This is a genomic window from Brevundimonas sp. (assembly GCF_046299595.1).
Classification (GTDB): domain Bacteria; phylum Pseudomonadota; class Alphaproteobacteria; order Caulobacterales; family Caulobacteraceae; genus Brevundimonas.
The window spans coordinates 2144329-2198109 of the sequence record NZ_JBKBHQ010000001.1; the positions used below are offsets into that span (position 1 = coordinate 2144329).

The 53781-nt window shown below is 68.5% G+C and carries 64 protein-coding genes (2 of these 64 cut by a window edge); 57 read left to right on the forward strand and 7 right to left on the reverse strand.

Annotated features, from left to right (window positions below; all coding sequences use genetic code 11):
- The 14 genes from ACK4E3_RS10585 to ACK4E3_RS10650 form a co-directional block, all read left to right on the forward strand.
- Positions 1-158 carry the 3' end of a hypothetical protein gene (locus ACK4E3_RS10585; RefSeq protein WP_409700297.1) on the forward strand. The gene continues 184 nt to the left of window position 1, outside the view, so 158 of the gene's 342 nt are visible here — the last part of the coding sequence; its start codon lies off the left edge, out of view; it ends in the stop codon at positions 156-158.
- Complete coding sequence (locus ACK4E3_RS10590; protein ID WP_409700300.1) at positions 155-424, forward strand: hypothetical protein; 270 nt, start codon at positions 155-157, stop codon at positions 422-424. Before ACK4E3_RS10585 ends, ACK4E3_RS10590 begins: the two co-directional genes overlap by 4 nt.
- Entirely contained in the window at positions 421-549 is a 129-nt protein-coding gene (locus tag ACK4E3_RS10595) for a hypothetical protein (protein WP_409700303.1), read from the forward strand. The genes ACK4E3_RS10590 and ACK4E3_RS10595 overlap by 4 nt, the downstream gene beginning before the upstream one ends.
- 44 nt (positions 550-593) lie before the next feature.
- Positions 594-896 (forward strand): DUF6948 domain-containing protein, encoded by a 303-nt coding sequence (locus ACK4E3_RS10600; protein WP_409700305.1) that lies wholly within the window; start codon positions 594-596, stop codon positions 894-896.
- Positions 897-912: 16 nt separating this feature from the next.
- Positions 913-1218, forward strand: a complete 306-nt coding sequence (locus tag ACK4E3_RS10605) for a hypothetical protein (protein WP_409700308.1) — start codon at positions 913-915, stop codon at positions 1216-1218.
- Between the two features lie 116 nt (positions 1219-1334).
- On the forward strand, positions 1335-1616 hold the full coding sequence (locus tag ACK4E3_RS10610) for a hypothetical protein (protein ID WP_409700311.1): 282 nt from the start codon (positions 1335-1337) through the stop codon (positions 1614-1616).
- Entirely contained in the window at positions 1609-2223 is a 615-nt protein-coding gene (locus ACK4E3_RS10615) for a hypothetical protein (protein WP_409700314.1), read from the forward strand. The genes ACK4E3_RS10610 and ACK4E3_RS10615 overlap by 8 nt, the downstream gene beginning before the upstream one ends.
- Positions 2220-2711 (forward strand): hypothetical protein, encoded by a 492-nt coding sequence (locus ACK4E3_RS10620; protein WP_409700317.1) that lies wholly within the window; start codon positions 2220-2222, stop codon positions 2709-2711. The genes ACK4E3_RS10615 and ACK4E3_RS10620 overlap by 4 nt, the downstream gene beginning before the upstream one ends.
- The gene (locus tag ACK4E3_RS10625; protein WP_409700320.1) at positions 2704-3102 is read left to right on the forward strand and encodes a hypothetical protein; all 399 of its coding nucleotides are present in this window, start codon (positions 2704-2706) and stop codon (positions 3100-3102) included. The genes ACK4E3_RS10620 and ACK4E3_RS10625 overlap by 8 nt, the downstream gene beginning before the upstream one ends.
- Positions 3103-3128: 26 nt before the next feature.
- A complete protein-coding gene (locus ACK4E3_RS10630; protein ID WP_409700323.1) occupies positions 3129-3770 on the forward strand; it encodes a hypothetical protein in 642 nt (213 codons plus the stop codon).
- 2 nt (positions 3771-3772) lie between these two features.
- On the forward strand, positions 3773-4147 hold the full coding sequence (locus ACK4E3_RS10635) for a hypothetical protein (RefSeq protein ID WP_409700326.1): 375 nt from the start codon (positions 3773-3775) through the stop codon (positions 4145-4147).
- Between the two features lie 60 nt (positions 4148-4207).
- Complete coding sequence (locus tag ACK4E3_RS10640; protein WP_409700329.1) at positions 4208-5593, forward strand: hypothetical protein; 1386 nt, start codon at positions 4208-4210, stop codon at positions 5591-5593.
- A gap of 528 nt (positions 5594-6121) precedes the next feature.
- Positions 6122-6640 (forward strand): hypothetical protein, encoded by a 519-nt coding sequence (locus ACK4E3_RS10645; RefSeq protein WP_409700331.1) that lies wholly within the window; start codon positions 6122-6124, stop codon positions 6638-6640.
- Entirely contained in the window at positions 6637-7740 is a 1104-nt protein-coding gene (locus ACK4E3_RS10650; RefSeq protein WP_409700334.1) for a DUF2336 domain-containing protein, read from the forward strand. The genes ACK4E3_RS10645 and ACK4E3_RS10650 overlap by 4 nt, the downstream gene beginning before the upstream one ends.
- 7 nt (positions 7741-7747) lie before the next feature.
- Here ACK4E3_RS10650 and ACK4E3_RS10655 read toward each other — a convergent pair whose 3' ends face one another.
- Entirely contained in the window at positions 7748-9043 is a 1296-nt protein-coding gene (locus tag ACK4E3_RS10655) for a hypothetical protein (protein ID WP_409700337.1), read from the reverse strand.
- A 237-nt stretch (positions 9044-9280) separates the two neighbouring features.
- Between ACK4E3_RS10655 and ACK4E3_RS10660 the strand changes: the two genes are divergently transcribed.
- Both ACK4E3_RS10660 and ACK4E3_RS10665 read left to right on the forward strand, forming a co-directional pair.
- Positions 9281-10273, forward strand: a complete 993-nt coding sequence (locus ACK4E3_RS10660; protein ID WP_409700340.1) for a calcium/sodium antiporter — start codon at positions 9281-9283, stop codon at positions 10271-10273.
- A 91-nt stretch (positions 10274-10364) separates the two neighbouring features.
- Complete coding sequence (locus ACK4E3_RS10665) at positions 10365-10778, forward strand: hypothetical protein (protein ID WP_409700343.1); 414 nt, start codon at positions 10365-10367, stop codon at positions 10776-10778.
- On the opposite strand, the gene ACK4E3_RS10670 is transcribed toward ACK4E3_RS10665, so the two are convergent.
- Together ACK4E3_RS10670 and ACK4E3_RS10675 are read right to left on the reverse strand one after the other, a co-directional pair.
- On the reverse strand, positions 10747-12408 hold the full coding sequence (locus ACK4E3_RS10670) for a peptide chain release factor 3 (RefSeq protein ID WP_409700346.1): 1662 nt from the start codon (positions 12406-12408) through the stop codon (positions 10747-10749). The two genes, ACK4E3_RS10665 and ACK4E3_RS10670, sit on opposite strands and share 32 nt — an antisense overlap.
- Before the next feature lie 33 nt (positions 12409-12441).
- Positions 12442-14055: a hypothetical protein gene (locus ACK4E3_RS10675; protein ID WP_409700349.1), complete on the reverse strand. Its 1614-nt coding sequence runs from the start codon at positions 14053-14055 to the stop codon at positions 12442-12444.
- Positions 14056-14261: 206 nt separating this feature from the next.
- Here ACK4E3_RS10675 and ACK4E3_RS10680 point away from each other — a divergent pair, with 206 nt between their 5' ends.
- Together ACK4E3_RS10680 and ACK4E3_RS10685 are read left to right on the forward strand one after the other, a co-directional pair.
- The gene (locus tag ACK4E3_RS10680) at positions 14262-15053 is read left to right on the forward strand and encodes a ferredoxin--NADP reductase (RefSeq protein WP_409700352.1); all 792 of its coding nucleotides are present in this window, start codon (positions 14262-14264) and stop codon (positions 15051-15053) included.
- 11 nt (positions 15054-15064) lie between these two features.
- A complete protein-coding gene (locus ACK4E3_RS10685) occupies positions 15065-15418 on the forward strand; it encodes a chorismate mutase (protein ID WP_409700355.1) in 354 nt (117 codons plus the stop codon).
- A 4-nt stretch (positions 15419-15422) separates the two neighbouring features.
- On the opposite strand, the gene ACK4E3_RS10690 is transcribed toward ACK4E3_RS10685, so the two are convergent.
- On the reverse strand, positions 15423-17237 hold the full coding sequence (locus ACK4E3_RS10690; protein ID WP_409700358.1) for an ABC-F family ATP-binding cassette domain-containing protein: 1815 nt from the start codon (positions 17235-17237) through the stop codon (positions 15423-15425).
- A 78-nt stretch (positions 17238-17315) separates the two neighbouring features.
- Here ACK4E3_RS10690 and ACK4E3_RS10695 point away from each other — a divergent pair, with 78 nt between their 5' ends.
- The 3 genes from ACK4E3_RS10695 (at position 17316) to ACK4E3_RS10705 (ending at position 19387) form a co-directional block, all read left to right on the forward strand.
- Positions 17316-17780 (forward strand): YcgN family cysteine cluster protein, encoded by a 465-nt coding sequence (locus ACK4E3_RS10695; RefSeq protein WP_409700361.1) that lies wholly within the window; start codon positions 17316-17318, stop codon positions 17778-17780.
- Positions 17781-17946: 166 nt separating this feature from the next.
- Positions 17947-18228 carry a hypothetical protein gene (locus ACK4E3_RS10700; protein WP_409700364.1) on the forward strand — a complete coding sequence of 94 codons (282 nt, stop codon included), beginning with the start codon at positions 17947-17949 and terminating at the stop codon, positions 18226-18228.
- Positions 18200-19387 (forward strand): DNA-packaging protein, encoded by a 1188-nt coding sequence (locus ACK4E3_RS10705; protein WP_409700366.1) that lies wholly within the window; start codon positions 18200-18202, stop codon positions 19385-19387. Before ACK4E3_RS10700 ends, ACK4E3_RS10705 begins: the two co-directional genes overlap by 29 nt.
- Before the next feature lie 12 nt (positions 19388-19399).
- Here the strand turns inward: ACK4E3_RS10705 and ACK4E3_RS10710 are convergent, their stop codons facing one another.
- Positions 19400-19945 (reverse strand): hypothetical protein, encoded by a 546-nt coding sequence (locus ACK4E3_RS10710; protein ID WP_409700369.1) that lies wholly within the window; start codon positions 19943-19945, stop codon positions 19400-19402.
- A 202-nt stretch (positions 19946-20147) separates the two neighbouring features.
- Here ACK4E3_RS10710 and ACK4E3_RS10715 point away from each other — a divergent pair, with 202 nt between their 5' ends.
- The 4 genes from ACK4E3_RS10715 to ACK4E3_RS10730 all read left to right on the forward strand — a co-directional run bounded on the left by ACK4E3_RS10715 (position 20148) and on the right by ACK4E3_RS10730 (position 22293).
- Entirely contained in the window at positions 20148-21272 is a 1125-nt protein-coding gene (locus tag ACK4E3_RS10715) for a phage portal protein (RefSeq protein WP_409700372.1), read from the forward strand.
- Between the two features lie 2 nt (positions 21273-21274).
- Positions 21275-21526 carry a hypothetical protein gene (locus tag ACK4E3_RS10720; RefSeq protein ID WP_409700375.1) on the forward strand — a complete coding sequence of 84 codons (252 nt, stop codon included), beginning with the start codon at positions 21275-21277 and terminating at the stop codon, positions 21524-21526.
- Complete coding sequence (locus ACK4E3_RS10725) at positions 21523-21942, forward strand: HK97 family phage prohead protease (protein WP_409700378.1); 420 nt, start codon at positions 21523-21525, stop codon at positions 21940-21942. The genes ACK4E3_RS10720 and ACK4E3_RS10725 overlap by 4 nt, the downstream gene beginning before the upstream one ends.
- A 66-nt stretch (positions 21943-22008) precedes the next feature.
- Positions 22009-22293 (forward strand): hypothetical protein, encoded by a 285-nt coding sequence (locus tag ACK4E3_RS10730; protein WP_409700381.1) that lies wholly within the window; start codon positions 22009-22011, stop codon positions 22291-22293.
- A 648-nt stretch (positions 22294-22941) separates the two neighbouring features.
- On the opposite strand, the gene ACK4E3_RS10735 is transcribed toward ACK4E3_RS10730, so the two are convergent.
- On the reverse strand, positions 22942-23559 hold the full coding sequence (locus ACK4E3_RS10735) for a hypothetical protein (protein ID WP_409700384.1): 618 nt from the start codon (positions 23557-23559) through the stop codon (positions 22942-22944).
- Positions 23560-23789: 230 nt separating this feature from the next.
- Between ACK4E3_RS10735 and ACK4E3_RS10740 the strand changes: the two genes are divergently transcribed.
- The 32 genes from ACK4E3_RS10740 to ACK4E3_RS10895 all read left to right on the forward strand — a co-directional run bounded on the left by ACK4E3_RS10740 (position 23790) and on the right by ACK4E3_RS10895 (position 53191).
- Positions 23790-24986 (forward strand): phage major capsid protein, encoded by a 1197-nt coding sequence (locus tag ACK4E3_RS10740; protein ID WP_409700387.1) that lies wholly within the window; start codon positions 23790-23792, stop codon positions 24984-24986.
- A 77-nt stretch (positions 24987-25063) separates the two neighbouring features.
- Positions 25064-25321, forward strand: coding sequence for a head-tail connector protein (locus ACK4E3_RS10745; protein ID WP_409700390.1), 258 nt, complete (start codon positions 25064-25066; stop codon positions 25319-25321).
- Between the two features lie 8 nt (positions 25322-25329).
- A complete protein-coding gene (locus ACK4E3_RS10750) occupies positions 25330-25641 on the forward strand; it encodes a hypothetical protein (protein WP_409700393.1) in 312 nt (103 codons plus the stop codon).
- The gene (locus ACK4E3_RS10755) at positions 25638-26057 is read left to right on the forward strand and encodes a DUF3168 domain-containing protein (protein WP_409700396.1); all 420 of its coding nucleotides are present in this window, start codon (positions 25638-25640) and stop codon (positions 26055-26057) included. Before ACK4E3_RS10750 ends, ACK4E3_RS10755 begins: the two co-directional genes overlap by 4 nt.
- Positions 26058-26070: 13 nt before the next feature.
- Positions 26071-26478, forward strand: coding sequence for a phage major tail protein, TP901-1 family (locus ACK4E3_RS10760; protein WP_409700399.1), 408 nt, complete (start codon positions 26071-26073; stop codon positions 26476-26478).
- On the forward strand, positions 26475-26798 hold the full coding sequence (locus tag ACK4E3_RS10765) for a GTA-gp10 family protein (protein WP_409700402.1): 324 nt from the start codon (positions 26475-26477) through the stop codon (positions 26796-26798). The genes ACK4E3_RS10760 and ACK4E3_RS10765 overlap by 4 nt, the downstream gene beginning before the upstream one ends.
- Positions 26795-27034 carry a phage tail assembly chaperone gene (locus ACK4E3_RS10770; RefSeq protein ID WP_409700405.1) on the forward strand — a complete coding sequence of 80 codons (240 nt, stop codon included), beginning with the start codon at positions 26795-26797 and terminating at the stop codon, positions 27032-27034. The genes ACK4E3_RS10765 and ACK4E3_RS10770 overlap by 4 nt, the downstream gene beginning before the upstream one ends.
- The gene (locus ACK4E3_RS10775) at positions 27034-27693 is read left to right on the forward strand and encodes a JAB domain-containing protein (RefSeq protein ID WP_409700408.1); all 660 of its coding nucleotides are present in this window, start codon (positions 27034-27036) and stop codon (positions 27691-27693) included. The genes ACK4E3_RS10770 and ACK4E3_RS10775 overlap by 1 nt, the downstream gene beginning before the upstream one ends.
- Entirely contained in the window at positions 27671-28321 is a 651-nt protein-coding gene (locus ACK4E3_RS10780; protein ID WP_409700411.1) for a hypothetical protein, read from the forward strand. The genes ACK4E3_RS10775 and ACK4E3_RS10780 overlap by 23 nt, the downstream gene beginning before the upstream one ends.
- A 125-nt stretch (positions 28322-28446) precedes the next feature.
- Positions 28447-28914 (forward strand): hypothetical protein, encoded by a 468-nt coding sequence (locus ACK4E3_RS10785; RefSeq protein WP_409700414.1) that lies wholly within the window; start codon positions 28447-28449, stop codon positions 28912-28914.
- Between the two features lie 106 nt (positions 28915-29020).
- Positions 29021-29548, forward strand: coding sequence for a phage tail tape measure protein (locus ACK4E3_RS10790; RefSeq protein WP_409700417.1), 528 nt, complete (start codon positions 29021-29023; stop codon positions 29546-29548).
- Positions 29549-29560: 12 nt separating this feature from the next.
- Entirely contained in the window at positions 29561-30172 is a 612-nt protein-coding gene (locus tag ACK4E3_RS10795; protein ID WP_409700420.1) for a TIGR02217 family protein, read from the forward strand.
- Between the two features lie 43 nt (positions 30173-30215).
- On the forward strand, positions 30216-30869 hold the full coding sequence (locus ACK4E3_RS10800; protein WP_409700423.1) for a DUF2163 domain-containing protein: 654 nt from the start codon (positions 30216-30218) through the stop codon (positions 30867-30869).
- Positions 30866-31339 carry an NlpC/P60 family protein gene (locus ACK4E3_RS10805; RefSeq protein ID WP_409700425.1) on the forward strand — a complete coding sequence of 158 codons (474 nt, stop codon included), beginning with the start codon at positions 30866-30868 and terminating at the stop codon, positions 31337-31339. The genes ACK4E3_RS10800 and ACK4E3_RS10805 overlap by 4 nt, the downstream gene beginning before the upstream one ends.
- On the forward strand, positions 31340-35041 hold the full coding sequence (locus ACK4E3_RS10810; RefSeq protein ID WP_409700428.1) for a glycoside hydrolase/phage tail family protein: 3702 nt from the start codon (positions 31340-31342) through the stop codon (positions 35039-35041).
- 70 nt (positions 35042-35111) lie between these two features.
- Positions 35112-36044: a DnaJ C-terminal domain-containing protein gene (locus tag ACK4E3_RS10815; RefSeq protein WP_409700431.1), complete on the forward strand. Its 933-nt coding sequence runs from the start codon at positions 35112-35114 to the stop codon at positions 36042-36044.
- A gap of 92 nt (positions 36045-36136) precedes the next feature.
- The gene (locus ACK4E3_RS10820) at positions 36137-36460 is read left to right on the forward strand and encodes a PepSY domain-containing protein (RefSeq protein WP_409700434.1); all 324 of its coding nucleotides are present in this window, start codon (positions 36137-36139) and stop codon (positions 36458-36460) included.
- Position 36461: 1 nt separating this feature from the next.
- Positions 36462-37142, forward strand: coding sequence for a response regulator transcription factor (locus ACK4E3_RS10825; RefSeq protein ID WP_409700437.1), 681 nt, complete (start codon positions 36462-36464; stop codon positions 37140-37142).
- 169 nt (positions 37143-37311) lie between these two features.
- A complete protein-coding gene (locus tag ACK4E3_RS10830) occupies positions 37312-38625 on the forward strand; it encodes an ATP-binding protein (RefSeq protein WP_409701247.1) in 1314 nt (437 codons plus the stop codon).
- Positions 38626-38700: 75 nt separating this feature from the next.
- Positions 38701-40053 (forward strand): hypothetical protein, encoded by a 1353-nt coding sequence (locus tag ACK4E3_RS10835; protein ID WP_409700440.1) that lies wholly within the window; start codon positions 38701-38703, stop codon positions 40051-40053.
- Positions 40054-40158: 105 nt separating this feature from the next.
- A complete protein-coding gene (ccmI, locus tag ACK4E3_RS10840) occupies positions 40159-40980 on the forward strand; it encodes a c-type cytochrome biogenesis protein CcmI (protein ID WP_409700443.1) in 822 nt (273 codons plus the stop codon).
- The gene (gene ccmE, locus ACK4E3_RS10845) at positions 40980-41447 is read left to right on the forward strand and encodes a cytochrome c maturation protein CcmE (RefSeq protein ID WP_409700446.1); all 468 of its coding nucleotides are present in this window, start codon (positions 40980-40982) and stop codon (positions 41445-41447) included. Before ccmI ends, ccmE begins: the two co-directional genes overlap by 1 nt.
- A 31-nt stretch (positions 41448-41478) precedes the next feature.
- Positions 41479-43509 (forward strand): heme lyase CcmF/NrfE family subunit, encoded by a 2031-nt coding sequence (locus tag ACK4E3_RS10850; protein WP_409701250.1) that lies wholly within the window; start codon positions 41479-41481, stop codon positions 43507-43509.
- Positions 43506-44051 carry a cytochrome c-type biogenesis protein CcmH gene (locus tag ACK4E3_RS10855; protein WP_409700449.1) on the forward strand — a complete coding sequence of 182 codons (546 nt, stop codon included), beginning with the start codon at positions 43506-43508 and terminating at the stop codon, positions 44049-44051. The genes ACK4E3_RS10850 and ACK4E3_RS10855 overlap by 4 nt, the downstream gene beginning before the upstream one ends.
- A gap of 132 nt (positions 44052-44183) precedes the next feature.
- Positions 44184-45737 (forward strand): Do family serine endopeptidase, encoded by a 1554-nt coding sequence (locus ACK4E3_RS10860; RefSeq protein WP_409700452.1) that lies wholly within the window; start codon positions 44184-44186, stop codon positions 45735-45737.
- Between the two features lie 26 nt (positions 45738-45763).
- Positions 45764-46435: a response regulator transcription factor gene (locus tag ACK4E3_RS10865; protein WP_409700456.1), complete on the forward strand. Its 672-nt coding sequence runs from the start codon at positions 45764-45766 to the stop codon at positions 46433-46435.
- A 37-nt stretch (positions 46436-46472) separates the two neighbouring features.
- Complete coding sequence (locus tag ACK4E3_RS10870) at positions 46473-47909, forward strand: sensor histidine kinase (protein WP_409700458.1); 1437 nt, start codon at positions 46473-46475, stop codon at positions 47907-47909.
- A gap of 43 nt (positions 47910-47952) precedes the next feature.
- Positions 47953-50847, forward strand: coding sequence for a bifunctional [glutamine synthetase] adenylyltransferase/[glutamine synthetase]-adenylyl-L-tyrosine phosphorylase (locus ACK4E3_RS10875; RefSeq protein ID WP_409700462.1), 2895 nt, complete (start codon positions 47953-47955; stop codon positions 50845-50847).
- Between the two features lie 91 nt (positions 50848-50938).
- Positions 50939-51541, forward strand: a complete 603-nt coding sequence (locus tag ACK4E3_RS10880; RefSeq protein WP_409700465.1) for an EF-hand domain-containing protein — start codon at positions 50939-50941, stop codon at positions 51539-51541.
- A 66-nt stretch (positions 51542-51607) separates the two neighbouring features.
- Complete coding sequence (locus tag ACK4E3_RS10885; protein ID WP_409701253.1) at positions 51608-52180, forward strand: RNA polymerase sigma factor; 573 nt, start codon at positions 51608-51610, stop codon at positions 52178-52180.
- A 10-nt stretch (positions 52181-52190) separates the two neighbouring features.
- Positions 52191-52637: a hypothetical protein gene (locus tag ACK4E3_RS10890; RefSeq protein ID WP_409700468.1), complete on the forward strand. Its 447-nt coding sequence runs from the start codon at positions 52191-52193 to the stop codon at positions 52635-52637.
- A complete protein-coding gene (locus ACK4E3_RS10895; protein ID WP_409700471.1) occupies positions 52634-53191 on the forward strand; it encodes a periplasmic heavy metal sensor in 558 nt (185 codons plus the stop codon). The genes ACK4E3_RS10890 and ACK4E3_RS10895 overlap by 4 nt, the downstream gene beginning before the upstream one ends.
- Here the strand turns inward: ACK4E3_RS10895 and ACK4E3_RS10900 are convergent.
- Positions 53173-53781, reverse strand: the end of a protein-coding gene (locus tag ACK4E3_RS10900; RefSeq protein WP_409700474.1) for a PAS domain-containing sensor histidine kinase. It continues 1827 nt past the right edge of the window; the window shows 609 of its 2436 coding nt (coding positions 1828-2436); its start codon lies beyond the right edge, outside the window — the gene reads right to left on this strand; its stop codon occupies positions 53173-53175. The two genes, ACK4E3_RS10895 and ACK4E3_RS10900, sit on opposite strands and share 19 nt — an antisense overlap.

The window sequence follows — 53781 nt, forward strand, 5'->3', positions numbered from 1 at the left end:
AACGGGCGAGGCTACTCATCAACAGCCTGCGTGATGTGCACCCCGATCTTGGCACCTGGGCGGAAGGTCGGATCGCGGAAGGCTCGACACCGCGCTCCCTCATCATGCTGGTCAAGCAAGCCCTCAGGACTGTCGAAGCCGAAAGCGAGGCCGCGTGATGGCATCCATAATCATCACACTGGCCAAAGAGGCGTATGGCGGCACCGAACTGGTGGTTCAAGCGGAAAGCTGCACCCCCCGCGACCTTCTGATTGCCGCTCGCGCGCTCCTGACCGAGGCCGGCCATCAGGCATCAAGCGACCGCGACTGCGCCGACTGCCTGTCCTGCCAGGAAGTTCACGCGCTGGCCAACGCGGGCCTCAAGGCCTGCGACCCGCACGGTCATCAGCGCCGGATTGGCGACTTGCCCGAGGCTATCCAATGAACGCCGCACGGGACGCCGCCTATCTGGAAAACGCCCGTCATCACTACGGCCTGTCCTTCGCGTCGTGCATCGCGGCGGCCGCGAATAACCCCGACATCTGGTGGAGCGGGCGCGGCCCGCGCTGATCCACCCCGACCTTTCCCCCCGCGCAACTCAAGGAGCAACGCGCATGTCAAACGGTAACGCATCCCCTTTCATCGGCCAGCACGTCCTCGTGCGCACCTATTCGGCGGGTGTCCACCTGGGCGAACTGGTGTCGAAGGACGGCACCAACGTCATCCTCAAAGGCGCGCGGCGCCTGTGGCGATGGTATGGCGCCTTCACCCTGTCCGAGGCCTCGCAAAAGGGCGTGGCCAAGAACAGCCGGATCGCCGCCCCGGTCCCTCTGATCGAGCTGACCGAGGCCATCGAGATCATCCCCACCACGGATGAGGCCCGCGCGACCTTCGAGGCCATCCATGAGAAGGCGTGATCCGAGCACAAGCAATGTGAACGGCTACGGCTCCGGCGACGGCTCCGGCTCCGGCTACGGCTCCGGCGACGGCTCCGGCGACGGCTCCGGCTACGGCTCCGGCTACGGCTACGGCGACGGCTACGGCTCCGGCTCCGGCTACGGCGACGGCTACGGCGACGGCTACGGCTCCGGCTCCGGCTCCGGCTACGGCGACGGCTACGGCTCCGGCTCCGGCTCCGGCTACGGCGACGGCTACGGCGACGGCTACGGCTCCGGCTCCGGCTACGGCTACGGCGACGGCTACGGCTACGGCTCCGGCGACGGCTCCGGCGACGGCTGAATACCGCGCGCTCGCGCGGCGCTCCTTCGGGTCGCTGCCGCGCGAGCGCGCGGTATCCCAAGACCTGCCACCTCGATCATCATTCCCCCGACTGATCTTCCCCCGGACCAGCTTCCATGAAGAAACCCGCCAGATCACCACGCAAGCGCCCATCGTGGACATCCCGTGGTCCGCGCGCGGCCCATCAGAAAGCATCGGCTGCTGCGCCGCCCATCGTGCTCGACATGCACGAGCTGGCCACGCTGGCGGCTGTCCAGAGGGCGGGGCCTGACGGCCTGTGCATCGGCATCGACCTGCCTGTCAGCCAGGCCCTGCGCCTGGCAGTCGCCGGTCGCATCACCATCGGCAACGGACGCGCGCGCCCACACATTCCCCCCGGAGCCCAGAGCAATGACTGACACCCCTGATATACGGCAGTGGCTAGACGAGACGGAGGGCTACGGCACTCGCATGGAGCGCCTTGTCGAAGACCTTGAGAACGGAGCCGACATCATTCCGTGGCTCGAAGCCGCAGCAGCCCTCGCAGCCTCTCCCCCCCCATCTCAGGCGGCCATCGACGTGCTGGCAGAGCGACAGCGCCCTGATCGCGGGCGGCCTGGTCGGGCTGGCGGTCATGTGCCTGGTCACGCCCGCCGGATCGCTGGCGTGGCACGTCGCCGCGGGCCTGTCCTTCGCGTCGTGCATCGCGGCGGCCGCCAACAACCCCGACATCTGGTGGAGCGGGCGATGACTGACGGGTGGAAAGAGGCGGCTCTCAAGGCGCTTGATGAAGCCCGTGCGGACGTTGAAGCGGGGACCGAGCCGACGCATGTGGTCGTCTCGTTCATCGGTCAGGTGGACCTCGCCAACGAGCGCCCGCTGACGGTCTACACCAATCAGTCATGGGCGGTCCTTCGCCAGTTCTTCGCATACGCAGCGTGGCGGTTCGCGGTCAAAGCCGAAGAAGAAATCTCCGAAAAACTCAACACCGGCCTCACCGCCCTCGCGCAGGAGCCTGACCAATGACGCATGACCTTGACGCCCTCGGCCAGCGCCTCAGAGCAATGGGCGCGCCCGGGGATTACGGATACAGCACTCCGGCCGGAAAGGCGCTGCTCCTCGCGCACCAGCTGCTGATCACGGCCCTCAGCATCCGCCCCCCATCTCAGGCGGCCATCGACGTGCTGGCAGAGCGACAGCGCCAGATCGAGGTCGAGGGCTGGACGCCGGATCATGATGACGAACACCGTGACGGTGCGCTCGCCAATGCAGCGGCGGCCTATGCCCACTGCGCGTCTTTGCCTGATCGGCTGCGCAAGTGTGTCACAGGCATCTATTCCATAAGCAACAACGGGACCCTGCGCCACCTTTGGCCGTGGGCCTCGACGTGGTGGAAACCGACGACGCGCCGCCGTGACCTCGTGAAAGCCTGTGCGCTGCTCCTCGCCGAAATCGACCGCATGGATCGGGCATGCGCGCGATCCGCCGGACAGGAGGGCGAGACCAATGACTGACACCCCTCGCCAGGCGCTGCACGCGGCGGCGCGCACCCTGCTCGCGCGGGCGGCGCTGCTGCTCCAGGGCGCGGGCGTCACCCGGCGCGAGCTGCCACCCGCCGTGGTGGCGCTCGAGGTGGCCGAGAAGGCCCTGCGCGCGGCGCTGGCCGAGGCCCTGGGCACGGCGCCTGCGCGCGATCAGGGCGAGCTGGCCGAGGCGCTGGCCGTGCGGCTGGGGGCGATCCAGGCCGATCTTGTGCTGGGCCGCCCGATTGATTGCCAGATCGACACCCTGCGCCGCGCCGATGAAACCCGCCTCGATGCCCTCGACCGGCGCCAGCTCACCCTCGCGCAGGCCCAGCCGCGCCGCGCTCTCACCCGCCGCCCGCCCCTGCGGGTGGTGTCCTGACCGCTCACCACACAGGAGGCCCTACCGTGAGCAAACGAACCCACCCCCTCGACCGTGACGGCGACGGCAAGCCCGGCGGCTCCCTGCCCGGCAACGCCACCGCCCCCTTTGCCGGTGCCACCGATCAGGCCGCCGAACAGACCGGCGATGAGGCCGCCACTGATAGGCCCGCCGACGATGCGACCACGGTGTCAGAGCCCGAGACGGAAACCCCCGCCGACGATGCGACCACGGCCACCGATCAGGCCACCGATCAGGCCACCGATCAGACCGCCGGTGACACCCCCGCCAAGGATGCCGACACCGCCGCCGCCGACAAGGCCCCCACCATCGCCAAGGCCGTCAAGGCCGATCAGGCCATGCGCGAGGCCGATGCCAGGGCGAAGGCCAAGGCTGGCGCGAAGGTCCAGATCGCCGATGACCTGCTGGTGCGTTTCGGCGGGGCAGAGCGCCACTACCTGACCGAGGACGGCTACTCGCCCAGCTATCGCGCCCCGTTCATCAGCGAGGATGACGCCAAGGCCCTGATCGACGCGGGCCTGGCCGAAAGCGTGCCCAGCATGGGCTGGCGCGGCGGCATCCGTCCCACCCCGGCCGGGCGGCTGGCCGTCCACCGGGCGGCGCGGCGGGCACAGCAGCACCGCGACGCCCTGCGCCGCGCGGACTGACCATGGCGGGCGCGGATGGCCAGCATCAGAGCGTGGGCCTGCGACAGGCCGCGCATCTGCTGGGCCGGTCCTACGACTGGCTCCAGCGGCACTGGCGCACGCTGGACGGCTTTCCGCGCCCCGTCCTTGGCGCCAGCCCGCGCGCCCGCCCGCTCTGGCCTGCCTGGGCCATTCTCGACTGGCGCGACGGCAGGCGGTTCGCGCCGGACGTACCGCTCTATCTCCAGCGCGCCGCGCCCTCGATCTCGCCGATCTCGCCCATCTCGCCGACACCGGCAGCGGCCAACACCGACGCCGAACCCCGACCGACACCGACGAAGGGCGGGGGCACCATCACGGGCCGGGCCGCGCGCCTCTTGGCCTCGGCAGGCCGATAGTCCACCATAGCCGCCCGCCCGCCCCTGCACCTCCCGATGGCCAGCCCCACAGGCCCGCTCATGTCACCATCCCCCCGCACCGCCTCACGCACGCCCGCCGCTCACCGGCTTTCGGGGCTGCGCATCGGCCTGAAATGGCGAGACGGCCGCCCGCGCTGGGAACCGTCGCCCAGCAGCCGCCGCGCCGGTATCGGCGGCGTCGATCTGCGCGAGGCTGACGGCACATGGATGTCGCCCGGCCGCGCCGTCGAGGTGGCAGAGGCCCGCTGCGAATGGGCGGCCATCCTGCGCGACGCCCTGGGCGACGATGCCGACCGCGCGGCCGAGGCCCGTGCCGTGCTGGGCGAGGCCATTGCCAACCTGCCCCCCGTGCCTGTCGAGCCGGAGCGCGCGCGGGTGCGGGTGCTGATCGGGGATCTGATCGACAGGGCGCGCGCTCTCGCCGATCTGCCGCCGGAACAACGGGCGAAGGGCGCGCGCACCGTGGCCGCGCTCTGCGACGCCTATCTGGCCGATGCGGAGGCCATGGCCGCCCTGCGACCGGCCAGCCAGAAAATTTATTGCCTGATGCTTGCCAAGCTGAAGGCCAGCCCGCTGGGCACCATGCCCGCCGATCAGGTCACGCGCGCCGATATGCGGGCCTGGTATCTCGACCTGATCGAGGCCGTCAGCATCAGCACGGCCAATGTGGCCCTGGGCGCGGCCGGGGCGGCGTTCCGCTGGGGCACATGGCAGCGCCCCGCCTGGGTCAGCGTCAGCCCCTGCGAGCGGCTGGGCCGCCGGGCCGCACCGGGGCGGCTGGTGTTCTGGACCCGCGAGGAAGAAGAAGCCTTCGTCACCTGGTGCGACGCCAACGGCTTCGAGGACGTGGCCGATTGCCTGACCCTCTGCCTGTGGACGGGCGCGCGCCAGAGCGACGTGTGCGCGGCCAGCCTCGATGACCTGTCGGGCGACACCTGGCGCTATCTGCCGATCAAGACCGCGCGTGGCGGGCGCGAGGCCCTGCCGGGCCTGCTGGAGCCCGTGCGCCGCCGCGTGCGACGCCGCCGCGACGAGCTGGCGCGGGAACTGGCGGCGGGGGCACCGCCGCGCATCGGCCGGGTGCCCATGCTCTGGCACGCCAGCACGGGCGCGCCCCATGGCTCGCGCTCGATCTCCCTGCGGTTCCGCACGGCGCGCACCGCCGCCCTGGCGGCCGGTGCGGTCCCGGCCAGCGTGGCAGATCGTCAGTTGCGTGACGCGCGCGACACCTGCCTGACGCGCCTGTTCGATGCCACCTCGTCCATCGACCGCCTGTGCGCCTGGACGGGCCATGCGCGTGCCGATGCCGAAAGCGTGCTGCGCCGCCACTACGTCACGCTTCAGGAGGGCGGGGCCATGGAAACGGCGCGCTCGCTGGAACGCTGGGCCAGCGCACAGGGCTTTGCCGTGCTGGGCGAGGGCTGACGCCCGCGCCACCGCCCCGCCAGCGGAACAAAAGCGCACAAAGTCGGACGTCCGACTTCGCCCGAAGTCGGAAATGCCCCCCGAAAGTCGGACGCCCCCTTGCCGGAAAAGGCCCGGCGATGCCTGCCACTAACAGGATTCAGTAACGCTCGTTTAAGGGCGATCACCCTATGTCTTGCGGTCGGGTGCCGACCGCGGTGCCCGCGCGAAAGGATAGCGGAGACGCAGATGGGCAGGGCGGGAAGATCGCGCCGGGCTGGGCGGGGAGGGCTGATGCTGGCCGGCTGTGCCGCCGCGCTCGCCATGTCCGGCCCCGTTGATGCCCAGAGTGCTGGTGGTCAAAGCGCCCAAACGCAGAGTGTCCCGGCCCACAGGGTTTCGGCCCGGACGCAACCCCAGACACAGAGCCGGACGCTCCCCCAGACCCGCTATCTGAGCTGGGCAGGAAGACCCTCAGCGCAAGGTGCGCAGGCCCCGGCCAGCACCGGCGTTGCCGTAGGCACTGAGCGCTCCTCGCCGGCCGAGTCCATGCCCGTGCGGGCCGAGGCGGCACCGACGCGTGCGTATGCTGCCGGGGTCCAGAACGGCCTCACCCCCTCGCCCCTGCTGGCGCGTCCTGATCTGGGCGTGATCGCGAGCCCGCGCGCTGTGACACCAGCGGCCCCCGTCAGCGCCGCAAGACCTGAAGCGGCTGGCACGCTGGCGGTACCGATCACCAATGCACAGCCCCGACCCGCGCCGCTCAGCCCTGGCCAGCCCGCGCCCGCCAGTGCACCCGCCAGTGCGCCCGCCAGTGCACCCGCTGCGTCGGCTGCGGCATCAGTGCCGGCCCCAAATCCCCCCCAGCCGCGCGTTCAGGCCGATCACGACACCGCCCGCTATTATTCCGTGCATCGCGGTAACGGGCGCGAGCCCGACGCGCCGGTAATCCCGCAGCCCTTCTTCCTCGACCATGCGCCGGTCGATCTGGCCGAGCCGCCGCCGCCGCCGACGCTGCGCAACGGACGGGGCCTGGCCCCCAGCATTGCCGAGCAGGGCGAGCCATGAGCGATGGCGAGAGCATGGCCCCCTCGCGCCTCGGCGATCTGATCGCCCTGGCGAAGGAGCCCTCCAGCGAGAAGCGCCGCCTGCTGCTGCGCGAGCTGACCGACCAGTTCTTTGGCGCGCCCGAGCAGAGCCCGGTCGAGAACGAGCTTTACGGTGCGGTGCTGGAGCGCCTGGCCGAAGACATGGAAGAAGCGGTGCGCGCCGAGCTGTCGCAGCGCTTTGCCCAGTCCATGAGCGGGCCTGCGCGCCTGGTGCGAAGGCTGGCGCTGGATGAATGCGCCAGTGTAGCCAGCCCGGTGCTGGAGCGCTCGCGCGTGCTGGACGAGGCGGTGCTGATGGAGGTGGCGCGCACGCGCTCGCAGGAGCATCTGCGCGCCGTCAGCCGCCGTGAACAGGTCTCGCAGGGCGTCTCTGACCTGATCGTCCAGCGCGGCGATGACGAGACGCTGGGCACGCTGCTGGGCAACGAGGGGGCGGAGCTGTCACGCGGTGCCCACGAGCAGGCGGTCGAGCGTGCCAGCGCCAATCCGCACCTGCACGAGGCGGTCATCGCGCGCAAGTCCATGCCGCCGGACCTGCTCAACGAGATGTATTTCGTGGTCGAGGCGCGCCTGCGCCAGAAGATCCTGGAGCGCAACGCGGCGCTGGACCCCGCCCTGCTGGAAGCGGCTCTGGCGGCGGGGCGCGGCAAGCTGGCCAGCGAGGACGACAGCTATCCGCCCGACTACGAGGAAGCGCTGCTCTATGTGCGCGAGCTGCACGCCGCCAGTCAGCTGACGCCCCAGGTGCTGGCGCGCTTCCTGCGCTCGAACGGGCGCACACATTTCCTGATTGCCCTGGCACTGCTGGCGGACATCGATTTTCACACCGCGCGCAAGATCGTCTCGACGACCCAGATCGATGCTCTGGCGGTGGTATGCAAGGCGGCGGGCCTGGATCGCGCGCTGTTCCTGACCTATGCGGTGGTGCTGCTGAACGACACGGGTGATGCCATGGGCCATGCGCGCACCTATGCCCAGCTCTATAACGAACTGACCCCCGAGACAGCCCACCGCACCTTGCGCTTCTGGCGGATGCGGCGCGAGGCGAGGGCGGCCTAGGTCGAGATCAGGTTCCCGCCGTTTCCATGATGACCTCGCGCATGGCGCGCGCTTCGCTGGCAAGGGCTGCGTTGGCGTGCTCGCCCGCTATCGCTTCGGCCTCCCACAGCGCCTCGGCCAGAGGTGTCAGCTCGGCACCGGCACCTACCAGCTCGTTGCGCGCCAGGGTGGTTCGCGCCAGGGCAATCTGCAAGGCCGCCCACTCCAGCCCCTGATCGGCACCGCGCGTCAGCGCCAGCTTGCGGCGCAGGCGATGGAGAACGCGGTCGAGCGCCTCGCTGTCGCCATCGCCCATGGCCCGCGCAATGCCGAGACGCGCGCGCGCCTCCAGCACGGCGGCACCCAGCACCAGCCCACGCCCGAGGGTGAGGCGCTCGGCCACCGCCAGACCATCGGTGTCGGCCACCATGTCTTCGGGATCGCGCACGCTGTGAATGGCGATCTGCATGGCGGCGAAGTCGAGCGGGCTGTGCTCGGCATGGAAATGGTCCGAAGCCGTGGCGACGAGCTGGCGCGCCCGCTCCAGCAGGCCCGCGTCCTGCCCCAGCGCCGCAAGACGCGCCAGGCCGATGCCGAGCAGCGCCAGCGCCCGCCCGCGCGTAAGCGGATGCAGGTCGGGATCGTGCGCCCCGATGATCCTGCGCAGGTCACGACCCGACTGGTCCAGCATGGCGGTATCGGAGTGCCGCAGACCCACTTCGAGCATCAGGGCGGCACGCTCCATGCGAAGGCTCGAGACTTCGAGCGCCGGTGCGCGATGGCGCTCCAGGGCATGAAGGGCGGCATCCATCAGGGCGGCACCGGCACGGATGAGCGACAGATCGTTGCCTGCCCGGCAGGCAAAGCCCTTCAGCCGCGCGTGCAGGGCCACCATGCGCGCGCCCCACAACCCCGGCGCCGGGGCCGCGCAGAGGCGCTGCTCGGCCACGTGCAGCGGCTGCTCGCCGCCCCACAGCTCGGCCTCGGTCAGGTGGGCGCTGACCTCGGCGTGTAGCGCCATGGTGCGCTCCTGACGATTGCGGGCCGCATCGGCGGCGTCCTCGGCGGCCTGAAAGGCGCGCCTCAGGCTGTCGCGGTCGCCCGTGCGGCGCATGTGCTCGGTATAGAGGCGGCTGGCGCGGGCATAGTCGCGCGCGGGCCTGCGGCAGGAGGGGCGCCCGGCCTCGGCGGCGATCTGGGCGGCATGGAGACGGATCATGTCGGGTGCCGCCAGCTCGATCCAGTCGTCGGCCTCGTCGGCGCGCCAGAGCGACAGCAGCCGGTGCCACTCGCGAGCCATGGGATGAGGATCAAAGGCGCTCATTTTGCGTGTTTCCGTCCCGCTTCGGGACCAGGGCGGCCCCGCATTGCTGCTCCGTGCAAATTCGTGTCCATCGAGGAGGCTAACGCCGTGCGCGCCGGGCCGTTGCAGGCAGGGGCGGGCGATAACGACAACGGGAATTTTCCGCGGCCCGTCCTCACATGGCCCCTTGGCGTGGCGGGTCTGATGGGCGTAGGTCTGCGCAAACAAACGAACACGACCGTCAGGATCTCTCACCCCATGTCAGGCTTTTCCCTGCCCGAGCTGGCGCTGAACCCCTATGTGGCGCTGGCGGTCGGCTTCGTCCTGCTCATTTTCGGCGGCGACCTGCTGGTGCGCGGGGCCACGACCACCGCCGAGCGCATGGGGGTCTCGCCCCTGATGATCGGCCTGACGCTGGTGGCGCTGGGCACCTCGGCGCCCGAGCTGGTGACCAGCCTGACCGCCGCCTTCCGCGACTCGCCGGGCATCGCGGTGGGCAATGTGGTCGGCTCGAACATCGCCAACATCCTCTTGATCCTCGGGGTCACGGCGGTGCTCACGCCGCTGATGGTGGACAGGACGGCCTTCCGGCGCGACGGACTGGTGCTGGTGCTGGCCACCTTGCTGACCGTGGTGGTGGTGCTGACGGGCCAGCTTTCGAGCTGGCTGGGCTGGGTGATGCTGGTGGCGCTGGTGGCCTACACGATCTGGGCCTATATGACCGAGCGCACCAGCCATGATGCCGAGGCCGTGCGCCACGAGCACCGCGCGGAAGAAGTGCACAAGGCCCCGCCCAACATCTTTCTGGCGCTGGGGCTGGCGCTGGCGGGCATCGGCCTGACGGTGGCGGGCGCGCGCATACTGGTCGATGGTGCCGTCGAGGTGGCCGGCCAGCTGGGCGTGTCGGATGCGGTGATCGGCCTGACGGTGGTGGCGGTGGGAACCTCGCTGCCCGAGCTGGGCGCCAGCGTCATCGCCGCGGTGCGCAGGCAGGCCGACATCGCGCTGGGCAATGTGATCGGCTCGAACATCTACAATATGCTGTTCATCCTGGGGGCCACGGCGGTCGTCAAGCCCATCCCGGTGCCCGCCGAGATTGCGCGCGTGGACGTCTGGGTCATGCTGGCGGCGACGCTGGCGCTGGTGCTGATCGTGCGCGGAGGCTGGCGCATCAGCCGCTGGGAGGGCGCGGGCCTGCTGGGTGCATACGGGGCCTATATCGGCTGGATGGCCTGGAGCAATCTGGCCTGAGCGGGGGCAGAACCCGGGCTTTTTGACCTCGCTGCCCGCCATGCCTAGGGTGAGTCCGGGTGATCAGTGATGATCGGGCGGAGGGCCGGATGTGATCAGGCATCTGATTGACGAGGACGCTCAGCGCGTGATCGTGCGTATCGACGAGCACTCCAGCGGTGCCCAGTCGGTGTCACTGACGCTGAAACTGGCGCAGGCGCGGCCCGAGCTGTTCGACTGGGACTGGGTTTACGATGTGCGCGAGGCACGCGGCGAGGTCTCAAATGCGGACGTGGCGCGCACAGCCGAGGCCTTCAATGCCCACCAGACCCGGCACGCCTGGACCCTGTTCGTGACCATGGACGCGCACTTCGGCCTGTGGGCCAGGGTGATGGATCACCAGTTCAACAAGCGGGTGCATCTGTCGAGCGGCACGCTGGAGGACGCTCTTGAGCGTCTGGATCGGCTGCGGGCAGCGCAGGATGGCGATCCGGTCAGCCGCGCTCCCTCGTCTTCTGGAAAGTGACCGCAGGAAACCGCTCGGCGACGTAGCCCGTCTCCCATGACGACTTGGCCAGGAACACGCGATTGGCGTCGATGTCGGTGGCCATCTGGGCGCGATATTTGGAGGCGAAGTCCTCGACGGCGGCCTCGCCCTGACCCTGGGCCGGAACGATCCAGCGCGCCTCGGCGTAGGGCGAGGGCTCGAACAGGCACTCAAGGCCGTATTCCTCGCCCAGCCGGTCGGCCATGACCTCGAACTGGAGCTGGCCGACGGCCCCCACGATGAAATCGGCACCGATCTCGGGGCGGAAAAGCTGGGTCACGCCCTCTTCGGCGAGGCTCTCCAGCGCCTTTTTCAGATGCTTGGCCTTGAGCGGATCCTTGACGCGCACGCGCTGCAGGATTTCGGGGGCGAAATTGGGCAGGCCCGCAAAGCGGAGCTGGCCGCTTTCGGACAGGCTGTCGCCCACACGCAGGACCCCGTGGTTGGGAATGCCGATCACGTCACCGGCAAAGGCGTTGTCTGCAACCTCGCGGTCCGAGGCGAAGAACATCATCGGCGCATTGACCGAAATCTGACGCCCGGTGTTCTGCACCTTCAGCTTCATGCCACGGCGGAAGGTGCCGGAGGTGAGCCGCAGCATGGCGATGCGGTCGCGGTGGTTGGGGTCCATATTGGCCTGGACCTTGAACACGAAGCCCGAGACCTGGGCCGCGCCCGGCTCGATCTCGCCGCCCTCGATGCCCTCGACCGGTGCGGCCCTGGGCGGCGGTGCCCACGCGCCGATGGCCTCCAGAAGCTGATCGACACCGAAGTGCCGCAGGGCCGACCCGAACAGCACCGGGGTCATGTGACCTTCGAGGAAGGCCTTGTGGTCGAAGCGCTTGAAGCCCTCGCGCACCAGCTCTGCGGTCTCGCTCAGGGTGTCGTGCTCGCCCTCCTCGAAGAAGGCTGCCGCCTGATCGAGCGGCAGGGGAGCGGGATGGCCCTCGTCCTCGGCGTCAGACGAATCGCGCCGCGCATAGGGCAGGAACTGATCGGAGCGCAGGTCCAGCATGCCGCGAAAGCGGCGCCCGCTCTCGGACGGCCAGTAGATCGGCACCGGATCGAGGGCGAGCTGGGAGGCGATTTCGTCCAGCAGGGCGATGGGATCGAGCGCCTCGCGGTCCATCTTGTTGATGAAGGTGATGATCGGAATGTCGCGCAGGCGGCAGACCTCGAACAGCTTGAGGGTCTGCGGCTCGATGCCCTTGGCCGCGTCCAGCACCATGATGGCGGCGTCGGCGGCGGTGAGGGTGCGATAAGTGTCTTCCGAGAAGTCTTCGTGGCCGGGCGTGTCGAGCAGATTGAACATCAGCCCGGCGTGATCGAAGGTCATGACCGAGGCGGACACCGAGATGCCGCGCTCTTTCTCGATCTTCATCCAGTCTGAACGGGTTCGGCGGTTCTCGCCACGCGCACGCACGGCTCCGGCCGCACGGATGGCACCGCCCGCCAGCAGCAGATGCTCGGTCAGGGTCGTCTTGCCCGCGTCGGGGTGCGAGATGATGGCGAAGGTGCGCCGACGCGCAGCCTCGCGAACGGGATCGGCCCTGGCACTGGTGCGCGCTTCGGCGGGGCCGGGGGAGGCTGCGGACGGATCAGGGCTCATGGGCGCGGGGGTTAGCGCGCCCGCAGGCGTTTGTCACCAGAGAGCCGCGCCCGAAGGATGCGCGCGGGGCGGAAAACGCACCGGCGCGTCCTCGTCATCGAGGGGCAGCTCCACGATCTCGTCATCCCATTCGATCAGCAGGCCCGCGCGGGCCATCTCGGCCTGTTCGATCAGGCCGCGTGCATGGGCGGCAAAGGTGCGGCTGTGCGGATCAGTGGCCAGGGGCAGCAGAACATTGATGGCCTCGTTGTATTCGCTCGCATGAAGCAGCGCGCGCGCATAGGCAAAACGCACGGTGGAGACCTGGGGCGCCAGCTCGAAGGCGGCATAGAGGGTGTTCAGATCGTTCTCGTTGGGAAAGTCGGGACTGCCCGTGCGCAGCGTGGAGAGCATCATCAAGGTGCGATAGTCGTCGGGATCGGCCTGATAGGCCCTCGCCAGATAACCACGCGCGGTATCCATCTGGGCGTTGATGCGCGCGTGATCCTCGGTGCCGAGCGCCTCGCCGCGCGGGCCGTCCAGAAGATCGAGAAGATAGGCCCAGCCCATGGCCTGCAATGCCTCGGCATCGTCCGGGTGAGCGCTGATCCAGTCCGAAAGGATCGCCTGACCGGACGGGCGGTCGCCGCGCATGATCTCGGCGCTGGCCAGGGTCAGCTCGGCCATCCTGTCGCCGCGATGGCGGGCCGCGCGCTGACGGATCAGCCCCAGCACCTCGTCGTCCTCGCGCCCCCAGCCCGCGCGCAGGCGCTGGCGCAGCAGGATCAGGTCATCGGCGCTGGGCGGCAGGGTGGTGACGGTGACATCGGGCACCGGGAAGGTGTTTTCGCGCAGCACCGTGACGGGAATGCCTGCGCGCACGTAGCGCTGGAGCGCCTCATTGAGCTGGCGGATGGTCATGCCCGTGGCCGTCTCCATGGCCTCGACGCTGTCCAGACCGGCGCGGATGTTATGGACATAGGCCAGCAGCTGGCGCACCCGCACCGCGTCTCCGAGGAAATAGTGCGTCAGCGCCCACGACTGGGCGTAATACATGGCGACCGCTTCCGAGTTACCCATCTCCCAGGTGTTGCGCGTCAGGATCACTTCCAGCGGCATCCACGACGCATTCGCCAGCCAGTAGGCGCGGTTCTCGTTGTGCAGGCCGATGCGGATGCGGTTGGGGCGGATCTCGGCCGTCATGAAATATTCGGCGTATCCCTCCACCAGCCAGGACGGATAGCCCGCCGCGAAGTGCTGGAACATGAAATGGTGCGCATATTCATGGAAGGTGGTGGCCATGTCGCCGCGCGCACGCACCGCCGTGCCGAACAGGTCGGTATCGCCCGCCCAGTAGAAGCCGAGCGTGTCCGTGCTGATCCGGGGGTTGATGGCCTGAAGCTGGCGCTGGTTGCCGACCAGATAAAGCTCCAGCTTGCGCTGCGGGATACCGCCGGGGTCGATGCCGTGGCGCCAGCGCAGGATGGCGTCATAGACCTCGAGCTGCTGGACATATTCGCGCAGCGAGCGCTCGTCACCGTCCGAATAGACGATGAAGCGGGGGCTTTCGGCGCGCAGCCAGCGTGCCTCGGCAGAGCCCGCAGACGCGATCACGAGCATCAGCGCGGCAATGAACACGCCACCCAGGCGCAGCAACAGCGACAGCATCGGAAGATTCCCCCCGCGGAGCCGGCTCGTCGTCCCCGCCACACGCATTGATGGTGCCTGAAACATTACGGCAGGAGGGGTTGCGCGTCCACCCGGCCAGGTTGCGGTGCGCCGCAAGGATGCACCGTTTTGCCAATCCGCGCACAAGCGCCTAAACAGCGCGGCCATATGCCGATGCTTTTCCTCTCCCGCCCCAAGTTCCTCGCATGAACGCCAAGCCCAGCCCCTTCATCGAGGGCGAAGTCCTGTGGGTGCGCCACTGGACCGACACCCTGTTCAGTTTTGCCATCACCCGTGACGAGGGATTCCGCTTCCGCTCGGGCGAGTTCGTGATGATCGGCCTGCCCTCGCAGGACGGCGCCAAGCCCGTGATGCGCGCCTATTCCATCGCCAGCCCCATGTGGGCGGAGACGCTGGAGTTCTTCTCGATCAAGGTGCCGGACGGGCCGCTGACCTCGCGGCTCCAGAAAATCCAGCCCGGCGATACGGTGCTGATGGGCCGCAAGCCCACGGGCACGCTGGTGCTCGATGCGCTGACGGGGGCCGAGAGACTCTATCTGATCGGCACGGGCACGGGGCTGGCCCCATGGCTGAGCGTGGCGCGCGACCCCGAGACCTATCAGAGGTTCAGCCATGTGACGGTGGTGCACTCCGTGCGCAATGTCGCCGATCTGGCCTACCGCGACCTGTTCGAGGGCGGCATCTTCGACGACCCGCTGATCGGTGACGAGGCGCGCACGCAGCTGCGCTACTATCCCACGGTGACGCGCGAGGCGTTTGCCACACAGGGGCGCATCACGGACCGCATCCGCTCGGGCGCCTTCTTTGCCGATCTGGGGCTGGAGACCGGCTTTGATCCAGCACGCGACCGCGTCATGCTGTGCGGCTCCATGGCCATGATCAAGGAGACGGCGGACATCCTGGAAGGGTTCGGCCTGAAGGAAGGCTCCAATGCGGAGCCCGGCGACTATGTGCTCGAGCGGGCCTTCGTGGGCTGAGGAGACGGGAGATGAACAAGCTGAAAAGCCCCGCCGTCTATACGGTCGATGCGCGCGTGCTGCCCGAGTCCTGCGAGAGCATGGACGAGGTGCGCGCAGGGGTCGATGCGTTGGACCGCACCCTGGTGGCCATGCTGTTCGAGCGTCAGCGCTACATGGAGGCCGCCGCGCGCATCAAGCCGGACCGTCAGGCGGTGCACGACGACTGGCGCATCAATGACGTGCTGGGCAAGGTCGCAGAGGAAGCGGCGCGAACGGGCCTGTCAGCAGACATCGCCGAGCCGGTCTGGCGGGCGCTGATTGCCGCGTGCATCCGCCACGAGTTCGCTGTCTATGACCTGACGCGCGCAGACGACGAACCTTAGGCGATCAGCCGCGCTCGAGCGCCTCGCGCCGCTCTTCCAGCATCAGCCATTCTTCCTCGGCCGCCGAAAGCCGGGCGCGGGCCTGATCCAGCTTGGCGGAAAGGGCGGTGAAGCGGGCCGGGTCGCGGGCATAGAGCGAGGCATCGGCCAGGGCGGTCTCGAGATCGCTGATGGTGGCGGGAAGTTCGGCAATGAGGGCCGTAACCTCGTCGAGGCGGCGGGCATCCTTGTAGCTGAGCTTGGCGGTCTTGCGCGGCGGTTCGGCGCGGGCGGGCGGGCTGACCGGCTTGCTCGCCGCAGTGTCGGGCGCGGGAAGGGGATCGAAGAAGCCTGGGTTCTGGGCCAGCAGGTCCGAATAGCCGCCGGGGCTCTCGACCACGTCGCCGCGTCCGTTCAGCCCGATGGTCGAGGTGGCGAGGCGGTCGACGAAATCGCGGTCGTGGCTGACCAGGATCAAGGTGCCGTCGAACTCGGCCAGCAGGTCTTCGAGGCGGTCCAGCGTCTCCATGTCGAGGTCGTTGGTCGGCTCGTCCAGCACCAGCAGGTTGGCGGGCCGCGCAAGACCACGCGCCAGCAGCAGGCGGTTGCGCTCACCGCCCGACAGGGTCGAGACCGGCTGGCGAAGCTGGCTCTCGGAGAACAGGAAATCCTTGGCCCAGGAGGCGACGTGGCGCGGCTGTCCCCCCACCATGATGGAATCCCCGCCCATGGGCGTCAGCGCATCCCACAGCGTCATGTCGGACTTCAGGTCATCGCGGGCCTGATCGAGATAGAGCGGCGAAAGATTGGTGCCGAGGCGCACGCTGCCCGCATCGGGTGCAAGCTCGCCCAGCAGCAGTTTGACGAGGGTGGTCTTGCCCGCCCCGTTCGGACCAACGATGGCCAGCCGGTCGCCGCGCATGATGCGCGTGGAAAACGGCTTGAGGATGGTGCGCTCGCCATAGGCCTTGCTCACGCCCTTCACCTCGGCCACGAGGCGGCCCGAGCTGGCGGCGGCATCGAGGGAAAGCTCAAGCGAGCGGCGCTGGTCGCGATGGCGCTCCTGCCGCTCCTGACGCAGGGCCGCGAGCGCGCGCGCCCGGCCCTCGTTGCGCCCGCGCCGCCCCGTGATGGAGCGATAGAAGGTGTAGGTCTCGCGCTCGATGGCCCGATCGAGGCGGCGCAGGCTTTCGGCCTCCTCCTCGAGCAGCTTCTCGGCCCAGTCGTCGAAATGGGAAAAGCCGCGATTGAGGGTGCGCACCTGACGGCCCTCGAGCCAGTAGCAGGTGTCGGTGACGCGCTCGAGAAAGCGGCGGTCGTGGCTGACGATAAGGGCGGCGCTGCGCGAACTGGTCAGCTCGGCCTCAAGGCGCTCGATGGCGGGGATGTCGAGGTGGTTGGTCGGCTCGTCCAGCAGGATCACGTCAGGGGCCTCGGCAAAGGCACGCGCCAGCGCCGCCCGGCGCACCTCGCCGCCCGACAGGCCGCCGGTACCGCGCGAAGGGTCAAGCCCGAAGGTCTCCAGCCAGGCCTCGGCCTGCCAGGGATCGGCCCCGCCGGAAGCGGCATAGGCCTTGAGGCTCTCGCCCGCGATCAGGGGCTCCTGTCCCACATAGGCAAAGCGCGTGCCCGAGCGCACGATGCGCTCGCCCGCATCCGGCTCGATCTGACCGGCCATGATCCGCATCAGGGTGGACTTGCCCGCCCCGTTGCGCCCGACCAGGCAGGCGCGCGCGCGCGGTTCCATGGCCAGGCTGACGCCCTCGAACAGGGGGCGCGGCCCGTCCTGAAGACGGATGTCCTTGAGGGCGATGAGGGGCGGACGTGCGGGGCTGGCCATGGCGTGGCCTTAGCGCGGGCGAGGGCACAGGCAAAGGGCCACTGTGACAGACGCGCCTCGACCCGCTAGAAGCGCGCCATGAGCAATGAGCCCTTCTGGCGCACCAAGACCCTGGCCGAGATGACCCCGAGCGAGTGGGAGAGCCTGTGCGACGGCTGCGGGCTGTGCTGCCTGGTGCGCTTCGAGGACGAGGACACGGGCGAGGTGATCCCCACGCGGGTCCACTGCCGCCTGTTCGATGCCGCGCTGTGCCGCTGTTCGGACTATGCCAACCGCAAGGTCCATGTGCCCGACTGCATCAAGCTGACACCCGGCAACATCGAGGCGCTGGAGTGGATGCCGCCGTCCTGCGCCTATCGCAGGCTGCACGAGGGGCGCGATCTGGCGCCCTGGCATCCGCTGGTGTCGGGCGATCCCGAGAGTGTGCACCGTGCCGGGGTCTCGATCCGCGGCCAGACCATCAGCGAGACGGTCCTGAAGGAGCCCGAGGACGCCCTCGACTTCGAGGCCCCCGAGTGGCGCGAGGAGCGCGGCACCCGATAGGGGCGCAATCGTCTCGGCCCGCGCACGCGCGCCTGCTGCAAGTCTCTGAACGGAAAGTCGAATATTCTTCGCGCCGTCAAAGTTCGCACCCATGACGGGGCACGGGCCATGTTGGGCCATGACGGAGAGATGCGCAAAGAGGCGCCGGCGCGATCTGGTCGCCGAGGTGGCCAGCTTGCTGGGCGGACACGAGCCGGCCGAGGTCGAGAAGATGGCCAAGGCGGCCCTGTCGCTGATCCGGGCCGAGCGGGAGATCATGCAGAACACACAGTCGAACGACACGATGAGCGGGGTGGTGGACTACGCCGATGAACGACGCCTGCGCGAACAGTTGCTTGAGCGTATTCGCCAGCTTGCGCAGCGACTGGAACAGAAGGGTCTTGCTGAGGGCCATCGGGCCGGAGGGCCGCCGCCTGCTGATGGCGGAGTGGGAGGGAAACGCCCATGAGGGGCAACTGCCGCCGACGGGCGACTGGTCGAGCTGGCTGTTCCTGGGTGGCCGGGGCGCAGGCAAGACCCGCGCAGGGGCCGAGTGGCTGAGCAGCCAAGCGGTGCGGGGCGCGCGCCTGGCCCTGGTGGGGCCGAGTCTGCACGATGTACGCGAGGTGATGATCGAGGGGCCTTCGGGCCTCATCACCATTGCCCCGCCCTGGCGGCGGCCCGAGCTTGAGATAAGCCGCAGGCGGCTGGTCTGGCCGAGCGGGGCGCAGGCCTATCTGTTTTCCGCCGAAGATCCCGACAGCCTGCGCGGACCGCAGTTCCACGCGGCCTGGGCCGACGAGTTCGCAAGCTGGCGGCGCGGCGCGCACACCCTGGCGATGCTGAGGATGGGCCTGCGGCTGGGCGAGCGCCCGCAGCTGTGCGTGACCACGACGCCGCGTGCTTCCGAGGCCCTCAGGGCGCTGATCGCCGAGCCGGGCACGGTGACGAGCCATGCGCCCAGCCACGCCAACGCCCGCAATCTCTCGCCCAATTTTCTTCGCGGGCTGGAGGCGCTTTACGGCGGTACGCGCCTTGCGGCGCAGGAGCTGGAGGGCGCACTGCTGGAGGGCGAGGGTGCGCTCTGGTCCTCGGACACCTTGCGCGGGTGCAGGGGTCAGGCGCCGCGCCGCTTCGACGAGATCGTCGTGGGTCTGGACCCCCCGGCCGGATCGGGCGGAGCTGCGTGCGGCATCGTGGTGGCCGGGCGGCTGGGCGACGTGGTGTGGGTGCTGGAGGACGCCAGCGTCGAGAAGGCCAGTCCCATGACCTGGGCGCGCCGGGTGAGCCGGGCCGTCGAGGCGCACGGGGCGGACGCCGTGGTGGCCGAGGTCAACCAGGGCGGCGAAATGGTCGGCGAGATGCTGCGCATGGCCCTGTGCAAGGCGCCCGTGCGCGCGGTCAGGGCCTCGACCTCGAAGCTGGCGCGCGCCGCACCTGTCGCGGCCCTCTATGAGCAGGGCAGGGTCCATCACGCCGCGCGCTTTGCCCTGCTGGAAACAGAACTGATGGGCATGGGGACGCCGGGTGTGCGCGCTTCGCCCGATCGGGCCGACGCGCTGGTGTGGGCGGTCAGCGACCTGTTGCTGGGCACCGGGCGCGGGCGCCCGCGGGTGCGTGCGATCTAGGCCGTGAGCGGCTCAGTCGTGGGCCGGGGGCGAGGGGGGCTGGAGCACGGCATCGTGCCTGTGCAGATAAAGCCCGCCGCGAAAGGCCGCGATGCTGACCAGGGCGACGACCAGATAGAGCGCCAGCGACACGAGGCCGAAGCTGCTGGCCTGACCTTGAAGGAGATCGCCCACACGGCCCGGCAGCGGGAACAGGGCGAACAGGGCGAACACAATCGGCACGCCCCAGCCCAGGCGGCGCGACTGGACGAAGGACAGCACCGCGAACAGCACGGTCAGGCCGATACCAAACGCCAGGGTCAGGTTGAGGAACAACTCGCCCTGGCCCTCCAGGGCCTCGCGGCGCGGATGATTGCCCAAGCTGCGCTCGAACTCGGCCAGAAAAGCCGCGCGCTCGAGGTGGACCGACAGGGCGCCCATACCCGTGACCACCGCCAGGATCACGCCGGCCAGAACCCCTGAAAGGGCGCTGTGGCGGGCCATGCGGGCATTGTCCAGCCGTGCGAGGGGATTGGCGGCCTTGAGCACTTCGAGGCTGGACGGGGCAGGTTTCGTCATGGGCGGAACGGCACGCAGAAGGACTGTCACGGGGAGAGAGAGGATTCGTCCGCCCATGATTGCGGCAAGTTCGCATCATGTCGAGCGGTGTCACGCACCCGGCCCACGGGGCCGGGAGCGCTTCATCAAGCGAGGATGGTTCAAGATGGCAAGATGGCCGTGGCTTCGTGAGAGGCACAGGCACGCACAGGCAAGAGAGGCCGTGCACGAGACCAAGGCGGGCCGCGCCGCCGGGCTGATCGCCCTGTCGCGGGCGGATCGGCCTCAGTGGACGCCGCGCGACTATGCCCATCTTGCGCGCGAGGGCTTTGGCAGGAATGCCCTGGCCTACCGCTGTGTGCGCATGATCGCCGAGGCGGTGGCCGCTACGCCCTTTGCGGTATTCGCCGGCAGCGAGCGGGTCGAGGACGATCACCCGCTTAACCGCCTGCTGGAGCGGCCCAATCCCGAGCAGTCGGGCGCGGCCCTGTTCGAGCAGTTGCACGGCTTCGTGCAGACTTCGGGCAACGGCTATCTGGAGGCTGTGCGCGACGACGAGGGCCGCCCCGTCGAGCTTTATGCGCTGCGCCCGGACCGGATGCAGGTTATCCCCGGCACCAAGGGCTGGGCCGAGGGCTATGACTACAGTGTCGAGGGCCGCAGCGTGCGCCTGATGCGCGAGGCCGACGGCTTCTGTCCGGTCTGGCACCTGAAGCTGTTCAACCCGCTGGACGACTGGTACGGCTTCTCGCCGCTTGAGGCCGCCGCCGTGGCCATCGACGTGCACAATGCGGCCTCGGGCTGGAACAAGGCGCTGCTGGACAATGCGGCGCGGCCCTCGGGCGCGCTGGTCTATGGCGCGGGCAGCCAGGAGCGCCTGAGCGACCAGCAGTTCGAAACCCTCAAGGCCGAGCTTTCCGCCCTCTATGCCGGCCAGCACCACGCCGGGCGACCGCTGGTGCTGGATGGCGGGCTGGAGTGGAAGCCCATGAGCCTGACGCCCGCCGAGATGGACTTCATCGAGGGCAAGCACGCCGCCGCGCGCGAGATCGCCATGGCCTTTGGCGTGCCTCCGCAGCTGCTGGGGATTCCGGGCGAGGCGACCTATGCCAACTATCGCGAGGCCAATGTGGCGTTCTGGCGCCAGACCGTGGTGCCGCTGGCCCGGCGCACGGCTGCGGGCCTGACCGGCTGGCTGGGACCGTGGTTCTCGCAAGCGCGCATCGAGGTGGATCTTGACATGGTGCCGGCGCTGGCGAGCGAGCGCGAGGCGCTGTGGGCACGGCTGGATGGCGCAGGTTTCCTGACCGACGAGGAGCGGCGCTGGATGGCGGGGGTGAGCCAGTGAGCGTGTCAGAGAGCGCAAAGGCCCGCTCGCGCCTGTTTCCCATGGGCATCATCGTCACCTTGATGTTGCAGAGCGCGCTGGCGCTGATGTGGGCGGGCGGGGCAGCAGCACGGCTGGCCAGCGTGGAGGCGCGCATCGACGAACAGCGGCTGGTGGCCGAGCGGCTGGCGCGGCTGGAGGAACAGGGGCTGGCCACGCGCGCGGCGGTGGAGCGCATCGAGCGAAGACTGGACAGTCCGGGGCGCACGCCATGAGCGGGGGCGAGGTGGGGATCGAGGGCTATGCCTCGCTTTGGGCCAGGGCGGACCTGAACCGCGATGTGGTGGTGCGCGGCGCCTTCACACGGGCGCTGGAGCGCACCGGGCCGGGCGCGATCAGTATGCTCTATCAGCACGAGACGCGGGCGCTGGCAGGCCAGTGGGACGAGGTGCGCGAGGACGATACCGGCCTTTTCGTGCGCGGGCGCATCATGCCGGTGACGCCCGAGGGTCGCATGGCGGCGGCTCTGACCCGCGCAGGCGTGCTGAGCGGGCTGTCCATCGGGTTTCGCACCCTGCGCGCCCGGCGCGATGGCCCGCTGCGCGTGCTCAGCGAGATCGATCTGTGGGAGGTGTCGCTGGTCGTTTTTCCGATGGAGCCGAAGGCCCGATACAGTATGGTGAGGCAATGACGGCGTCCGACCCATCTCAGACGGTCGGAACGTCTGCTACACATGCGCTTAGCGGATGGGGGGACTATGCCAGCAGCTACGCCCGAGGACCTAAACGCGGTATCGGATATCTACGATGCTCTGTGGGCACTCGTAAAACGCCGAACCGAGCCGGAGCAGTTTCCGGATTTTGTCGCGACACTGCATCCCGAGCATGGAGTAGAGTTATCCGGAAACACAGGTGGTCTCTTGCTTCTCGCCGCCTATGCGCTGCGCACGGCGATGGCGAAACATGAAGGCTATCATGAGCACATTGATGAGGCGGCCTTTGCGAACGCCGGAAGCGTCCCTCTGATTATCAGCCGGCTATGACCGCTTCCCACCTACAGGCGACAGTCGGCTCTCGACCTCATTGCAGATATCAAGCGGACGCGGCAAGAAATCCGACGGCTCATGCAAGCTGGAGCATTCGACTGTGAAGCCACACGAGATTTTTGTCCGCGCGCCCGGCTCGTTCGTCTTGGTTGGAGGTAGCGTCGATATTGACGCTCCTGAGCTTGAGGACGGCCCTGTCAGGTTGTGGAGTAACGAGCATTGCGTCTGCGTTGGAACCCGCTCGGAGGCCGATGGCGACACTCAGTTGGTTGTCGGATCGGACGTTGCTCGCTCGCCCCTCACGCTCGCATTCGCAGGTGAAGTCATTACCGACCGTCGCCGACTGGTGGTGAGCGACGCTGAGTTAAATGTGTTGATCGAGGCAGACGTGCCCTCTCGGCGGACGTTCCTGTCAATTGGGACCAACGACCCACGAGAGCCCACTTTGATCGTGATCGACGTCCAAGACCGATAGGTCCGCTTTCCACCCCTCTCAGACAATCCGAAGGTCCGCTGTCAGCACTGTGTAAAAGCCGAGAACGCTGGTGACGTTTCCGGCTCTTGCAGGAGCGCGTTTCGGGGTCGTGAACTCGTAACGGGTTCTTGACCGTTGCAGACGTTCGCGCGCGGCATCGAAGCAGGGTCTTAGTCCTCTGTTTCGTATATCGCCGTCACTGTGACTTGGACTCGGTCCAACCTATCACCCGGCCTTCTTGATCGGCTGACGATTGCGGAAAGGGACGGATCGGTCCGGTTCCGGAACGTCGTTGTTGCCATGTCGCGTCGCTCGGACTCCAGAACCACTTTCCAGCGACTGCTGAAGTCCGCAGATGTCAGGACGGTTTCCACCACGGGCTGCAGGTCGACATTTCCGCCGCCGGTGATGTGGCACATGGGCATTTGGTCCGAGACGACCAGGACATAGCCGGCGGTTTCGGTCGAGTTGATGCGCCAGTAGTGGTTTGCGCGACGCAAGGCGGGCGGCGGAAGAGACGCTTCATCGACCTCGGCAACCAACCCCATTGTGTCGCCTAAGCCCACCGTTGCGATGAAGGGCGCGGGGCCATTGGTCCAGCTCGCTGGATTCAGAATCCATTCCTCACAGCCACGAAAGGCTCCAGAGAGACCTTGCTCCAAAATTGATTGCGCCCTGGCGGCCGGAGCAGAAAAAGCCGCGAGCGCCGCGATGGAGGCTGCGAGGGTTGTGATCGCTGAAGACTGCATGTCACCTTCACCTTGCGGCGCTTGATTGCCTCTGTCCACTCTTGAGGCTCATCAGCGAGCTCCGCTATCGGCGCTGTGTGATGGTCGATACGGTCGTGACGTTTCGGGCTCTTGCTGGAGCGCGGTTCTCGGTGAGCCGAACCTGATGCCGCCCTTGCTTTCGTGGCGACCCCACGGTGCAGGCCACGAACCATCAAAACAAGAGGGCGGTGCGCGCCCCTGACTGAACGGCGGGGCAGGGGCCTCGTCCCACATTTACCGGAGACATCATGAAAGAGACCAAGCAGGCCGCCGCCTCGTCCGAGGCGCGTGCGGCACGTCGTGAGCTGATGAAGGCCTTCGAGGCCTTCCGCGAAGCCAACAATGCGCGCCTCGACGCCATCGAGAAGAAGGCCGGCGATCCGCTGCTGGAGGAGAAGGTGGCGCGCATCGACAGCCAGCTCGCCAAGGCCGAGCGCCGCATGGAGCGCCTGCGCGAGGCCGGTCGCGCCACGGGCCTGGCCAGCGCGCGCGCTGGTGCCGCGCCCGACGAGATCAAGCAGGCCTGGCACGGGTATCTGCGCGCAGGGCTGGAGATGAAGAGCGGCCTGTCGGGCACCGGCGGTCCACTGGCCCCGCCCGAGACCGAGCGCCTGATCGAGCGCCGCCTGATGGCCGCCTCGCCCATGCGCGAGATCGCCAGCGTGCGCACGGTCTCCACCGGCGTGTTCCGCAAGCCCGTCTCGATCGCGGGGGTTGAGGCCGGCTGGGTCGCCGAGACCGCCGCGCGGCCCGAGACCACGGGTGCGGACCTGGCGCTGCTGGAGTTCCCGTCCGCCGAGCTTTACGCCAGTCCGGCCGCGACCCAGGCGCTGCTGGACGATGCGCTGGTCAATATTGACGAGTGGCTGGCCGCCGAGGTCGAGGACGCCTTTGCCGCGCAGGAAACCGAGGCCTTCGTGCTGGGCGACGGCATCAACCGCCCGCGCGGCTTCCTCAGCTATGAGCGCGTGGACGAGGCCGATCACGTCTGGGGCAAGATCGGACAGGTGCTCAGCGGCGAGGACGGAGGCTTTGGCGAGGAGCCCGTCGACCGGCTGATCGAGCTGATCTATGCGCCCAAGGCCAAGTATCGCGCCAATGCCCGCTTTGTCATGAACCGCCGCACGGCCAGCGCCATCCGCAGGTTCCGCGATGCGGACGGCAATCACGTCTGGTCGCCTGCGACCGAGCCGGGCGCGACCTCGCGGCTGATGGGCTATCCGGTCACCGAAATCGAGACCATGCCCGATGTGGCTGTCGGCGCCCCCGCCGTGGCCTTTGGTGACTTCGAGAAGGGCTATCTGATCGTGGACCGGGCGGGCCTCAGCGTGCTGCGCGATCCCTATTCGGCCAAGCCCTATGTGCTGTTCTACACCACCAAGCGCGTGGGCGGCGGCGTGCAGGACTTCCATGCCATCAAGGTGCTGACGCTCAGCGGCGACTGACGCGCGCTGCGAGCATGGCCCCCGCAGGACGGCCCTGCGGGGGCCATTTTCCATCAATCGAACACGGAGGGCGGAGCATGGCGAATGCCGTGAGCCTGGAGGAAGTGCGCGTATTCCTGCGCATCGACCACGGCGAGAGCGACGAGATACTGACCGTGCTGCTGGAGGCGGCAAGCGCGCGCGTAGAGGCCCTGACCAGCGAGCGGGAGGACTGGCCCGCCCCGCTGCGGCTGGCGGTTCTGGCGCTGGTGGCGCGCAGCTTCGATGACGGTGTGCCCGCCGACATGGCGCTGGTGGCACCGCTGATCGCGCCGTGGCGCACGGTGCGACTGTGAGAGGCGCGATGCTGGGCGCCCTGTTCGAGGTGCGCGAGAGCGAGACGCCGTTCGGAGGACAGGCGCGCAGTCTGGAGCCTCTGGGTCATGTCTGGCTGGAGCCGCTGGAGGCGGTGAGCATGAGCCGCCGCAACGGCGAGGCGGGGCCGGTCACCGAGCGCCGCTGGCACGTTCGGGCGCGGGCCGAGACACGCCTTGAGCCCGGCCAGCAGATCGAGGTGGCAGGTCACCTGTGGACGATCAGCGAGATAGGCCTTGCGCCCTGGCCCGCCGGAGCACCCTCGCGCTTCGTGAATCTGAGACTGGAGACTCAGGCATGAGCACGCCCGGCTGTGACCTGATCGCAGGCCTGATCGCGGCGCTGCGGGCCGATCCGATGCTGTCGGCCCTGTGCGATGACCGCATTCATGATGCCCTGCCCGACAGGGCGGTCTTTCCGAACGTGAGCATCACGCGCCACACCCTGATTCCGGTCAGGGCCGAGGGTGCGGGCACCGAGCACCAGATCGCCTGGCTGGTCAGCTCGCGCTTTAGCGGCGGCGAGGAGGCCCTCGCCATCGCCGAGGCCATGCGTGTGGCCCTGACCACCGCCCCCTCGCCCGAGGGGCTGCACATGACGGGGCTGAGCGTGACGCGCGCGGAGGTCTTTCCCGCACCCGACCGGCGCTTCTGGCACGGCCTGATCCAGATGCGCGTGATGGTCGAGACCCTGAACGATAACCCCCTTACCCCATGACAGGAGGCGGCTGATGGCAGCCCAGAGCGGCAGGGACATCCTGCTCAAGATCGAGGATGGCGAGAGCTTCGTCAGTGTGGCGGGCCTGCGCGCGCGCACCATCTCGCTGAACGCGCGACCGGTGGACGTGACCGATGCGGATTCGCACGGGCGCTGGCGTGAACTTCTGGAAGGGGCGGGCGTGAGAACGGCCTCGGTCAGCGGTCAGGGCATCTTTCGCGACCAGCAGAGCGACGCCCTGATGCGCGAGATGTTCTTTGCCCAGACCCTGAAGCGCTGGCAGCTCATGATCCCCGATTTCGGCATCATCGAGGGGCCGTTCCAGATTCTGGCCCTGGAATATGCCGGTCAGCATGACGGCGAGGCCAGCTTCGCGCTCAGTCTGGCCAGTGCCGGGGCGCTGGTCTTTACCGCGATATGAGCGCAGCACAGGGACGGGGCCGGGCGGGGATCAATGGCGCGCGCGGAGAGGTCGAGGCCGTTCTGGCCGGGCATCCGCGGCGGCTGTGCCTGACGCTGGGCGCGCTGGCGGAAATGGAAACCGGTCTGGGGGTGTCTGGCCTTGAGGGTCTGGGCCAGCGGCTGGCGCGCATGCAGGCGGGCGATCTGGCGCTGGTGCTGGCGGCCCTGCTTCGCGGGGGCAGGGAGGCAGATTTCGCACTCTCGCCAGAATGCGCGAGCATCTCGGTGGCCGAGGCCGCAGAGGCGGTGCGCGCGTGCCTGGAAGCGGCCGTGAAATGAGCAGAGGCGCAGCGAACACCGAGGCGGTCTGGCCCGCCCTGCTGCGCCGCGCCGCGCACATGGGGATCGGTCCCGAGAGCTTCTGGCGGCTGTCGCTGAAGGAATGGCGCGACCTGACCGGCGCAGGAGCACCCGCCGTCATTGCGCGCGACCGGCTGGAAGACCTGATGCGGCGCTGGCCCGATGATAGGGCATCAAGTCAAATCGAAAAAACTCCAATGAAAGGTCAGAAATAATGAGCAATCCGCCGACCACTGTTGAAGGCATCACTATCACCGGACAACGCAGAAGTGACAGCACGCAGCCTTTTCCTGTGATGCCACCTCCGATTCCCGTGATGCCGGGCGATGTGGCGGTGATCGACCCTGATGTCGAGCCGCAGTACGTGGAGCCGTGCGACATTCCAGCCTTTCGTGATCGCTGGAACGCGGACGCCGCTGCCGCCTCAGCTGTTGAGGCTTTCCTTGATCACGCAGAAAGCATCGGTGACGGTAGAACTCTTTCCAACCGCGAGTTTGGGGCTTTTCTGCTGCGGGGGGCGGGCAACACGATAATTTTGGGGAACGTAAGTCACGGTGCCCCAGTCGTACCAGGACAGGTTTCGAATGTTGTACTCGACCACACCGGCGTGACTTATCAAAATTGGATGGGAGACATACACAATCATCCGTCGGGCGATGGTCGACCTAGTGACGAAGATTGGCGGGTGTACGAAGATTTCTTGGTTGCGGTATCCAAGCTGGGTATTCCCACACACGATAAGTTTATGTACGTTGTGATTCAGGATGCGAGCGTTAACCCTCCCGTTCACCGCATATATGTCTATAGTGAGGACAGTGATCGAAACGAAATAGGGGAGGAAGTAAATCCTGATGCAAGCCCATGCCCTCTTTGACCGGTTATCGGGCTATCTGGTCAAATCTGCTGTTTCAGGTGCGAGCGAAGTCCTGACCTTGCAGATGTATAGGGGTTTTGACCATAGCTCGATGTGCCGCATCATGGTTTCTGCACTCGCTGGTGTGCTGCTGACCGGCGCGGAGGCCAAGGCCCAAGAGCCCGACATGGGTCGCACCCAGGTGAGCGTGAGTGTGCACGATACCTGGGGCGCCGAGCGTTTCAGTATCCGCTTTGCCACGCTCCCCGAAGCGAATCCTCCTGAGCCCGGGCAGCGTCACCAATCTTATCGGATCGTCCGGTTCGAACAGATCGACGGTGATGCTCGCACGGTGCGCTGGGCCGACTCGCGAACCTGTGAAGCCGTGGATGAGGCCCTGCATCGCCTGTCGCAGCTTCCGCAGCCACGCATCCGATCACCATTGGTGCCAGTGGAGGACAGTGTGCCTGTGCCCCTGCGCTCGCTGCATGGACACGTTTTCGAAATCCAGACATGGGGCATGACGCCCGAGAACGCCATGGTGACCCTGACCATGAGGGCTGACACCGGCGAGATTGCTGCCTGGGGCATATGGATGCTGAATGCCCTGAGTGCGTGCGCTCCGGCCGATTTAGGCGAGGGGGCCTGAATTTGCCCTTCTGCGTGAAGTGGGCAGGCGTGGGTGCCGGGCCGCACGGCCCGGGGCTTGCTGCGGTTGTGGCGATGCTTGTTGCTCTGAGTCCGGCGGAAGCGTCGTCACAGGCACTGCGCCCCGTGGAGAGGAGCCTGCCGCCTGCCGCCAGTTTCCTGACCTGGCTCGAAGTGGCGGATGAGTACGGGCGTCCCATGCGGCGCATCGGCTTCCGGCATCAACGCTTCAAGGGCGATGAGGGCCCGGTGCTTTATGTCATTGCCCGCAAGGACACCTATGAGGGGTCTGATGTGTCGCAGACGCATTGGGTCGATGGGCGCAGCTGTCCTGCGATTATGGAGGCCATGCAGCAGCTGGCTGACCTGCCCGTGCCCGACCGGAATGTGCCGGGGCTGCCCCTGCCACGACCGCCAGAGCTTCCACCGCGCGTGATGGATGGCAATCTCTACACGATCAACACTACGGGAGAGATGCCTGACCGCCACCTCACCCAGACCCGCCTGATCAGCAATGCCGGGCCTGTCGCTGAGTGGGGACGGTTCGTGGAGCGGGAGCTTGAACCGTGCTGGGCACCGGGACTGGCACCCTAGACGCCTCGCGACATCCCGATTCATCCGGCTCATCGCCTGCGGGCGGTGGGCCTTTTTGTTTTCCGGCGAAGCCAAGCCCTGAACGGGGCAGACAGGAGTTCAGGCCATGAGTGATCCATCCATGCCGGGGCCTGCGGGCGATCTGTCCGACAGCGCGGCCCGCGCACAAAAGGCCATCGAGGAACTGAGAGTCCCCGCAGAGCAGACAGCGCGCGCGATCGAGGATGCGTTCTCGCGCGCCGGCGAGCGGCTGGCGCTGTCGCTGGCACGGGCCGCCAGCGATGGCGAGCTGTCCATGGCGGAACTGGCGCGCGCCGTGCTGGGCAGCCTGAATGCCCTGGCCCGCGCGCCGGGTCTGTCGGCCAGCATCGAGAAGGCCGTCGGCGGGCTGTTCGCCGGGGCGCGCGCCGAGGGCGGGCCGGTCATGGGCGGGCAGGCCTATCTGGTCGGAGAGCGCGGCCCCGAGGTGTTTCGCCCGCACGGGGCCGGACACATCGAGCCGGTGGCGGGATCGGCCCCCGTGTCGGTGAACGTGACCGTGGCCGGGCAGGGCGCGTCGGCCCTGCTGCATTCCGAAGCCCAGGTGGCCCAGGCGCTGGCCCGGGCGGTGATGCTGGGCGCACGCAGGCTCTGAGAGGACATCAGCATGGGATTTCACGAGGTGCGCCTGCCCGCGAGGCTGGCGTTCGGATCAAGCGTGGGCGTCGAGCACCGCACCGAGGTCGCAAGCCTGGCCAGCGGCTTTGAGCGGCGCAGCAGCCCCTGGTCGTGCGGGCGCAGGCGCTATCTGATCGGTGCGGGCTTGCGCTCGCTGGCCGACATGGGCGCGCTGATGGCCTTCTTCGAGGCGCGACATGGGCGCCTTTACGGTTTCCGTTTCCGCGACATCAGCGATGAGGCCTCGGCCCCGCCCGGACAGGAGCCCATGGCGGACGATCAGAGCCTGGGCACAGGCAATGGGTCGCAGCGCAGCTTTGCTCTGGTCAAGCATTACGGCCACAGCCTTCGCCCGATTACCAAGCCTGTGGCAGGCAGCGTCAAAGTGGCTGTGGCGGGCGTCGAGACGAGTACTTTCACGCTGGACGAGACCACAGGGATCGTCACCTTCGATGTGGCGCCCGCCAGCGGTGCCACGGTGACGGCGGGCTTTCGCTTCGACGTGCCGGTGCGTTTCGACACTGACCGGATCGACGTGACGCTGGAGGGCTTTGCGTCAGGTCGCCTGGTCGCGGTGCCCCTGATCGAGGTGCGGGTCTGAGCCCGCCATGGCCCCGCGCGGGCTGACACCAACAGGATGGATCATGAGATTTGTGCCAGCGACGCTGGCCGCCCGCATCGAGAGCGGCGCGGCGCGGCTTTGCCATGCCTTCGTGCTGACCCGCAAGGATGCGGTGGTGCTGGGCTTTACCGACCATGACCGCGATCTCGAGGTCGATGGCGTGCTCTGCAAGGCGGCCACCGGCCTCGATGCGGGTGCCAGCATGGCGAGCGAGGGCTTCGAGGGGGCCAGCTTCGCGGTCGCGGGCCTGCTCGATGACGAACGCCTCACCACGCAGGATATTGCCGCAGGCCTCTATGACGGCGCGCGCATCGAAGCCTGGCGCGTGGACTGGAGCGAGCCTGCGCTGAAGGTCAGGCTGTGGCGCGCCAGCATCGGGCGCATCTCTTGCGAGGGCGAGCGCTTCCGGGCGGAGCTGGAAGGCCCCATGGCCGCGCTCGACACGGTGGTGGGGCAAATCCATTCGCGCCAGTGCGATGCCGAGCTTGGCGACGCGCGTTGTGGCCTCTCGCCCGAGGCCATCAACGGGCGCAGTTGTGACCGGCGCTGGAGCACCTGTCGCGAGGTGTTCGCCAATCACCTGAACTTTCGCGGTTTTCCGCACATGCCCGGCGACGACTTCCTGACCGCCTGGCCTGCCAGCGGCGAGATGCATGACGGGCGGGCGCGGCGATGAGCGAGACGATCACGGCCAATGCACGCGCGCTGGCCGAGGCGCGGCTCTGGATCGGCACGCCCTATCTGCATCAGGGATCGGACCGCGAGCAGGGCACCGACTGTCTGGGGCTGGTGCGCGGCATCTGGCGCAGCCTCTACGGGCGCGAGCCCGAGGCGGTGCCGGCCTACAGCAGCGACTGGGCCGAGGTGGGCCGCGAGGAACGCCTGCTGGCGGCAGCCGGGCGCTGGCTGATCCCTGCGGGGCAGGCGCGCGCGGGCGACGTGCTGGTCTTTCGCATGAGCCCGGCGGCCATGGCCAAGCACTGCGCCATTGTGAGCGAAGCGCCCGGGGGCGGCAGCGAAGGGCGCATCATCCACGCCTACTGGGGCCGCGCGGTGATCGAGAGTTTCATGAGCGACTGGTGGTGGCAGCGGGTCGCCGGAGTGTTCCGCTGGCCCGAAGGTCACAATCAGGGGGAGGCGCACTAGATGGCGCAGGTCGTGCTTGGGGCTGTGGGAGCCAGCGTGCTGGGCCCCGTCGGTGCCGTGCTGGGCCGGGGGCTGGGCGCAGCGATCGAGAACCGCCTGGTGGCCTCGCTGATGCCTGTGCGCCAGAGCGGACCGCGCATCGAGGCCATCAGGGTGCAGGGCACAGCCGAGGGCGCACCGCTTCCCTTCGTGCTGGGACGCATACGTGTGACCGGACAGGTCATCTGGGCGGCGCGCTTTCTGGAAAGCCGCCATCGCGCACGGGCGGGCAAGGGCGGCCAGAGGATCGAGAGCCACAGCTATTGCATCAGTCTGGCCATCTCGCTGTGCGAGGGCGAGATCGACGCGATCGGGCGCATCTGGGCCGACGGCAAGCCGTTCGATGCCAGCGGCGTGAGCATGAGGCTCTATCGCGGCACGTCAGACCAGATGCCCGATGCCACCCTGATCGCCGTGGAAGGGACCGCGCCCGCCTATCGCGATCTGGCCTATGTGGTGTTCGAGGATCTGCCGCTGGAGCGGTTCGGCAACCGCGTGCCGCAGTTCTCGTTCGAGGTGCTGAGACGTGCACGCACCATCGAGCCCCAGCTCGAGGACCGCATAGAGGGCGTCTGCCTGATCCCCGGCGCTGGCGAGTTTGCCCTGGCCACCACGCCGGTGATGCGACGCGAGGGCCTGACGCGGGTGCGCGCCGAGAACGTCAACAATGCCACTGGGCGCACGGATGCGCTGGTCTCGCTCGACCAGTTGCTGACCCACGCGCCGAACCTGAAACGGGTCAATGTGGTGGTGGGATGGTTTGGCAACGACCTGCGCGCGGGCCACTGCACGATCAGGCCGGGCGTGGAGCGGCGCGACAAGACCACCACACCGCTGAGCTGGTCCGTCGCAGGCCTTGATCGCGCCGGTGCTCATCTGATCTCGGAAAGCGGGGGCGGTCCTGCCTATGGCGGCACGCCCTCGGACGACAGCGTGCGCGAGATGATTGCGGCCCTGAAGGCGCGCGGGCTTGAGGTGACGCTCTATCCCTTCGTCTTCATGGATATTCCTGCCGACAACACCCTGCCCGACCCCTATGGCGGACCACGCCAGGGCGCCTATCCGTGGCGCGGGCGGATCACGGGACAGGATGGCACCGCGCAGGCACGCGGCGATGTCGAGCACATCTTTGGCACCAGCGAAGGCTGGGGCTTGCGGCGCATGGCGCGCCACTATGCGGCGCTGGCGCTGGAGTGCGGGGCCGATGGCCTGCTGATCGGCTCTGAGATGCGCGCGCTGACCCGGCTGCGCGATGATGCCGGCGCCTATCCGGCCGTCGAGGCCCTGTGCGCTCTTGCACAGGAGTGCAGCGACATCGCCGGGCCGGGCGTGGCGATCAGCTATGCCGCCGACTGGAGCGAATATTATGGCCACCACCCCGGCGGGGGCGAGGTACGCTTTCACCTCGATCCTCTGTGGGCGCACCCGGCCATCGATCACGTCGGCATCGACTGGTACGCGCCCATGGGCGACTGGAGGGACGGCAGCGGCCATCTCGACGCCTTGGCCGGATATAGAGGCGCCAGCGACCCGGACTATCTCGCGGCCCAGGTGCGCGGCGGCGAGGGCTTCGACTGGTTCTATGCCGATGATGCGGCCCGCGCCGCCCAGTTTCGTGAGCCGATCACCGATGGCGCTTACGGCGAGCCGTGGGTCTGGCGGGTCAAGGATCTGGCGAGCTGGTGGAGCCATGCCCATTTCGAGCGCCCCGGCGGGGTGCGCGCGGCCTCACCGACGCCCTGGGTGCCCGGCATGAAGCCCATCCGGCTCTATGAGGTGGGCTGCGCCGCCATCGACAAGGGTGCCAATGCGCCCAACCGCTTCCTCGATCCCAAGAGCGCCGAGACGGCCCTGCCCCCGTTCTCGAACGGTGCGCGCGACGACCGGATGCAGAGGCGCACCATCGAGGCGGTGCTGGAGCACTTTGCCCGCCCCGAACACAATCCCCCCTCGCCCCACGACGGACGCCCCATGATTGCAGGCATCGACCTGTGGTGCTGGGACGCGCGGCCTTGGCCCGACTTTCCCGCGCGCGAGAGCGTCTGGGCCGACGCGCTGAACTGGTCGCGGGGACACTGGCTGAACGGGCGGCTGGGCAGCGGTGCCATGATCGCAGGCGTTCTGGCCCGCCACGGACTGAGCGAGGAGGAGGTGGACGTGGAGGGGGGCCTCGAGGCACCTGCGGGCTTTGTCATCACGCATCCCATGCGCGGTCGCGATGCGCTCGCTCCGCTGCTGGCGGTGGCCGGGGCCTCGGTGGTGGAGCAGGGCGGGCGCCTCAGGGTCGTGGCCGATGACGTGGCGGGCGAGAGCATCGAGAGCGGGGCCCTGGTGCTGGCCGATGATGGCCCGCTGGCGCGACTGGACCGGCGCACCCAGGACGCGCCCGGTGTGGTGCGGGTGCGCTTCCACGACGAGGGCGCACAGTATCAGACGGGCAGTGTGCTGGAGCGATCCGAGGATGCCGGGCGCGGCGGCGGTGTGCTGGACATGGACCTGGCCGTGGCCTGCGACGAGGGGCTGGCGCGTCAGGTCGCACGCGAGGTGCTCATGTCAGAGGAAGTGCGCGAGAGGCTTCATGTGCGGCCCGGCCCTGTGCACGCCCTGCGGCTGGAGTGCGGCGACGCGGTGAGCCTCATGGGGCGGCGCTGGCGCATCGCGCGGAGTGACAGCGACGGGCAGCCGCGCTGGGAACTGAGGCCCGAGACACAAGAGCGTGCGCGCCGTCAGCCGGGGCGCTTTCAGGAAGGGGATGTGCCGGAAGTCAGCGCGGCACCCTTCGCCCTTGTGCTCGACCTTCCCGACAAGCCCGCCGTCATGCGCGCGGCGGCAGCTCTGGAGCCATGGCGTGAACAGGCGGTCCATCTGGGCGGGGCACCCGAAGACCTGAGCGAGCGCGCCCGCATCACGCGCCCGGCCACGCTCGGGATGCTGGTTGCGCCTCTGGAACCGGGGCGCGCCGGACGCTGGCAGAGCACAGGCGAGATCGAGGTCTATCTGGAGGGCGCTGCGCCCCAGAGTCTGAGCCGCCAGGGCGTGAGCGGGGGCGGCAACAGGCTGGCCATCGAGGCGGGCGGGGCATGGGAGATCGTGCAGTTTGAACAGGCTGCTGTGCTGGGGCCGGGGCTCTATCGGCTGAGCGGGCTGCTGCGCGGCCTTGGCGGCAGCGAGGTAGAGGCCGAGGCGGGGGCGCCCGCCGGTGCGCGCGTGGTCATGCTCGACGATGCGATCGTGCCGCTCTCCATGTCGCCGGCCGAGCGGGGCGTGACACGCCTGATGCGCGCAGGGCCGGGCGGGCTGGCCCCCGGCGGGCCTTTGTTCGCCGAAGCCATGGTGACATGGCAGGCGCTGGGGCTGAGGCCGCTGCGCCCCTCGCACCTCAAGGCACGGCGGACGTCGGATGGTCTGAAGCTGAGCTGGAGCGCGCGCGCACTTGGCGATACCGAGCGCCTGGACGGACCGGATGGCGAGGCAATCCCGGCAGCCAGGGTGCGCGTGCGCCGCGACGGCACCTTGCTGCGTCAGTGGTCGGTCAGCGGCACAGCCATAGACTATGCCGGGGATGAACTGGCCCTCGACGGCGGTGAGAGCGGGCTCGAGATCGCCGTCTGCCTGCTGGACGAAGCGTGGGGCGAAGGGCCGGAACAGACCCTGCGGCTGTGACGATGGGACTTGCGCGCGCGCCTCGATGGCTTAACTGCTGGCGGCGCAGCAAGTGGAGTGCATCTGAGCCGTGGCCAATGATCCCTATCAGGAACTGGGCGTCAGCCGCAGCGCGAGTGCCGACGACATCCGCAAGGCCTTCCGCAAGCTGGCCAAGCAGTATCACCCCGACCGCAACCCCGGCGATGCCGCCGCAGAGGCCCGCTTCAAGCAGGTGACGGCGGCCTTTGACCTGCTGGGCGACGAGGACAAGCGCCGCCGCTATGACCGTGGCGAGATCGACGCCGAGGGCAACGAGCGCTTTCGCGGTTTCTCGGGCGGGCAGGGCGGTGCGCGCGGCGGCTTTGGCGGGGGCGGCGACCCGCGCGGGGCAGGGTTCGAGGGCATTGATCTGGATGACCTGTTCGGCATCTTCGGCGGGGGCGCGGGTGTGCGCGGCGCACGCGGGCCGGGCAGCCGGGGCTTTGCCGCCAGGGGCAGCGACGTGCGCGCCACCCTCGAGATTTCCCTGGAGGACGCCATCAGGGGCACGCGACAGCGCATCGCCTTCTCTGACGGACGCACGCTGGATGTGACCATACCCGCCGGAGTCAGCGATGGTCAGGTGCTGAGGCTGAAGGGGCAGGGCGCGCCCGGCCATGCAGGCACCGGCCGCCCCGCCCAGGCGGGCGACGCGCTGATCGAACTGCGCATCCGGCCCCATCCGATATTTCGCGCCGAGGGTGCCGATCTGCACATGGACCTGCCCGTGACCGTGCCCGATGCGGTGCTGGGCGCGAAGGTCGAGGCCCAGACCCCCGAAGGCCCGGTTTCGGTCAGCATTCCCAAGGGGGCCAGTTCCGGCCAGGTGCTGAGGCTGAAGGGGCGCGGCGGCTTTGCGGGCGGACGGCGCGGCGATCTGCTGGCAAGGCTCATGCTGGTGCTGCCCAAGACGCCGGACGAGGCCCTCACCCGCTTTGCCGAGGAGTGGCGGCGCAAGCGCCCCTATCGACCCGGAAGCTGACCATTTTTTCTGCGCCACTATCGCGAGTGTGAAAAAGCGCTAGTGTGGCTGTTCAGTCATCGTTCAGGGCCGGGGCGCTATCGCTGCTTTCCATGACCCGTATCACCGCCATCATCCTGGCCGCCCTGATCGCATCCACCACCCCGGTGAGTGCGCTGGCGCAGGCCGTTCCCGGCAGCTCCGACTGGCGTCAGCAGGAGCGCGCGCGCGACGAGGCCCTGCGCGGCCAGCGCATGAGCGTCAGCGAAATCCGCCGCCGCGTCGAGAGCCAGTGCCGCCCCGGCCGCTGGCTGGGTGCCGAAGAGCGCAGCGGCGGGAACAATCTGGTCTATCTGGTGCGTTGGGAGTACCGCAACGGCGAGGTTGCGGTGATCACGGTCGACGGTCGCACCGGCGCCGTCAGGGGAGGGTGCTGACATGCGCGTGCTTCTGGTGGAGGACGATACCGACCTGGCCCGTCAGCTCAAGGCCGCCCTGAGTGACGCGGGCTATGTGGTCGATCATGCTGCGGACGGCGAGGAAGCGCACTACCTCGGCGACACCGAGCCCTATGATGCCATCGTGCTCGATCTCGGCCTGCCCAAGATCGACGGCGTGTCGGTGCTGGAGCGCTGGCGCCGCGAGGGTCGCGCCACCCCGGTGCTGATCCTGACCGCGCGCGGCGCGTGGTCGGACAAGGTTGCAGGCTTTGACGCCGGCGCCGACGACTATCTGACCAAGCCTTTTCATACCGAGGAGTTGCTGGCGCGCCTGCGGGCACTGCTGCGGCGCTCGGCCGGACACGCCACGGCGATACTCGAGTGCGGCGGGCTCAGGCTCGATCCGCGCGCGGCGCGTGCCAGCGTCAACGGCGAGCCGCTGCGCCTGACCTCGCTGGAATACCGGCTGCTGCACTACATGATGATGCACCAGGGCCGCGTGATCAGCCGGACCGAACTGGTCGAGCATCTCTATGATCAGGACTTCGACCGCGATTCCAACACCATCGAGGTGTTCGTCGGGCGCGTGCGCAAGAAGATCGGCCCCGAGCGCATCGAGACCGTGCGCGGCCTCGGCTATCGCCTGATCCCGCTGGCGGGCGAGAGCGAAGCGGCCTGAGCATGACCTGCGCCAGAGCCTGCGGGGGCAGGGCTTGAGGGACATCCAGAAAGATCAGACCCGCTCGGCAGAGAGCACCGATGGTGCCGGTCGGCCCGAGACGCCTGCCCGTGGCCGCAAGAGCGGATCGCTGACCCAGCGGCTGGTCTGGCTGGCATCGGCGTGGATCATGGTCGCGCTGTTCCTGACCGGCGTGACCCTGACATCGCTGTTTCAGGAATCGGGGCTGAGACGCCTTGGTGCCGTGCTCAACGACAGCATAGACGAGCTGGTGGCCGTGGCCGACACCACGGGCGAGGAGGTTCTGGTGCCCCAGATCCAGGACGCGCGCACCTTGCGCATCCTGTCGGGGAAATACTGGGCCGTGGCGGTCGAGCAGCCCGACGGCTCTTTGAGGTTCGTGTCGCGCTCGCGCTCGCTGTGGGACAGCGAGATGCCAGTGCCCGCCAGCCTGCCCCAGCGTCTGCGCGCTGTAGAGGGCGGCTCGATCAGCTACAACGCCACCAGTGCGGCCAACGAGCCGCTGCGCATAGCCGCCAGCCGCAAGTTCCTGCCGGGGCGCGATCAGCCCGTCGTGTTCTTCGCCGCCATCGACCGATCCGCCATCGACGCCGACACGCGCCAGTTCGCCACCGTGACCTGGATCGCGCTGGGCCTGCTGGGCCTTGGCCTGCTGGTGGCCGTGCTCATTCAGGTGCGCATCGGCCTGCGCCCGCTCTACAGTCTGGGCACCGAGATCGCGGACGTGCGCAAGGGCCGCGCCGCGCGCGTCACCGGAAACTATCCGCACGAGATCAAGCCGCTGGCCGACCAGATGAACAAGCTGCTCGATCACAATCTTGAGGTCGTCGAGCGCCAGCGGACCCATGTGGGCAATCTGGCCCATGCGTTGAAGACGCCCCTGTCCGTGATCCAGACAGAGGCCGCAGATCACGAGGGGCAACTGGCCGAGGTGGTCCGGCGCCAGACCGAGATCATGAAGGGTCAGGTGGATCACCACCTGCGCCGTGCCCGCGCCGCCGCCCGCGCGCAGGGCTCCGGCGAGCGCACCCCCGTGGACGAGGGGCTCGACGAGATCGCGGTCACCCTGGAGCGCGTGTTCCAGTCCAAGGGCGTGGAGATCGACTGGCGTGCGCCCGAGACCCTGAGCTTCCGCGGCGAGCGGCAGGACTTTCAGGAGATCGTCGGCAATCTGCTCGAGAACGCCTGCAAGTGGTGCGAGCGCAAGGTGCGGGTTCTGGCAGGGCCGGACGGCCTCGGCCAGCTGGTCATGGTCATCGAGGACGACGGACAGGGCCTGCCGGAAGACCGGCGTGCCGAAGTGCTCAAGCGCGGGGCGCGGCTGGACGAGGAGGCGCCCGGATCGGGCCTTGGCCTGTCCATCGTTGACGAACTGGTGCGCGCCTATGACGGGCGCATGGAGCTGGCCGACAGCGACATGGGCGGCCTGAAGGTGATCGTGACCCTGCCCGCCGCGCAGTAACGCCGAAGCCTTTGTTAACCCTGCCCCAATAGCGTGTTCCCATTGCGGGGAGTGCGCCCGCCATGGAGGCAGGTCTTGGCCGGGTTGAAGGCGGCAAAACGCGCGGCTCTGGCGCAGCTTTTCACCACGCTGCCTGAAAGACTGCTGCGCGATCTGGTGCGCGCGCTCTCCAATCCCCAGCCGCCCATGGATGAGGTGCGCGCCCTGATGAGCGAGGAAATCCTCGAGCGCGAGGCGCGCGCTGCGGTGCTCTCTCCGGTGCTGCCCATGTTCGCCCCGCGTGCCGACGGCGTGGGTTCAGTGCATTTTCCGCCTTCTGTACTGCGCAGGCTGTGGGCCGGGCTCAAGAGCCGCCAGCCCGAGGCCGTGCGTGCGGTGGTCAGCGCCTGCAACGATCCCATCGAGCCTGTCAGCGTGGACATGCTCGATCGGCTGGCACAGTCTGCGGCGGCGCTCGCACGCGATGCCGGCACTGAAATCTGGCCCGGTGTCAGCGTCGAGGATCAGAAGAACCTGTGCGCCTATCTCGACATGGTGCCTCTGGCACGCGGTGCCATGAGCCATGTCAGCAACTGGGTGAGCGGGAGAGGCGACGGCTCGGGCGCCGAGCTGATGCTGTGCCTCAAGGACGCCGCAGGCATCCACGAGGACGGTGCGCCGCGTCTGCTCGACATCATGATGGCGCACATGAGCGATGCGGCAGACATTCTCAAGCTGGTCGCGCGGATCCGCGGGGGCAACAACGAACAATTCCTGGCCGCCTCGGAGTTCGCAGGGTTCGGAGAGCGCCTGATCGAGGCCGTCGAGGCGCGGGTGGCACGCCTGAGCGAGCGACGCGTCGGCACCGCCCCCGAGCCTGCGCGCGTGGCCGGAGAGCTGGCCGATTATCAGTGGTGCGAGCGCGTCATCGGTGCTTTCGACATCATGCTGCCGCTGGCGCCCGAGGGGGCTTGGGGCAAGCGTATCTCAGACGCACGCCGTCAGATGGTCGAGCGGGTCGAGGCGCTCATGAAGGCCGCATCCAGGGCCAGCGAGCGCGCCTTGCCGCTGGAGCGCGTCACCATCGCAGGCAACATGAAGCGGATGCAGCCCAAGCTGGACGCACCCCTGGGCGGCGATGTCATGGACGAGGCCCGCGCCCTGATGCAGATGTTCGCCGGGCTCCGAAGCGTGGCGGCGGGGCTGGGCTGCGAGTCCATGCGTGCTGCGCTCTCGGCCGAAATGACCAAGCGGCTGTCAGCCTACTGCTCCGAAGCGTTCGAGGCGTTGCAGGGCGGAGAGCTGAGCGATCCGGCCCATGGGCGCGGCCTGATAGAGGCAGGGGCGAGCTTTCTGGCACTGGCTGGCGACGAGGAGACGGCGCGAGCGGTGCAGCGGCGCCTGTCCAATCTGGATGCGCGAGAGCGCGAGGCCCGCCTGAGTGCCTGACTTGAACGCCTGACCTGAACGCCTGACCTGAACGTATCGGGGGCGAAGGGTGCGCGACATCACAACCACTTAGCAAGCGCGCCGCTTATCCTGTAGAGGAGCGGCATGATCCTGTTCTGGATGACAATCGGACTGCTGGGCGCGGGCCTCTCGGTGCTGGTCATTGCAGTGGCTGCACGCGAGCGCCACGGCGCGGGAGAGCAGGCGCTGGAGGCGGAGGTGGCGCGCCGCCATCTGGCCGAGATCGACGCGCTGAAACTTGCCGGCCTGATCGACGATGAGGGCCATGCGGCGGCACGGGCCGAGACCGCGCGGCGACTGATGGCCCATGTGCCGGGTGTGGAACCCGCAGCGCCCCGCCCCGGAGACGGGCGTCTCGTGCTGATGGCGGTCATGGCGGTGATGGCCGTATCACTTGGGCTCTATGCCATGACCGGCTCGCCGGGCCGGGCCGACCAGCCCCATGCGGCGAGGGTCAGTGAATGGGCGGGCATCGAGAGCGAGCTTGATCCGCTGAGGGCCAGTTTCGTCGCCGAGCGGCGCACGCGCGAGCAGCCGGGCGATGTCGATGCCTGGCGCACTCTGGCCCGGACGCGCTTTGAGGGTGCGGACTATATCGGTGCCATTTCGGCCTTTCGCCGCGCCATCATGCTGGAGCCGGAGGATGCGGTGACCTGGGCGCGCCTCGGTGAAGCCATCACCCGAACCCACGAGGGGCAGGTCAGCGCGGATGCCGAGGCTGCTTTCCGTCAGGCCCAGAGCCTTGATTCCGACCTGCCCGCCGCGCGCTATTTCCTCGGTCTGGCAGCCATCGAGCGCGGAGAGCGCGAGGAAGCGGCGCGCCAGTGGCAGCCCCTGTTCGAGCGCCTCAACCCGTCCGATCCGCGCGTTCGGGCCATGCAGGCCCTGCTGGGGGAGGCGCGCTGATGGGGCTGCTTCCAAAGTCACCCAAGGCTCGCCGCCGTCTGTGGCTGATCGCGGCGATCACACCTGTGCTGGCGCTGGCGCTGGGCCTGTCGCTGTGGGCCATGCGCGATGCGGTGACGTTCTTCTACAGCCCGTCCGAGATCACTGCCGATCTGGTGCCGGAGGGGCGCGTGATACGGCTGGGCGGCCTGGTCGAGAGCGGCAGCGTGCAGACCGGACCCGGTGCCATGGTCCGCTTTGGCGTGACCGACAACGCCGCCAGCACGCAGGTGGTGTTCGAGGGCGATCTGCCGGACCTGTTCCGGGAGGGGCAGGGCGTGGTGGTGCTGGGCGCCTTCGACGAGGCGCGCGTCTTTCAGGCCCGCCAGGTGCTGGCGCGCCACGACGAGAACTATCTGCCGCGCGAGGTGGCCGACCGGCTGAAGGAAAAGGGCGAGTGGCGCGGCCCAGAGGGTGCCCGCCCATGACCTCGCATCCGGGCATTCACGCATGAGCCTGATGATCGCGGAGACCGGGGCCTATCTGCTGGCGCTGGCGCTGGCGCTCGGCCTGATGCAGACGCTGGCTGCCGGTGTCGGGCGCGCGCTTCGCAACCCGGTGCTGAGCGGCGCGGCGGAAGGGGCGGCGGTGGCCTGCGCCCTCGCGCTGGCCGGGGCGTTCGCTGCCCTGATCTGGGCCTTTGTGACCTCTGATTTCTCGGTCACGAACGTCGCGCTGAACTCTCACACCGACAAGCCGCTGTTCTATCGCATCGCAGGCGCGTGGGGCAGCCACGAGGGCTCGCTGGTCATGTGGTGCCTGGTGATGGCCGCCTTCGGGGCCGTGCTGGCACAGGCGCGCAATCTGCCGTTCGGGCTCAAGACCTCGGCCGTGGCGGTGCAGGGCGCGCTGACGGTGATGTTCCTGTGCTTTCTGGTGTTCACATCGAGCCCCTTCGTGCGCCTCGACGAGGTGCCGGTGCAGGGCAACTCGCTCAATCCGCTGCTTCAGGATCCGGCCCTGGCGGTGCATCCGCCGCTGCTCTACGTCGGCTATGTGGGTCTGTCGGTGGTGTTCTCGCTGGCCTGCGCCGCCCTGATCGAGGGGCGGGCCGATGCGGCCTTCGCGCGCTGGGTGCGGCCGTGGACGCTGGCGTCATGGAGCGCGCTGACGCTGGGCATCATGCTCGGCTCGTTCTGGGCCTATTACGAGCTGGGCTGGGGCGGCTGGTGGTTCTGGGATCCGGTCGAGAACGCGAGCTTCCTGCCGTGGCTGGTGGCCACCGCCCTGCTCCATTCGGCCATTGTCAGCGAGAAGCGCGGCGCGCTGATGGCCTGGACGGTGTTCCTGTCGCTGCTGGCCTTTTCGTTCTCGATGCTGGGGGCGTTTCTGGTGCGCTCGGGCGTGCTGACGTCGGTGCACGCCTTTGCGGTGGACCCCGAGAGAGGGATGCTGCTGCTGGGCATTCTGGCCGTGGCGGCTGGCGCGGGCTTTGCCCTGTTTGCATGGCGGGTGCCGAGCCTGCGGCGCGGTGGCCTGTTCGCGCCGGTCAGCCGGGAAGCCAGCCTGGTGCTGAACAATCTGTTCCTGACGGTCGCGGCGGCGACGGTGCTGCTGGGCACGCTGTATCCGCTGATACTGGAGGCCATCACCGGCGAGACCATCTCGGTCGGCCCGCCCTATTTCAACCTGACCTTCACACCCCTGATGGTGCCCGCCATGCTTCTGGTGCCGCTTGGCCCGCTGCTGGCATGGAAGCGGGCCGATGTGCGCGGTGCCCTGCAACGCCTGTGGATGGCTGCGCTGATCTCGATGGCGGTGGCGGTGATCGTCCATGCCAGCTTCGAGCCGCGCGGGGTGCTGGCGGCTCTGGGTGTAGGGATCGGTGTGTGGCTGGTGGCAGGGGCTGTGGTCGAGATGGCCGAGCGCACGCGCCTGATGCGGGTGCCTCTTGCCGAGACGCTGCGGCGCCTGCGCGCCCTGCCGCGCGGGGCCTTCGGCATGACGCTCGCCCATGCGGGGCTGGGCCTGTTCATCATGGGGGCCTGTGTCGAGGTGGCCTACAAGACAGAGAGCGCCGCCGTGATCGCGCCGGGCGGCACCGTGGTCGCGGGGGACTGGCAGGCCCAGCTTCGCGACGTGCGCGTGGTGGAAGGCCCCAACTATATCGCCGAGCAGGCCCGCGTGCGCATCAGCCGGATCGGCGGCGGGGCCGTGCAGCGCGAGATCACCACGGAGCGGCGCCTGTTTCCCGTCAGCGGACAGGTGACAACCGAGGTCGGCCTCGATTTCCGCGGGCTCGACGACATCTATGTGGTGCTGGGCGAGCGGCGAGCGACCGAGAGCGGGGAGGCGGGCTGGAGCCTGCGCGTCTATCATAACCCCTGGGCGCGGCTGATCTTTCTGGGACCGGCCCTGATGGCCCTGGGTGGCCTGATCTCGGTCAGCGACCGCCGCCTCAGGCTGGGCTGGTCGATACGGCGGCGCAGGCCAGTGAAAGGCGGGCCAGTCCGGGGCGAGCCGGCCCAGAGCGGTCAGGTACAGCCATGAGACGCCTCCTGTGGCTGGTGCCTGTCCTGATGCTGACGCTGCTGGCGCCTGTCGCGGTGAGTGTGCCGTCGCTGGCGGCAACGACCGTTGGCGTGCAGGGCTCCGGGCTCTCGCCCGATCAGCAGGCGCGCGCCCAGAGGCTCTACCGCGAGGTGCGCTGCATGGTCTGCCAGTCGGAGTCCATCGCCGAATCGGAAGCCGAACTGGCCCAGAACCTGCGCCAGGCCGTCGATCAGCGCATCGGCGCAGGCGACAGTGACGACGAGGTGCGCGCATGGCTGGTCGCGCGCTATGGCGAGGCGGTGCTGTATCGCCCCAGACTTTCGGCCCGGACACTGCTGCTGTGGACCCTGCCCTTCGTATTGATGCTGGTGGCGGGTGGCTGGCTGCTGTTGCAGGCGCGCGCCCGACCATCTGTGCCCGAAGCGCCGCTCGATGCCGAGGAGCAGGCACGGCTCGATCGCGTGCTCGCCGGAGAGGCCCTGCGCCCGGATTTGGACACAAGCGCGTCCGAAGATCAGGACTCCCTTACCGAACGGTAAGTTGCCATCGTTGGCAGTGGCGTTCATGGCACTATATGCCAGTATCGGATGCTGCCCACGCAGCCGAGCGCCGCGCCGGGCGTTCAGGCCGGACAATGCGGGGCAAATGCTGATCTGTAGCGAAGGACAAAGATGCTGAAGCGCAAGGAATTCATCGTCGGTGCGGCTGTGGGCCTGATGCTGGCTGCCGCAGCCACAGCCGGTGGCGTGATCCAGTGGCCAGGTGCCCAGGCCGAGACGCCCTTCGAGCGCCCCTCGGGCGAGAGCGCCGGCGGCAACGTCACGCCCTCTGCCGCCGGTGTCGTGTTCGCGCCGCCGCCCGGCGCGCCGCTGTCCTTTGCCGACATCTTTGATCGCGTCGCCCCGGCCGTGGTCCAGATCGACGTGCGCCAGCGTGCCCAGGCTCGCCGCGGCACCGACCTGTTTCCCTTCCCCTTCCCCTTCATGCAGCCCCAGCCGCGCACTCCCGAGGGCGAAGCGCCTCAGGGACCGGGGCCGCAGGGCTCGGGCTCGGGCTTCTTCATCAGTGCAGACGGCTACATCGTCACCAACAACCACGTGATCGAGAACGCCGAGGAAATCACCGTGCGCCTCAGCGACGAGCGCCGTCTGACCGCGCGCGTCATCGGCACTGACCCCGACACCGATCTGGCCGTGCTGAAGGTCGAGGGCAACAACTTCCCGTTCGTGGAATTCTCGACCGAGGCGCAGCCGCGCGTGGGCGACTGGGTGATTGCGGTGGGCAATCCGTTCGGTCTGGGCGGCACGGCGACGGCGGGCATCGTCTCGGCGCGCGGGCGCAATCTGAATGAGGCCTATGTCGACTTCATCCAGATCGATGCGCCGATCAACCGGGGCAATTCGGGCGGTCCGACCTTTGACATCTATGGCCGCGTCATCGGGGTGAACACGGCGATCTTCTCGCCGAACGGCTTTTCGGTGGGTATCGGCTTTGCCATTCCGTCTGACGTGGCCAGCCGGATTACCAGCCAGCTGATCCAGCAAGGCGGCGTGGAGCGCGGCTACCTGGGCGTCGAGATCAGCAACATTGTTGATGAATACCGCACCGCGCTGGGCCTGCCCGAAGACCTGCAAGGCGCCTTCGTGGGCAATGTCACGCCGGGCGGACCGGCAGAGCAGGGCGGCCTTCAGCGCGGTGACATCATCACGGCAGTCGATGGCGAGGCGGTGAACGGCTCCATCGAGCTGACCCGCCGTGTGGGCCAGGCCCGCCCCGGCCAGAGCCTGCGCCTCGATGTGCTGCGCGATGGCCGCCGCCTTCAGGTGAGCGTGCGCTCGGGCACCCGCCCCAGCCGCGCCGAGTTGCAGGCCCAGAGCCAGACGCCCACCCCCGAGACCAGCGGCCGTGCGCCCGCACCCACCGGCGAGGTGGTGCTGGGCATGACCGTGACCCCCCTCACCAGCCAGCTTCGCAGCCGTTATGGCATCGCGGGCAACGAGGAAGGGCTCGTCATTACGGGCGTGAGCAACACCAGCCAGGCAGGCCGCATCGGGGTCGAGCCCGGCATGGTCATCCTGCGAGCCAACTATCGCAACATCCGCACCGTGGCTGACCTGCGCGCCGAGATCGCCGAAGCGCGCCGCGCCAACCGCAGCAACATCCTCCTGTTCATCCGCACCCGGAACGGAACCCAGCCGGTGGCGCTCGAACTGGGAGATTCGTAACCGGCATCACGCAAGGAAGGGGCGTCATGCGTATTCTCGTCGTCGAGGACGATCAGGAGGCTGCGACCGCCATGGTCAGGGGCCTGACCGAGGCTGGCCACGAGGTGACCCACGCCGTAGACGGGGCCTATGGCCTGCAAAGCGCGCATGAGGGCAGCTTTGATGTCTATGTGGTCGATCGCATGATGCCGCGCCTCGATGGCGTGGCCATGGTCGAGACCCTGCGCAAGGAGGGCGACCAGACTCCGGTGCTGTTCCTTTCTGCCCTTGGCGAGGTCGAGGACCGGGTCACGGGGCTGAAGGCGGGCGGCGACGACTATCTGGTCAAGCCCTATGCCTTCGCCGAGCTGATCGCGCGCGTCGAGGCGCTGTCACGCCGCCGCGAGACGGGATCGGTCGCGACCGTGCTCAAGGTGGGCGAACTGGAGATGAACCTGATCTCGCGCAGCGTCACGCGCGCCGGTCAGGACATCGATCTGCAGCCGCGCGAGTTCCAGCTTCTGGAGTTCCTGATGCGCCATGCAGGCCAGTCGGTCACGCGTACCATGCTGCTGGAGAAGGTGTGGGAGTATCACTTCGACCCCCAGACCAATGTGATCGACGTCCACATCAGCCGCCTGCGCGCCAAGATCGACAAGGGCTTCGACCGGCCCATGCTCCAGACCGTGCGCGGCGCGGGCTATCGACTGGAGGCGTGAGCAGGCCGGGCTCACGCGGAAGTCAGGAGGCGCAGCCATGATCAAGCGCACGCTGCCGCCCCTGTTTCGGCGCACGCCCTTTCGCCTGACGATCCTGTTTCTGGCGCTGTTCGCCACGGCCGCCAGCGCGGTTCTGGCCTATGTCTATGTGGCCTCGGCCAGCGAGGCGCGCGCGCGCGCACAGGCCGATGTGCGACGCGAGATGCAGGGGTTGATCTCGACCTATGAGACGCGCGGGCTCGATGCGCTGAACGCGGCCCTGGTCGAGCGCACGGTGCGCGGCGGTCCCTATCTTTATCTGTTGATGGACAGTGCGCGCGCGCCCATCACCGGCAATCTGGATGCCTCGCCCATCCCTGATTTCGAGGGCACGGCCGGTCAGGAGCGCTGGGAGTCGTTTCGTCTGCGCGGCACCGATGCGCGAGGACGCCTCATCAGCACCCAGGCGCTGGGGGCCCAGGTGCGCCTTTCCGGCGGCGAGATGCTGTTCGTGGGCGAGGACATCGGCGACACCGAGGCCTATCTTGACCGCCTGACGCGCGCCTTGTGGGGTGCCATGGGCCTGGTGCTGGTCATGGGCATCGGTGGTGGTCTGCTGCTCAGCCGGAACATGGAGCGCTCCATGGCGCGGCTGAACGCCGTGCTTCAGGAGGTCAAGGGCGGCAACCTCAAGGCCCGCGCCAGGGTGCGCGGCTCGGGCGACGAGTTCGACGAGCTGGGAGAGGGGCTCAATGCCATGCTCGACCGCCTTCAGGCCTCGATGGAGTCCATCCGCCACGCGGGCGATGCCATCGCCCATGACCTGCGCTCGCCCCTGACGCGGATGCGCGCCAAGCTGGAAGTGGCGCTGATCGATGCGGAAGCGGGTCGCGTGGACGGACCCGCCGCTGTCGAGACCGCCCTCAACGAGACCGACGACCTGCTCAAGACCTTCAATGCGGTGCTGGCCATCTCGCGTCTTCAGGCCGCGGGCAAGGTGCCCGATCCGGTGCCCCTGAACGTGAGCCTGCTGATGCACGACATGTGCGAGCTGTTCGGACCGGCAGCGGAGGACAAGGGGCTGGAGTTCTCGTGCGAGGCCGCCGATCCGCTCAACATTCTCGGCAACCAGGGCTTTCTCTCCCAGGCGCTGGCCAACATCATCGATAATGCCATCAAGTACACGCCCGCAGGCGGCGCCGTGAAGCTGCGCGCGCGCAGGCGCTCGAACGGCGAGATCGAGCTGTCGGTGACCGACACCGGCCCGGGCGTTGCCCCCGAGGATCGCGAGCGCGTGACCCAACGCTTCGTGCGTCTGGAAAACAGCCGCAACGCCCCCGGCTCAGGCCTCGGGCTGTCGCTTGTCAGCGCGGTGGTGGCGGCCCACGGCGGGCGCATCCAGATCGATGAAGGCCCCGGCGCGGTGCCCGGCAGCGGGCTTGGCCCCGGCCTGCGCGTCGCCCTCGTGTTCCCCGACATCAAGGCGGCGGTCTGAAAAGCCCCTTGCGGCTGGCGGCGCAGCGCGCCACCAAGGGCAGATGGCGAGTGCTCTCAGGACCATGATGCGCCCGTGCGGCCCTGTCATCGATCAGGACGCTGCGGCGCGCGTGCACGAGGCGCTGGCGGAGGGCGCGGGTGCCGTGGCCGTGCAGGACGAGGCACTGTGGGCGGCACTGGCCCCGGTCTTTTCGGCATCGCCCTATCTGGCTTCTCTGGCACGGCGCTGGCCCGCCATGCTGATACAGGTGCTCGATGACGCACCGCAGGCCCGTCTGGAAACGATCCTTGTTGAAACCCGTGCACTGCAAGGCGGGGCGAGCGAGGTTGCGTCCCCGCTGCGCTTGCTGAAGGCGCAACTGCATCTGCTGACGGCGTTGTGCGATCTGGGCGGGGTGTGGTCGCTGGGCGAGGTGACAGGCGCCCTGTCCCGCTTTGCCGACGAAGCGGTGCGCGCGGGCCTGATGGCCGTGGCCTCGGACGCCTATGAGCGCGGGCGCCTGCTGATCGCGCCGCAGCCGGACAATCCGGTGCCGGGCCTGTTCGGCCTTGCCATGGGCAAGCACGGCGCACTGGAGCTGAACTATTCCAGCGACATCGATGTGTCGCTGTTCTTCGAGCCCGAGGTGCTGGAGCAGGCGATCTCGGAGCGGCAGGACGCCCAGACCTTTGCCAACCGCGTGGCTCAGGGACTGTCCGGTGTGCTGAGCGAGCGCACCAGCGAGGGTTATGTGTTCCGCTTCGACCTGCGCCTGCGGCCCGATCCCTCATCCACGCCCCCCGTGGTCGCCGCGCCCCATGCCCTGACCTATTACGAGAGCGTCGGCCAGAACTGGGAGCGGGCCGCCTTCATCAAGGCCCGGCCCGTTTGCGGAGACATTCCGGCAGCAGAAGCTTTCCTGAAGGCCCTGCGCCCGTTCGTCTGGCGGCGCAGTCTGGACTTCCCCGCCATCGCCGACATCCACTCGATCAAGCGCCAGATCCATGTGCACAAGGTCGATGAGGGTCTCGCCGCAGCGGGGGCCAATCTGAAACTGGGGCGTGGCGGCATCCGCGAGATCGAGTTCTTCGCCCAGACCCAGCAGCTGATCCTGGGCGGGCGCGATGCCCGGCTGCGCGCGCGCGCGACGTGCGATGCGCTCGATGCCCTGGTGATCGCGGGCCATCTGGCCGCCGACAGCGCCGAAGTGCTGAAGGACGCCTATGCCCGGCTGCGCCACCTGGAGCACAGGGTGCAGATGCTCGCCGACGAGCAGACCCACAGCCTGCCTCACGACGATGCGCGCCGCGCGGCGGTCGCGGCACTGGCGGGCGAGGCGGATCTGGTGGCCTTCGATGCGCGCGTCGAGGCCCTGCTCAAGCAGGTCAATGCCCTCTATGGCGAGCTGTTCGCCGAGGACGAGCCGCTGTCCTCGTCCTTCGGCAGTCTGGTATTCACCGGCGTCGAGAACGATCCGGCGACGATCGAGACCCTCTCGCGCATGGGCTTCGATGATCCCGAGACGGTCTGCTCGACCATTCGGAGCTGGCACCATGGTCGCATCCCCGCGACCCGCACGGCGCGGGGGCGGGAGCTGTTCACGCGCCTAGCGCCGAGGATGCTCGATGCCTGCGCCCGCTCTGGCGCGCCCAATGCCGCGTTCACGCGCTTTGCGGTGTTCTTTTCGGGCCTGAGCGCAGGCGTGCAGGTCCAGTCGCTGTTTCTGGCGCGCACCGAGCTGTTCGAGCGGGTGATCGAGCTGATGGCCATGGCGCCGCGCCTGGCCCGCTTTCTGTCGCGCAATCCCTCTGCCCTCGACAGCGTTCTGGATGCGCGCTTTTACATGGCGCTCGAGATCGACTCCGGCGTCAGCGCCGAGATCGTGGCCGAGGCGGCAGCGGCGTCCGACTTCGAGGATGCCATGAACCGCGTGCGGCGCATCCAGCACGAGCAGATGCTGCGCGTTGGCATTCAGGTGCTGGGCGGTCATGCCGCCACGATCACGGCGGGCCACGCCTATTCCGATCTGGCCGATGCGTGCGTGCGTGCACTCGCGCCCGTCGCCATGAACGAGACTCTGAGGCAGGGCGGTGCCTTCGAGGGGCGCGTGGCGGTGATCGCCCTTGGCAAGGCCGGATCGCGCGAGCTGACAGCGGCCTCCGATCTCGATCTGATGACGCTCTATGCCGCTGCGCCAGATGCCATGTCCGCCGCGCGCGGCTGGGGCGCGGACATGGTCTATGGCCGCTTTACTCAGAGGCTGATCTCGGCCCTGTCGTCACAGACCGCCGAGGGGCGTCTCTACGAGGTCGATATGCGTCTGCGCCCGACCGGATCGGCGGGGCCGGTGGCCGTATCCGTGGGCGCGCTCGGCGACTATTACGCCAGCGAGGCGCAGACCTGGGAGTTCATGGCCCTGACCCGGGCAAGGGTGATCTGGGCGAGCGATCCAGCCTTCGAACAGGAGGCCGCATCCGCCATCGAGGCGGCGCTGCGAAAGGGTAGCGAGGGCCGCGATCTGGCCGGGGACGTCGCACAGATGCGCGCCCTGATGGAGCGCGAGCGCCCGGCCAAGGGCTTCTGGGACTACAAGCACGCGCGCGGCGGGCAGGTCGATGTTGAGTTCGCCGCCCAGTTTCTGACGCTTCGAGACGCCGCAGCCGGAGGCGCGCTGGTGACGGGCACCATGGAGGCGCTGGCCACCCATGGCGCGGACCCGGTGCTGGCCAATGCCTGGCACCTGCAACAATCGGCAGCCCAGCTGATGGGTGCGGCCTTCGAGAACCGGCGCGATCCTGACGACGAGATCAGCGCCTTTCGCCAGCGGCTCGCCGATGTCGCGGGCCAGCCGGACTTCGAGGCGCTGAAATCCGCCATCGAGGCGGCCCGCAGACAGGCGCGAGGCGAGCTGAAGCGACTGCTCGGCAGGGCTGGCGACGGATTGCCCTCGCTGTGACGTTGAAAGGTTTGGAAGGGCAAGACATCCCAGAGGCGCCGGGCTGACGCCGAAGGGTCCCCCTTGTCCGGGAGCAGGAGAAATCAAGCCCATGAAAAAGACCCTCATCACCACCGCCGCCCTGAGCCTCGCTCTGGCCGGTTCCGCCTTTGCCCAGGACAACCAGCGCCGCGCCGCGCCCGAGCGGGTCAGCCAGGCCGAGTTCGTCGAGCGGGCGGTCTCGCGTCTGGTCGCGGCCGACACCAACCGCGATGGTATGGTCAGCCAGGCCGAGATGCAGGCCCAGCGCGAGCAGATGCGCACCCAGCGTCAGGCCAGGAGCGCCGAGCGTCGTGCCCAGATGTTCGACCGCCTCGATGCCAACAATGATGGCGTGGTCTCGCGCGAGGAGTTCGAAGCCGCCCGCCAGCGCGGCGAGCGTGCGCGCGGTGCCGGTGAAATGCGTCGTGGCGCGGCCATGATGCGTCGCGGCGGTGCCCGCATGCAGGGCCAGGCCGGCGAGATGCGTCGTGGCTGGCCTGAAGGTGGCGTCTCGATCGCCGAGGCCCGCCAGCGTGCGGCCGAGCGGTTCGCCGCCATGGATGCCAATGGCGATGGCTATGTGACGCAGGACGAGCGTCGTGCCTATATGCAGGCACGACAAGGCGAGCGGCGTGAGCGCATGGCGCAGCGTCGTCAGCAGGCGTCGGACTGATCCCGATGCCGGGCATGGTCGGCCATAGCCCGATCGCCCGCCCGGCGCGTCACGGAGCGAAGCGATCTGGTGACTTCAGCCGTCGATCCCGACGAAGACCTGGTACGCCGCGCGGGTCATGGCGACCCCGCGGCCATCCAGGCGCTGGTGGCCCGCAAGTTGCCGCGGATGCTGGCTCTGGCCACGCGGATGCTGGGCGACGAGGCCGAGGCCGAGGATGTGGCGCAGGAGGCGATGCTTCGCGCCTGGAAACAGGTGCCCCGCTGGACCTTCGGCAAGGCGCGCTTCGATACCTGGCTGCACAGGGTCGGGCTCAATCTCTGCTACGACCGCCTGCGCAAGCGGCGCGAAGTGGTGATGGCCGAGCCCCCCGACCAGATCGACGATGCGCCCACGCCCGAGGCGGCCATGGCGCGGCAGGATCTTACCTTGCGCATCAAGGCCGGGCTCGATGCCCTGCCCGAGCGTCAGCGCGAGGCCATCGTGCTCTGTCACTATCAGGGGTTGAGCAACATCGAGGCGGCAGAGTTGATGGACGTGAGTGTGGACGCGCTGGAGAGTCTTCTGGCGCGCGGACGGCGGGGGCTGCGCGAGCGCCTGGCGCCCCTGGCTGCCGAAGTGTCGGCGAAGGATTGCTGAGGATATGGCCATGAGCACCGGGCCTGAAATGCAGATGGACCAGAGGCGCTTCGAGGCGCTGATCGCGGCCTATGGCGCGGACGTGCGCCGTTGGCCGCAGGGCGAGCGCGCGGGCGCCGAACAGTTCGTCAGCCGTGAGCCGGAGCTGAGCGCGCGCCTGATGTTTGATGCGCGCATGACCGATGCCCTGCTCGACACCCTCAGCCCCCCTGTGGTGAGCGCCCGCCTGCGCGATGCCGTGATCGCCGCGGCTCCGCGCCCGCGCCGTCATCTGCTGGGCGCACTGAGGCCGAGGCCGATGGCGTGGCTTTCAGGTGCCGGCTGGGCGGCAGCGTGCGCCGCCGGGGTGATCGTCGGCGTGCATCAGGCCCATCAGCTCACCCTCGATGCCCAGGCCGATGCGCTTCTCTATCAGGCGGAATACGAAGCCGTGGACGATGTGGAGATTCTGGGATGAGCCCGCGCAATCTGAAGATCGCCCTGGCCGTTTCGGTCGCCGTGAACCTGTTCGTGGTGGGGGCTCTGGCGGGCGGGCTGGTGGTGGGCGCGCGCTATCTGGCCGACCGGCGCCCTCCGCCGGAGCCTCCGGCCTTCCGACAGTCGGTGGAGCGTCTCGATCCCGAGCAGAGCGAGCGAGTGCGTCAGAGCCTGCGCCAGTCCGCACTCGAGGCCCGGGACGACTTCCGCCGCTCGCGCGCCGCACGTCGCGAGGCGGTCGAGCTGGCCGGGGCCGAGAGCTTCGATGCCGATGCCGTGCGCGCGCGTCTGGCCGAGGCGAGAGAGGCGGAGATGCGCGCACGCGCCCGTCTGGAAGACGGAACGGTCGAGATCATGCAGACCCTGGAGCGCGAGGATCGCCAGCGGCTTTCGGTCATGCTGATGCGCCAGTCACCGCGCATGCGTCCGTCACGCATGGAAAACGGCGGGCGCATGGAGAACGGGGCCATGGAAAGACGCGCCGTCGAGAGCCGTGGACCGGCTGCGAACGGACCTCAAGCCGCGCGTGACTGAGGCTGAGCCGTGCCGCCGTGCTGGGGCGGGTTTTCCACCGTGCCCGCAGAGAGGCTGCGTGACAGGGTGAAGCTGACCGTGGTGCCCGCGCCCGGCTCGCTCTCCAGCGACAGCGCTCCGCCGTGGATCTCGACCAGTGACTTGCTGAGCGCGAGGCCCAGCCCCGAACCCTTGGTGGTCTTGGAATGCTGGCCTTCAACCTGCTCGAAGGGCTGGGCGAGGCGGCCGATGTCCTCTGAGGCGATGCCGATGCCAGTATCGCGCACCCACAGACGAACGTGGCTCTCGCTCTGGTCGAAGCCGAGGGTGATGGTGCCGCCGGCGGGCGTGAACTTAACGGCATTGGACAGCAGGTTCAGCAGCACCTGCTTCACGGCGCGGTAGTCTGCATTGATCTCGGGCATGGCCTCGGGCAGGGCGCGCATGAGCCTGAGATCGGCCTCCTCGGCGCGGCCGCGGATCAGGCGCAGGGCGTCCTCGCACACCTCGCGCAGGGCTACGGGCTCCAGACGCAGCGTCATCTTGCCCGCCTCGATCTTGGCCATGTCGAGAATGTCGTTGATGAGCGCGAGCAGGTGCTGGCCAGAGTC

Excerpts from the sequence above, each read along its gene's own strand:
- ACK4E3_RS10595 (WP_409700303.1), top strand. The coding sequence starts at position 421 with ATGAACGCCGCACGGGACGCCGCCTATCTGGAAAACGCCCGTCATCAC.
- ACK4E3_RS10600 (WP_409700305.1), top strand. The coding sequence starts at position 594 with ATGTCAAACGGTAACGCATCCCCTTTCATCGGCCAGCACGTCCTCGTG.
- ACK4E3_RS10610 (WP_409700311.1), top strand. The coding sequence starts at position 1,335 with ATGAAGAAACCCGCCAGATCACCACGCAAGCGCCCATCGTGGACATCC.
- ACK4E3_RS10615 (WP_409700314.1), top strand. The coding sequence starts at position 1,609 with ATGACTGACACCCCTGATATACGGCAGTGGCTAGACGAGACGGAGGGC.
- ACK4E3_RS10620 (WP_409700317.1), top strand. The coding sequence starts at position 2,220 with ATGACGCATGACCTTGACGCCCTCGGCCAGCGCCTCAGAGCAATGGGC.
- ACK4E3_RS10625 (WP_409700320.1), top strand. The coding sequence starts at position 2,704 with ATGACTGACACCCCTCGCCAGGCGCTGCACGCGGCGGCGCGCACCCTG.
- ACK4E3_RS10635 (WP_409700326.1), top strand. The coding sequence starts at position 3,773 with ATGGCGGGCGCGGATGGCCAGCATCAGAGCGTGGGCCTGCGACAGGCC.
- ACK4E3_RS10640 (WP_409700329.1), top strand. The coding sequence starts at position 4,208 with ATGTCACCATCCCCCCGCACCGCCTCACGCACGCCCGCCGCTCACCGG.
- ACK4E3_RS10645 (WP_409700331.1), top strand. The coding sequence starts at position 6,122 with ATGCCCGTGCGGGCCGAGGCGGCACCGACGCGTGCGTATGCTGCCGGG.
- ACK4E3_RS10650 (WP_409700334.1), top strand. The coding sequence starts at position 6,637 with ATGAGCGATGGCGAGAGCATGGCCCCCTCGCGCCTCGGCGATCTGATC.
- ACK4E3_RS10655 (WP_409700337.1), bottom strand. The coding sequence starts at position 9,043 with ATGAGCGCCTTTGATCCTCATCCCATGGCTCGCGAGTGGCACCGGCTG.
- ACK4E3_RS10660 (WP_409700340.1), top strand. The coding sequence starts at position 9,281 with ATGTCAGGCTTTTCCCTGCCCGAGCTGGCGCTGAACCCCTATGTGGCG.
- ACK4E3_RS10670 (WP_409700346.1), bottom strand. The coding sequence starts at position 12,408 with ATGAGCCCTGATCCGTCCGCAGCCTCCCCCGGCCCCGCCGAAGCGCGC.
- ACK4E3_RS10675 (WP_409700349.1), bottom strand. The coding sequence starts at position 14,055 with ATGCTGTCGCTGTTGCTGCGCCTGGGTGGCGTGTTCATTGCCGCGCTG.
- ACK4E3_RS10680 (WP_409700352.1), top strand. The coding sequence starts at position 14,262 with ATGAACGCCAAGCCCAGCCCCTTCATCGAGGGCGAAGTCCTGTGGGTG.
- ACK4E3_RS10685 (WP_409700355.1), top strand. The coding sequence starts at position 15,065 with ATGAACAAGCTGAAAAGCCCCGCCGTCTATACGGTCGATGCGCGCGTG.
- ACK4E3_RS10690 (WP_409700358.1), bottom strand. The coding sequence starts at position 17,237 with ATGGCCAGCCCCGCACGTCCGCCCCTCATCGCCCTCAAGGACATCCGT.
- ACK4E3_RS10695 (WP_409700361.1), top strand. The coding sequence starts at position 17,316 with ATGAGCAATGAGCCCTTCTGGCGCACCAAGACCCTGGCCGAGATGACC.
- ACK4E3_RS10705 (WP_409700366.1), top strand. The coding sequence starts at position 18,200 with ATGGCGGAGTGGGAGGGAAACGCCCATGAGGGGCAACTGCCGCCGACG.
- ACK4E3_RS10710 (WP_409700369.1), bottom strand. The coding sequence starts at position 19,945 with ATGACGAAACCTGCCCCGTCCAGCCTCGAAGTGCTCAAGGCCGCCAAT.
- ACK4E3_RS10725 (WP_409700378.1), top strand. The coding sequence starts at position 21,523 with ATGAGCGGGGGCGAGGTGGGGATCGAGGGCTATGCCTCGCTTTGGGCC.
- ACK4E3_RS10730 (WP_409700381.1), top strand. The coding sequence starts at position 22,009 with ATGCCAGCAGCTACGCCCGAGGACCTAAACGCGGTATCGGATATCTAC.
- ACK4E3_RS10740 (WP_409700387.1), top strand. The coding sequence starts at position 23,790 with ATGAAAGAGACCAAGCAGGCCGCCGCCTCGTCCGAGGCGCGTGCGGCA.
- ACK4E3_RS10745 (WP_409700390.1), top strand. The coding sequence starts at position 25,064 with ATGGCGAATGCCGTGAGCCTGGAGGAAGTGCGCGTATTCCTGCGCATC.
- ACK4E3_RS10750 (WP_409700393.1), top strand. The coding sequence starts at position 25,330 with ATGCTGGGCGCCCTGTTCGAGGTGCGCGAGAGCGAGACGCCGTTCGGA.
- ACK4E3_RS10755 (WP_409700396.1), top strand. The coding sequence starts at position 25,638 with ATGAGCACGCCCGGCTGTGACCTGATCGCAGGCCTGATCGCGGCGCTG.
- ACK4E3_RS10760 (WP_409700399.1), top strand. The coding sequence starts at position 26,071 with ATGGCAGCCCAGAGCGGCAGGGACATCCTGCTCAAGATCGAGGATGGC.
- ACK4E3_RS10765 (WP_409700402.1), top strand. The coding sequence starts at position 26,475 with ATGAGCGCAGCACAGGGACGGGGCCGGGCGGGGATCAATGGCGCGCGC.
- ACK4E3_RS10770 (WP_409700405.1), top strand. The coding sequence starts at position 26,795 with ATGAGCAGAGGCGCAGCGAACACCGAGGCGGTCTGGCCCGCCCTGCTG.
- ACK4E3_RS10775 (WP_409700408.1), top strand. The coding sequence starts at position 27,034 with ATGAGCAATCCGCCGACCACTGTTGAAGGCATCACTATCACCGGACAA.
- ACK4E3_RS10780 (WP_409700411.1), top strand. The coding sequence starts at position 27,671 with ATGCAAGCCCATGCCCTCTTTGACCGGTTATCGGGCTATCTGGTCAAA.
- ACK4E3_RS10790 (WP_409700417.1), top strand. The coding sequence starts at position 29,021 with ATGAGTGATCCATCCATGCCGGGGCCTGCGGGCGATCTGTCCGACAGC.
- ACK4E3_RS10795 (WP_409700420.1), top strand. The coding sequence starts at position 29,561 with ATGGGATTTCACGAGGTGCGCCTGCCCGCGAGGCTGGCGTTCGGATCA.
- ACK4E3_RS10800 (WP_409700423.1), top strand. The coding sequence starts at position 30,216 with ATGAGATTTGTGCCAGCGACGCTGGCCGCCCGCATCGAGAGCGGCGCG.
- ACK4E3_RS10805 (WP_409700425.1), top strand. The coding sequence starts at position 30,866 with ATGAGCGAGACGATCACGGCCAATGCACGCGCGCTGGCCGAGGCGCGG.
- ACK4E3_RS10810 (WP_409700428.1), top strand. The coding sequence starts at position 31,340 with ATGGCGCAGGTCGTGCTTGGGGCTGTGGGAGCCAGCGTGCTGGGCCCC.
- ACK4E3_RS10820 (WP_409700434.1), top strand. The coding sequence starts at position 36,137 with ATGACCCGTATCACCGCCATCATCCTGGCCGCCCTGATCGCATCCACC.
- ACK4E3_RS10825 (WP_409700437.1), top strand. The coding sequence starts at position 36,462 with ATGCGCGTGCTTCTGGTGGAGGACGATACCGACCTGGCCCGTCAGCTC.
- ACK4E3_RS10830 (WP_409701247.1), top strand. The coding sequence starts at position 37,312 with ATGGTCGCGCTGTTCCTGACCGGCGTGACCCTGACATCGCTGTTTCAG.
- ccmI (WP_409700443.1), top strand. The coding sequence starts at position 40,159 with ATGATCCTGTTCTGGATGACAATCGGACTGCTGGGCGCGGGCCTCTCG.
- ccmE (WP_409700446.1), top strand. The coding sequence starts at position 40,980 with ATGGGGCTGCTTCCAAAGTCACCCAAGGCTCGCCGCCGTCTGTGGCTG.
- ACK4E3_RS10850 (WP_409701250.1), top strand. The coding sequence starts at position 41,479 with ATGATCGCGGAGACCGGGGCCTATCTGCTGGCGCTGGCGCTGGCGCTC.
- ACK4E3_RS10855 (WP_409700449.1), top strand. The coding sequence starts at position 43,506 with ATGAGACGCCTCCTGTGGCTGGTGCCTGTCCTGATGCTGACGCTGCTG.
- ACK4E3_RS10860 (WP_409700452.1), top strand. The coding sequence starts at position 44,184 with ATGCTGAAGCGCAAGGAATTCATCGTCGGTGCGGCTGTGGGCCTGATG.
- ACK4E3_RS10865 (WP_409700456.1), top strand. The coding sequence starts at position 45,764 with ATGCGTATTCTCGTCGTCGAGGACGATCAGGAGGCTGCGACCGCCATG.
- ACK4E3_RS10870 (WP_409700458.1), top strand. The coding sequence starts at position 46,473 with ATGATCAAGCGCACGCTGCCGCCCCTGTTTCGGCGCACGCCCTTTCGC.
- ACK4E3_RS10875 (WP_409700462.1), top strand. The coding sequence starts at position 47,953 with ATGGCGAGTGCTCTCAGGACCATGATGCGCCCGTGCGGCCCTGTCATC.
- ACK4E3_RS10880 (WP_409700465.1), top strand. The coding sequence starts at position 50,939 with ATGAAAAAGACCCTCATCACCACCGCCGCCCTGAGCCTCGCTCTGGCC.
- ACK4E3_RS10890 (WP_409700468.1), top strand. The coding sequence starts at position 52,191 with ATGAGCACCGGGCCTGAAATGCAGATGGACCAGAGGCGCTTCGAGGCG.
- ACK4E3_RS10895 (WP_409700471.1), top strand. The coding sequence starts at position 52,634 with ATGAGCCCGCGCAATCTGAAGATCGCCCTGGCCGTTTCGGTCGCCGTG.